Genomic DNA, 57671 nt, shown 5'->3' with positions numbered 1-57671 from the left:
ACGCGTCACCTCTCAATGATTGCGTTAGGGGGAAGTATTGGGACCGGGCTTTTCGTTGCCAGTGGGTCCGCAATTTCAACCGCCGGACCTGGTGGCGGCTTAGTTGCTACATCGCCTTAGGGTCATGGTTTACTTCCTGATGACGAGTTTGGGTGAAATGGCAACTAATATGCCAGTTTCCGGGTCGTTTGCGACCTATTCAACCAAGTATGTCGATCCCGCGTTGGGATTTGCGATGGGCTGGAACTACTGGTTTAACTGGGCAATCACGTTAGCGGTGGATATTAGTACCGCCGCTTTGGTGATGAAGTTCTGGTTGCCGGATATTCCGGGGTGGATCTGGAGTGTGGCGGTCTTAGTCATCATCTTCATGATCAACGCGTTGACCGTTAAGGCGTTCGGGGAAACCGAGTATTGGATGGCCATGATCAAAGTGGTGACCGTCATCATTTTCTTGATCGTTGGGGTCTTGACCATTTTTGGCATCATGGGTGGTCACGCAACCGGTCTTGAAAACTTTACCTATAAGAAGGCACCGTTCGTCGGTGGCATGCCAGCCATGCTGAGCGTGTTCGTTGTTGCCGGGTTCTCGTTCCAAGGGACTGAATTGGTCGGCATTACGGCTGGTGAATCCGCAACACCTGAAAAGAGTATTCCAAAGGCCATCAACGAAGTATTCTGGCGAATCTTATTGTTCTACATCCTCGCCATCTTCGTGATTGCCTGCTTGATTCCTTACACGAGTCCTGATTTGTTGGGTTCATCAGCAACCGATATTGCCATCAGTCCGTTTACGTTGGTCTTCAAGCGCGCTGGGTTAGCAGCGGCTGCCAGTGTGATGAACGCCGTTATCTTGACGTCCGTGATTTCAGCGGCCAACTCCGGGATGTATGCGTCATCTCGGATGTTGTACTCGTTGTCGTTAGATGGGTACGCACCAACGTATTTCCAACACACAACTAAAAACGGGGTGCCATTGCGCGCCCAAGTTGCCACCACGGTGATTGGGGCGTTGGCCTTCATCACTAGTGTGGCGGGCCCACAAGTTTACACGTGGTTAGTGGCGGCCTCTGGTTTGACCGGCTTCATTGCCTGGTTAGGGATCGCCATCTCCCACTTCCGCTTCCGGCGGGCATTCGTTAAGCAGGGTCATGATTTGAGTGAGTTAAAATACCATGCAAAGTGGTTCCCATTCGGCCCAATCTTGGCCCTCGTCTTGTGTATCTTGGTCATCGCAGGTCAAAATACCACGGCCTTCGCACAGTTTGACTGGGAACAAATCGGCGTCACTTACCTGAGTGTGCCATTGTTCATCGTCTTGTTTGTGTACTATAAGGTTCGCCATCATACCAAGATGGTGCCGTTGGACGAAGTGGACGTAGCGCCACATAAGCGTAAGATGTAACGCATTAAAGTTAAATGAGTTGACGGTGTTGCCTTTCAATGGAGAGGCAGCACCGTTTTTTTTATTGGCGTCAGCAAACCCGGTGATACCAGTCTCTGCAATGAATCAGGGTCCCGTGATTCCATAAAACCCTCATGAGAATGACCACTAGATATTGCATTTCGACCAAGTGATGATACAATGGATAGTGCTGATTTTTGAAGTTGAAGTTAAAGGAGAAATTATCTGATGATCGTACTATCTGGCACCATCGGCGCTGGTAAAACCAGCCTGACCAACTTATTGGCGGATCACTTAAACAAACCGGCCTTTTACGAGTCCGTAGAAGACAACGAGATTTTACCGTTGTTTTATCAGAATCCCAAAAAATACGGCTTTTTGCTCCAAATTTATTTCTTGAACAAACGGCTTGAGAGCATTAAGGAAGCCTTCAAGGATGATGAAACGGTTTTAGACCGGTCAATTTTTGAAGATTCACTGTTATTCAGATTAAACGCTGATTTAGGTCGGGCAACCCAGACTGAAGTCGACATTTATGATTCACTGCTTCAAAACATGATGGAAGAACTGCCAGATACGCCACACAAGAAGAACCCAGACCTCTTGATCCACATCAGTATCTCCTTTGACACCATGTTGTCACGTATCAAGAAGCGCGGCCGGTCATTTGAACAGATCGAACAAGATCCAAGCCTGTACAACTACTACAAGGAATTGGACGAACGCTACATTGATTGGTATAACAACTACGACAAGTCACCTAAGATGATGATCAACGGTGACGAACTCGACTTTGTTGAAGACACAACCGCTCAAAAACGGGTGCTTGAGTTGGTCGATAACAAGATGGCCGAACTCAACCTTTAAACGAGTGCCGGGTGTGGCTTGCTAAATGAAACGAGATATCGTAAACTAAGAGTAGTTCATTAAACGCGATGTGGTTTAAGTAGACGATCAGAGAGACGGGGTATTCTGAAAACCGTTACGTCGAAACTCCGCCACGTCAAAGCGGACAGTTAATCCTGTACGGGTCATCACCGTTACCGATAATTGAGTGTGTAGCAATGGCTACAAACTTGGGTGGTACCGCGAGCTTTCGTCCCAACTTTTTGGGGCGGAAGCTTTTTTTGCGGTCCGATAATACGAGAGGAGATTTACCATGATTGATTTAAAGTTAGTTCGGACACAGCCGGATTTTGTAAAGGAAAAGTTAGCCACGCGGGGTGTTGACGCCGCTGAGATCGATGCATTGCTTGATCTTGACCAACAACGTCGTGACTTAATCGTTAAGTCAGAAACGATGAAGGCTGACCGTAACCAAGTGTCAGACGAAATCTCACAGTTGAAACGTAACAAGGAAGATGCTAGCGACAAGATCAACCAAATGAAGCAAGTGAGTGCCGACATCAAGGCGTTAGACGAACAATTGACTCAGATTGCGGATGACGTTCACGATAAGGCATCACGCTTACCAAACATTCCTAACGACAACGTGCCCGTTGGTTTAACTGAAGACGGCAGTGTTGAATTGCGGAAGTGGGGCGAGATTCCAACGTTTGACTTTGAACCAAAGTCACACTGGGAAATTGGTGAAGCTTTGGGTATCTTAGATTTCGAACGTGGCGCCAAAGTTTCCGGCAGTCGCTTCTTATACTACGTCGGCCAAGGCGCGCGTCTGGAACGGGCCATCTACAACTTCTTCTTGGACGAAAATGAAAAGGCCGGCTTTACGGAAATCTTGCCACCATACATGGTGAACAGTGAGTCCATGTTTGGGACTGGTCAATTCCCTAAGTTTACCGAAGACGTTTATTCATTGAAGGAAGCCGACGAAACGTTGATTCCAACGGCCGAAGTGCCATTGGTTAACTTCTACCGCGATGAAGTGATTGACGATACCAAGTTACCGGTTAAGTTTACCGCCTTGTCACCAGCCTTCCGTTCAGAAGCCGGGAGTGCCGGTCGTGATACCCGGGGCTTGATCCGGTTACACCAATTTAACAAGGTTGAAATGGTGCAATTCACGAAGCCTGAACAATCATGGGATGCGTTGGAAAAGATGACCAACCATGCCGAAGACTTGTTGAAGAAGTTAGGCTTGGCCCACCACGTGATCACCTTGACCACTGGCGACATGAGCTTTACGGCTGCCATGACGCATGACTTGGAAGTTTGGTTACCATTCCAAGACAAATACCGTGAAATCTCAAGTTGTTCAAACTGTACCGACTTCCAAGCACGTCGGGCACACATCCAATACCGTGACGAAAACGGTAAGCTCCAGTACGTTCACACCTTGAACGGTTCCGGCTTAGCCGTTGGCCGGACGGTCGCTGCCGTTGGAAACTACCAAAACGCAGACGGCACGGTTAACATTCCAGAAGCCCTCCAACCATACATGGGTGGGCAAACGGTTATTAAGTAACCTACTATAGTAAGTTAAATTAAATCGTCTATTGATCGTCACCTCATGATGTTTTATGAGGTGGCGATTTTTTATGCTTACGTTTGTGTCCAGCGTAAGCATTCTGCCGTTCAGTTTGTGAAGTGTGTTGATTTGCTTGGACTGTCGATTCCGGTCAGCGGCTAGGTTCCTGCTGTGGGGCCGGTCTGAGCCGAAGGGCGGTCTCAGACCTCGAAGTTAAGACTCGCCAAAACCCACGCGAGTCTTAACTTCGTCCCCGATAATTGGCGGTTGTCGGAAGAACACCAACAACCACCAATTATCGCGACACAGCATCCACCTAGCCGCCAACCGAAATCTTACATTGGCGCAATTCGGCACTATTGTAGACCATCTCAAATGCATAACCGCACAACTTAATGGCGTTATATGGCGTTATCGCAACAATTGACGTTGATTCGACAACCGCCAAAATAAAGCAGTAGTTACTGTTTCATAATCGGCCGGGTGAATGTCACTGCAGCTACATCAGATTCAGGATATACCTGATAGATTTAGTATTGCGCAATCGTTGGTGCATTGTGGTTATTGAACATTGACCACAGTCGTTTTTACAGTTGTTTAGTTTCTATCCAGCGTTGCCATTACGCTGTTTCGTCAACTTCAGATTGCTGCAGTTAACAGTTAAGTTACTGACAGCGCACCATGTAGCGGGAGGCGGAGGTGCGCGGAGCTCAGCAGTGTCGGTATGACTTAGGCAGTCGTGCCCCGTGGGCTTCGGGGTGCGAGTGCCTTATGTCATACGCGAGACGGAGGAGATCCGGCATGGGCGGTTTTCAGCCCATTCCTAGCTCCGGAGAGCCGCTGCGTTCCAGCTCCGCATAGTGCCAGAGCCTCCCGCGGCATCCTCCCACTATAGAAAATTAGAATCGCTTCACAAACTAAACATGCTTACGCTGGACACAAGCGGCAGTGTACCCGAATACATGTTTATGTACTTTAACTCTCAACTTATGCATAAAGCGGAAACGCGTCGCAGAACAGGTATAACTTGCCAAGAAAGCCGTAGTAGGGGGTTTTGCAAAAAAATCGAAGAAATTGCAAAAAGGGTAGCTTTTTTCTGCCAAAGCGTGTAATATAGTTCTTGCGGTTGAGTTACCGGGGCTTACGAGCTCTAACCGCTAAACATTAAGTTGAAAAAGTTGTTGACAGCTAATCAACGAAATGTTAAACTAATAAAGTTGTGTGAGACATAAAGATTGCATAACTATTCATCTTAATTAAAAAAGATGTTGACATCAATTTGATAAGATGATAAAATTTAGTAGTTGTTTCGAGAGGTCGATCATTAAATGGTCCTGCCTTTATGAGCACTATGGAGGATTAGCTCAGTTGGGAGAGCGTCTGCCTTACAAGCAGAGGGTCACAGGTTCGAGCCCTGTATCCTCCATTGAGCCGTTAGCTCAGTTGGTAGAGCATCTGACTTTTAATCAGAGGGTCGACAGTTCGAGACTGTCACGGCTCATTATCCAGTACACCATGCGGGTGTGGCGGAACTGGCAGACGCGCTAGATTTAGGTTCTAGTGTCTTACGACGTGGGGGTTCGAGTCCCTTCACCCGCATTAATTAAATAATAATTTCACTTTCGCCGACTTAGCTCAGTTGGCAGAGCATCTCACTAGTAATGAGGAGGTCGGAGGTTCGAATCCTCTAGTCGGCATTTGTGCGGAAGTAGTTCAGTGGTAGAACATCACCTTGCCATGGTGGGGGTCGCGGGTTCGAATCCCGTCTTCCGCTTTTTATTAAGTAAAAAGCGTCTTTTCTTGCCGGGGTGGCGGAATTGGCAGACGCACAGGACTTAAAATCCTGCGGTTAGTGATAACCGTACCGGTTCGATCCCGGTCCTCGGCATTTACATTTTAATATTATTATGCACCCATAGCGCAACTGGATAGAGTGTCTGACTACGAATCAGAAGGTTGTAGGTTCGACTCCTACTGGGTGCATTTTTTTGTATCTACAAACGATAACGGGAAGTAGCTCAGCTTGGTAGAGCACTACGTTCGGGACGTAGGGGTCGCAGGTTCAAATCCTGTTTTCCCGATACGTTACCGTAAAGCGATCAGTCATTGACTGGTCGCTTTTTCGTTTCTATCGGCTGCGCTATATGAACAACTGATTAAAACTCACTTGACAATCTCATGACAGGCGATTATGGTAAAGCCTAAACCTAAGCTAACTTAAGCCAGTTGCCAGTTCGTGACAGTCAGTGATCTATCGTTCCGTTTAAGCTGAATTAATGACAATAAATCCCATCAATTCACGGCTTTCAGTAGTCAGAATAAGGGGTTCTGGCCTATAATATAGGTAGTAATCGGTTTTCGGGTCCAACCGCAACGTAGAGGACGGCCCCTTTAATTACCAAAGAAATTTAAATTTAAGGTTAATACTTTGCTTTTTGGCTAAAGATTCGTATAATAAAAGTCAACATTAGTCAAAGTAGATTGCTGAGTTGGTGAATGGAGGGATAACGTGCAAAATCAAAATATTTCCGATATTATCGAAAAGTACCTCAAACAGATTCTGTCGGATACGGAGCACGTAGAAATTCGCCGATCTGAGGTTGCGGACCTCTTTAATGTGGTACCTTCTCAGATTAATTACGTGATCAAAACGCGCTTTACATTATCAAATGGGTATTTAGTTGAAAGCAAGCGTGGCGGTGGCGGCTATATTCGAATAGAGAAGGTCAACTTGTTAGATGATACGGACGTGTTGGACTCTTTAATTGAAACGATTGGTGATTCAATTGGGCAACGCGATGGTTACGCTGTCGTGCAGGGTCTTTATGAAAGTGGCGTCATTGGTCGGCGTGAAGCCAACATCATCTTGACGATCATGAATAAGGACACCCTTCAAATGGAAAACCGAGCACAAGAAAACGGCTTACGAGCGCGGATCTTAGTGAGCATCCTAAAGCATTTGCGTTACGAGAGCTAAGAAAGTGAGGAATTGATATGGATAATCTTTTTACCCCAAGTGCGAAGAGCGTATTGGCATTAGCTCAAGAGCAAGCCAAATTTTTCAAGCACCAAGCGGTAGGTACGGAACACTTACTCTTAGCGCTCACGATTGAGAAGAACGGGATCGCCAACAAGGTGTTGCAACAGTTCTCAATCAGCGAAGACGATGTGCGTGAAGAAATCGAACGGTTTACCGGTTACGGCACTTTAGGCAACGTTGATAAGGATACTTACCTCCCATATTCACCAAAGGCCAAGGACATGCTGTCCGTTGCTGGTGAAGAGGCAAAGCGAATCGGTGCGACTAAGATTGGTACTGAACACCTATTACTTGCGCTACTGAGTGATGAAACCATCTTATCCTCACGTATTTTAATGAATTTAAACATTGACCTCGGCCAAGCACGCAAGGTGATTTTGCGGAAGCTCGGCGTTAGTGAAACTCAAGATAAGCGGCGCAACCCACGCGCTCGCAAGCAACAAGGCGGCACCCCAACTCTGGATTCGTTGGCTCGGGATTTGACCCAATTGGCCAAAGATGATCGAATGGATCCAACGGTTGGCCGGAACAAGGAAGTTCGGCGTGTGATTCAGATTCTGAGTCGGCGGACCAAAAACAACCCTGTGTTGATCGGCGAACCCGGTGTCGGGAAAACGGCGATTGCTGAAGGGCTTGCCCAACGGATCGTTGCTGGTGACGTTCCAGAAGATATGCAGCAAAAACGGCTGATGGCTCTTGATATGGGGTCGTTGGTTGCTGGGACTAAGTACCGTGGTGAATTCGAAGACCGGTTGAAGAAGGTTATCGAAGAAATTTATAACGATGGCCAAGTCATCCTGTTTATCGACGAATTACACACTTTGATCGGTGCCGGTGGTGCTGAAGGTGCCATTGACGCTTCAAACATCTTGAAACCCGCTCTAGCACGTGGCGAACTTCAAACCATTGGGGCAACCACGCTGGATGAGTATCAAAAATACATCGAATCTGACGCAGCGTTGGAACGCCGATTTGCGACCGTGCAAGTGGACGAACCAACTGAAGACGAAACGATTGAAATTTTGAAGGGCTTGCGGCCACGTTACGAGGAACACCACCACGCCAACATTTCAGATGAGGCGCTTGAACAAGCCGTCAAGTTATCTACTCGCTACATTACGGATCGGTTCTTACCTGATAAGGCCATTGACCTGATGGATGAAGCAGCTGCTAAAGTGCGGATCAGTCAAATGGATCAACCATCAGCAAAGTCAAAGCAAGAAGCGAAGTTAGCGGAATTAGCTGACCAGCGCGAAGCTGCTATCTTAGACCAACGATTTGAAGAAGCCGCTGATCTGAGAGAACAAGAAATTGCGCTGAAAGCGAAGCTCGATAAGAAAGCCAAGAAGAAGGCTGAAAGTGATCAACAGTATGACTTAAACGTCACTGGCGAAGACGTTGCCGAAGTTGTTTCTGACTGGACTGGGGTACCAACGACCCAATTGCAACGGACTGAACAGGAACGTTTGATTAACTTGGAAAACATCTTGCATAAGCGGGTTGTGGGCCAAGAAGAAGCCGTTTCTGCAGTCTCACGGGCAATTCGGCGGGCTCGGAGTGGGTTGAAAGATCCAAACCGGCCAATTGGTTCATTCATGTTCTTAGGCCCGACTGGGGTTGGGAAAACGGAATTGGCTAAGGCTCTTGCTGAAGCGATGTTTGGTTCGGAAGATAACATTATCCGGGTCGACATGAGTGAATACATGGAGAAGTACTCAACGAGTCGATTGATTGGCTCGGCACCAGGGTACGTTGGCTATGATGAAGGTGGCCAATTAACTGAAAAGGTTCGTCAAAAGCCTTACTCAGTCGTTCTCTTTGATGAAGTTGAAAAGGCGCATCCAGACGTCTTTAACCTGTTACTGCAAGTCCTTGATGATGGTTACTTGACTGATTCTAAGGGTCGCAAAGTGGATTTCCGAAACACCATCTTGATTATGACCTCTAACTTGGGGGCAACTCGCCTTCGGGACGAAAAGACGGTTGGATTTGGTGCCGAAGATCATGCCGAAGACTACAAAGCCATGGCAGCCACGATTCGTGAAACCTTGAAGCAATCATTCCGGCCAGAGTTCTTGAACCGGATCGATGAAATCGTGGTCTTCCACGCCCTCGTTAAGAAGGAACTTCACCAAATCGTGAAGTTGATGGCTAAGACGGTGATCAAGCGGATCAGCGATCAAGGTATCAAGGTTAAGGTAACGCCAGCTGCTATCGACGTGATTGCCGATGCTGGTTTTGACCCTGAGTATGGTGCACGACCAATTCGTCGGGCCCTCCAGACGAAGATTGAAGACCGGTTGAGTGAAGCATTGCTCTCCGGCGAAATCAAAGCGGGGAACCAAGTCACGCTTGGTGCAACCAAGGGTGAGATTACCGTGAACGTGAAACAAGAGACTGAAAAGCCGGTTGAGAAGAGTCAGCCGGTTGGAACCAAGTAAGTTAAATAGATTATAGTAGAAGCAATTTCACTTTGGTGGGGTTGCTTCTTTTGTGTCTAACGTAAGTGTTGGCTGTTTGCATCGCTTCGCTCGCCAAAGCCGCACGAAAACCGGCGCTCTCAGCTACAAAATTCGGCGCCAATTAAACTGTTATTTCTAGGGTTTCTGAAGATGTAGCACTTGTCAGCCGCGCGCTTTTTGGCCACCACGCCGAATAGTGCTGCACGAGACTGAGAGCTGCATGTAAGGGCACTTCGATAAAACCGCCAGGCCCGGGCGCTTTCACCGAAGTGCCCTTACATTACGCTCTCAACCCGTCTCGCTCCGCACACTGGCCGTTTCGTTTACAAGGTTAATATGGTAGACTATTAATCGACAAAAAGTAGTTGGTATGAGAAAGGATCGTTCAATTGAAGCGAGAGGAACAGTTAGCACAGACCCGCCAGGCCATTCTTGATGCAGCGCGGGAATTATTTTTATCCAAGGGGTTCCAAGAAACCTCAACCCGAGACATTGCCAAAGCGGTGGGGATTACTCAACCGGCGCTGTACCATCACTTTGACGATAAAGAAGTGATTTTCTTGCAGGTGATTCAAACGGTAGGGGCATCGATCAAAGAACGGATCGATGCAATTAATGCACAACAGACGACGTTATCACCAGAAGATCGGTTAATGCAGATTACGCAGGTGTTGACAGATGCCCATCCGCGAGACATTTTTACGGTGATCCACTCTAGTTTTGCGTATCTAAAACCAGCGCACCAAGGACGGCTCGGCATGCTGTTTCAAACGGATTATCTAACACCGATCACCACGTTCTTTGAAAGCGAAGATGTTACCCTTCGAAAACGTTGACCGCAACGGAGGCGGCTTCGTTTTATATGACGAGCCTTAGCCCGCTGTTCAGCCGGTTTCATCAAATCGGTGGTTCGGACTTATCGGAAGAGGCCCGCATTCGATTGTTATTGGATATGATTTTGCACGGCGTTGTTGATTAAGACCAATTTAGGCGTAATGTGAGCAACAGCCTTGACAAGCACAATTGAAGTGCGTATACTAATCAGCAGTATGGAACTGTGAACTGAAATGATTCGTCACGATCTATTGTCCGCGGCGGGTCTCATAAAAACCAAAAGCAAACAGAATCGGTTTGTTTTTGGATTTTTTTTGCCAAAAAACCGGTTAGAAATCGTTTTCTTTGAAAATGTAATCTAATTGTAATATTTGGATTCAGTTCGCTGAATAAACTGGAGAGGTGAACAACTTGGCAGGACACTTGGTTAAATATGGCAAGCACCGGACCCGACGAAGCTACGCACGGATTAAGGAAGTATTGGATTTACCTAACTTGATCGAAATCCAAAAGAATTCGTACCAATGGTTTCTAGATGAAGGGCTGCGCGAAATGTTCGATGACATTATGCCTATCGAAGATTTCCAAGGGAACCTTTCATTAGAGTTCGTTGATTATCAATTACTAGAACCAAAATATACCGTTGATGAAGCACGAGAACACGATGCAAACTACTCAGCACCACTACACGTCACGTTGCGCTTGACGAACCATGAAACTGGCGAAATCAAGTCACAAGACGTTTTCTTTGGGGATTTCCCACTGATGACGGAACAAGGGACGTTTATTATTAATGGTGCCGAACGGGTTATCGTATCGCAATTAGTTCGTTCCCCTGGTGTTTATTATAATGAAGAAACTGATAAGAACGGTCGGACGGTTTACGGTGCCACTGTGATTCCTAACCGAGGTGCTTGGTTGGAATTTGAAACCGACGCTAAGGGCCTCTCTTACGTTCGTATCGACCGGACGCGGAAGATTCCAATGTCAGAACTTGTTCGGGCATTGGGCTTCGGCTCTGACGATGAAATCATCAAGATGTTCGGTGACAACGACAGTTTGATGGCAACTCTTGAAAAAGATGTTCACAAGAACACCGACGATTCACGAGTTGAAGAAGCGTTGAAGGATATCTACGAACGCTTGCGGCCAGGTGAACCTAAGACCGCTGACTCTTCACGGAGTCTGTTGACCGCTCGTTTCTTTGATCCTAAGCGTTATGACATGGCACCAGTTGGCCGTTACAAGACTAACAAGAAGTTAGTTTTGAAGAACCGCTTACTGGGCTTGACCTTAGCTGAAACCTTAGCTGATCCTGAGACTGCGAAGTTTTGGCACAAAAGGGCGATATCTTAGATAAGGATCGTTTGAAGACGTTGTCACCTTACTTAGATCGTGATGACTTCAAGACGGTGACTTACACGCCATCTGATGAAGCGGTTGTGACTGAACCAGTTACGCTGCAAACCATCATGGTTGAATCACCAGACGATCCAGAACGTGCCATTCCAGTTATTGGCGATGGCCATATTGATCTCAAATACAAGCACATTACCCCAGCCGATATCTTAGCTGCTGTTAACTACTTCTTCAACTTACAAGAAGGCGTTGGTAACACCGATGATATCGATCACTTGGGTAACCGTCGGATTCGTTCCGTTGGTGAATTGTTGCAAAACCAATTCCGGATCGGGTTATCCCGGATGGAACGGGTTGTTCGGGAACGGATGTCAATTCAAGACGCCTCAACCGTAACACCACAACAATTGATCAATATTCGGCCAGTTGTTGCTTCAATCAAGGAATTCTTTGGGTCATCACAACTGTCACAATTCATGGACCAAACCAACCCATTGGGTGAATTAACGCATAAGCGTCGGTTATCTGCCCTTGGACCTGGTGGTTTGACTCGTGACCGTGCCGGTTATGAAGTTCGTGACGTGCACTACACCCACTACGGTCGGATGTGCCCAATCGAAACGCCTGAAGGCCCTAACATTGGTTGATCAACAGTTTGTCTTCTTACGCTCGGATCAACAAGTATGGCTTTATCGAAACGCCATACCGTCGTGTTTCTTGGGAATCTCACAAGGTTACCGATAAGATCGACTACTTGACCGCTGACGAAGAAGATAACTACGTTGTGGCACAAGCAAACTCACCATTGAATGATGATGGTTCATTTGTGAACGACGTTGTTATGGCACGTGCGAAGTCTGAAAACATTGAAACCGGGATCGACGCTGTCGATTACATGGACGTTTCGCCTAAGCAAGTTGTGTCAGTCGCTACGGCCTGCATTCCTTTCTTGGAAAACGATGACTCCAACCGGGCTTTGATGGGTGCCAACATGATGCGTCAAGCCGTTCCTTTGTTGGATCCTCACTCTCCATTAGTTGGGACTGGGATCGAATACAAAGCTGCGCATGACTCTGGTGTTGCCTTGATCAGCAAGCACGATGGGACTGTTGAATACGTCGATGCACGTGAAATTCGTGTTCGTCGTGAAGACGGTGCCTTAGACACTTACAAGTTAATGAAGTTCCAACGTTCTAACGGTGGTAAGAACTACAACCAACGGCCAATCGTTAAAGTGGGCGACCACGTTGATAACGACGAAGTCTTGGCTGATGGCCCATCAATGGAAGATGGCGAATTGGCCTTAGGTCAAAACCCATTAGTTGCCTTCATGACTTGGCAAGGTTACAACTTCGAAGATGCCATCGGGATCAACGAACGCCTTGTTAAGGATGACGTTTACACGTCGATCCATATTGAAGAATACGAATCAGAAGCCCGGGATACGAAACTCGGACCTGAGGAAATCACGCGTGAAATTCCTAACGTTGGTGAAGATGCTTTGAAGAACCTCGATGAAGAGGGGATCATTCGTATCGGTGCCGAAGTTCATGATGGTGACATCTTAGTTGGTAAGGTAACGCCTAAGGGTGTGACTGAATTATCAGCCGAAGAACGTCTGTTACACGCAATCTTTGGTGAAAAGGCCCGTGAAGTTCGGGATACGTCACTTAAGGTGCCTCATGGTGGCGGCGGAATCATCCAAAACGTCCGGATCTTCACTCGTGAAAACGGTGATGAATTGTCTCCTGGCGTTAACATGATGGTTCGGGTCTACATCGCTCAAAAGCGTAAGTTGCAAGTCGGTGATAAGATGGCCGGTCGTCATGGGAACAAAGGGACCGTTTCAATCGTGATCCCTCAAGAAGATATGCCTTACATGCCAGATGGTACCCCAATCGATATCATGTTGAGCCCAATGGGTGTGCCTTCCCGGATGAACATCGGGCAAGTGCTCGAAATTCACTTAGGGATGGCTGCTCGTAAGTTAGGTATCCACGTATCAACCTGTCTTTGATGGTGCGCAAGATGAAGATATCTGGGCAGCTGTTAAGGAAGCCGGGATGGCGGACGATGCTAAGACCGTTCTTTACGATGGTCGGACCGGTGAAGCATTTGACAAGCGGGTTGCCGTTGGTGTCATGCACTACATGAAGTTGGCCCACATGGTCGACGACAAGATTCATGCCCGTTCAATCGGACCTTACTCACTGGTTACGCAACAACCACTTGGTGGTAAAGCGCAATTTGGTGGCCAACGGTTTGGTGAAATGGAAGTTTGGGCCCTTGAAGCTTACGGTGCTGCGTACACGTTGCAAGAAATCCTGACTTACAAGTCAGATGACGTGGTTGGTCGTGTGAAGACCTACGAAGCCATCGTTAAGGGCGAACCAATTCCAAAGCCTGGTGTGCCTGAATCCTTCCGTGTGTTAGTGAAGGAATTGCAATCACTTGGGTTGGACATGAAGGTCCTTGGTAGTGACAAGCAAGAAATCGAGTTACGTGACATGGACGAAGAAGATGACGACGTGGTTAACGTTGACGCTTTGAGTAAATTCGCGGAACAACAAAAAGAACAAAACAAAGCCGCTGCCGATGCAAAGCAAGCAGCTGCTAAAACGGATGAAGCTAACGCAAAAGACTAATTAAAGGGAGGTCGATCCTTTGGTCGATGTCAATAAGTTCGAAAGCATGCAAATTGGACTTGCATCGTCTGACAAGATTCGGAGCTGGTCATTTGGTGAAGTTAAGAAGCCAGAAACCATCAACTACCGAACCTTAAAGCCAGAAAAAGACGGACTGTTCGATGAACGTATCTTTGGCCCAACTAAGGACTGGGAATGTGCTTGTGGTAAGTACAAGCGGATCCGGTACAAGGGTGTCGTGTGTGACCGTTGTGGTGTTGAAGTTACGCGTTCTAAAGTTCGTCGTGAACGGATGGGACACATTGAATTAGCAGCACCAGTTACTCACATTTGGTATTTCAAAGGGATTCCTAGCCGGATGGGCTTGGTCCTTGATATGAGCCCTCGCTCATTGGAAGAAATCATCTACTTTGCTTCATACGTGGTTATCGAACCAGGTAACACACCATTGGAAAAGAAGCAGTTGCTTTCTGAACGTGAATACCGTGATAAGAAAGCCGAATACGGCAATGGGTTTAGCGCTGAAATGGGTGCTGAAGCCATCAAGAAGTTGTTACGTGACGTGGATCTTGAAAAAGAAGTCACTGAACTCAAGGAAGAATTGAAGGAAGCTACTGGCCAAAAGCGGACGCGTGCCGTTCGTCGTTTGGACATCTTGGAAGCCTTCCTGACTTCCGGTAACAAGCCGGACTGGATGGTAATGGATACTATTCCAGTTATCCCACCTGATCTCCGGCCAATGGTTCAATTGGAAGGTGGCCGTTTCGCCACTTCTGACTTGAACGACTTGTACCGTCGGGTGATCAACCGTAACAACCGGTTGAAGCGGTTATTGGACTTACATGCACCTGGGATTATCGTTCAAAACGAAAAGCGGATGTTACAAGAAGCCGTTGATGCTTTGATCGATAACGGTCGTCGTGGCCGTCCAGTTGCTGGTCCTGGTAACCGGCCATTAAAGTCTCTTTCACACATGTTGAAAGGGAAGCAAGGTCGGTTCCGTCAAAACTTGCTGGGTAAGCGTGTCGATTACTCAGGCCGTTCCGTTATTGACGTTGGTCCATCACTTCGAATGAACCAAATGGGCTTGCCAGTGCCAATGGCAATGGAATTATTCAAGCCATTTATCATGAAGGAATTGGTTAGCCGTGGGTTAGCTTCTAACATCAAGAACGCCAAGCGTAAGATCGATCGTCAAGACGATGATATCTTTGACGTTTTAGCTGATGTTATCCGTGAACACCCCGTTCTGTTGAACCGGGCCCCTACGCTTCACCGTTTAGGGATTCAAGCGTTCGAACCAGTGTTGGTTAGTGGTAAGGCAATGCGGTTACACCCATTAGCCTGTGAAGCTTACAACGCCGATTTCGATGGGGACCAAATGGCCATTCACGTGCCGCTATCTGATGAAGCGCAAGCTGAAGCGCGTTTGCTGATGCTTGCTGCCCACCATATTTTGGCACCTAAGGATGGGAAGCCCGTTGTGGCCCCATCTCAAGATATGGTTATCGGGAACTACTACTTGACTATGGAAGAAGCCGGTCGTGAAGGCGAAGGCATGATCTTCAAGGATAAGGACGAAGCTGTGTTGGCTTACAACAACAACTTGGTTCACTGGCACACCCGTGTCGGGATCCAAACGTCATCCTTAAAGAACAAGCCATTTACCGATGAACAAAAGGGCAAGATCATGGTCACGAGTGTTGGTAAGTTGATCTTTAACGACATCTTACCTAAGTCGTTCCCATACTTGAACGAACCAACAACGACGAACTTGAACGGCCACGTGCCGGATAGCTACTTCTTGGAACCAGGCGAAGACATCTTCGATCATTTACGTGATGCCGAAGTTGTTAAGCCATTCAAGAAAGGCTTCTTGAGTGACATCATTGCTGAAGTTTACAAGCAATACAAAGTGACTGAAACGTCACTCTTACTTGACCGGATGAAGGACTTGGGTTACAACGAATCGACCGTTCTGGCTTGACTGTCGGAATCGTCGACGTGACCGAAGTACCTGATAAGCCACAAATCATCGATGACGCCCACAAACAAGTGGCAACGATCACCAAGCAGTTCCGTCGTGGTTTGATTACCGACCACGAACGTTACGAACGGGTTATCGGGGTTTGGAACGATGCGAAGGATAACTTGCAAGACAAGCTGATCCATAACTTCGAACAACAAAACCCAATCTTCATGATGAGTGACTCCGGTGCTCGTGGGAATATCTCTAACTTTACGCAACTTGCCGGGATGCGTGGTTTGATGGCTGCGCCTAACGGGGCAATCATGGAATTGCCTATCACCGCAAACTTCCGTGAAGGCCTCTCTGTTTTGGAAATGTTTATCTCGACCCACGGTGCCCGTAAAGGGATGACCGATACGGCCTTGAAGACTGCAACTCAGGTTACCTGACTCGTCGTTTGGTCGATGTGGCGCAAGACGTTATTGTGCGTGAAGAAGATTGTGGTACCGATCGTGGTTTGACGATCAGTGCAATCAAGAATGGTAACGAAATGATCGAACCATTGTACGACCGGATCCTTGGCCGTTACACGATGAAGTCGATCTACGACCCAGAGACTGGTGACTTGATCATCGGCCGTAACCAAATGATCGATGAAGACATCGCTCAAAAGGTGATCGATGCCGGTGTTGAAACCGTCACGATTCGTTCGGTCTTCACTTGTAACACTGCCCACGGGGTATGTGAACACTGTTACGGTCGGAACGTTGCCACTGGCGACCCAGTTGAAATTGGCGAAGCAGCCGGTACGGTTGCCGCTCAATCAATCGGTGAACCTGGTACGCAATTGACCATGCGTAACTTCCATACCGGTGGTGTTGCCGGTAACGCCGATATCACCCAAGGGCTTCCTCGTATTCAAGAAATCTTTGAATCTCGGAACCCTAAAGGTAAAGCTGAGATTACGGAAGTTACTGGGACGGTTGAATCAATCGAAGAAAACCCAGCTGAACGGACGACTGAAATCACCATTAAGGGTGAAGCTGATACTCGGAGCTACACGTTACCGATTACCGCTCGTCTTAAGGTGACTGAAGGCGACTTTGTCCACCGTGGCGCTGCGTTGAACGAAGGGTCTGTTGATCCTAAGGAATTGATTCGCGTTCGTGACGTTTTATCTACTGAAAACTACCTACTCCACGAAGTTCAAAAGGTCTACCGGATGCAAGGTATTTCCATCTTGGATAAGCACGTTGAGATCATTGTTCGTCAAATGCTTCGTAAGGTTCGGGTCATGGATCCGGGCGATACGGACGTCTTACCTGGGACGTTGCTGGATATTAAGGACTTCAAGGAACATAACTACCAGACCTTGGTTTCTGGTGGCATTCCTGCGACTGCCCGTCCAGTTATCTTAGGGATCACGAAGGCTGCCCTTGAAACCAACAGTTTCTTGTCAGCTGCGTCATTCCAAGAAACAACCCGTGTCTTAACTGATGCTGCGATCCGTGGTAAGAACGATCCTCTGATCGGTCTGAAAGAAAATGTTATCATTGGGAAGATTATTCCAGCTGGTACCGGGATGCCGGACTACCGGAAGATCAAGCCTAAGGAAGTTGGCGGCTCTGCCACTGATGGCGTCTATTCAATCAATGAATTGGAACGTCGGATGAAGGAAGAAGAAGCTAAGTAAACATTTAGAAAAGGCTCGAAAGTCAGTTGGCTTTCGGGCCTTTTTGCGTACATAATTGGTTTTGTAGAAGAGAGACTTACTGTGGGGGATGCGTCATTAAATCGGAAAAGTTATTAAACATGATTTATATCCTATTAAATCATGATCAAGTGACAGCCGAACAATTATTGGAACAGTTAGCCGTTTCGGTGCGAACAATTTATCGCTATATTGATACGCTGAGTGCTGCGGTCATTCCAATCTATACGTCACATGGTAGAAATGGTGGTATTTCGTTTTTACCAGAATTTAAAATTAGTAAAGCACTCGTTAATAAGGACGAGCAGATCGATATATTAACGTCGTTGAAGAATATGCGGGACCTAGATGTTCAAGATGATCAAACATTGACTAAGTTATCGGCCGTTTTTCAGCAATCACCAGTCGACTGGTTGAAGATTGACCCAACCGCTTGGCGGAAAGACGATGTGCAAGAAGTGATTCTTGCACAATTAAGGTCGGCAATTCTCAATCACTAGTTTATTAACTTTCAGTATTTGAACGCCAAAAATGAGGTTTCTAATCGTGAAGTTTACCCGTTTCGGGTGGTGTTCAAGAACAATGCGTGGTATCTGACGGGTTATTCAATTGAACGCAAAGCGACTTGCAGCTTTAAATTGACCAGATTGAGTGACCTAAATGTCGAACAAACGGACCATCCGGAAGTAACCGGTCAACCGTGGTTAACTGAATCAACGGTACAATCGACCCCAGTGCCGCAAATTCAGGTGAGATTGCGGTTGGCGGAGCGGTTAAAGTACCGGGTTTTTGAGGCGTTTCCGAAATCGGATATCAACCAAAACAAGTCGGGCGAGTTTGAAGTTGTAACAATGGTTAATGAAGGTGACTGGATGGTGACCTACTTATTGTCATTTGGGAGCGGGTTGACGGTCTTGGCACCTCAATCGTTAAGAGATCAATTGCGAAGTGAAGTTCAAAAAATTTTGGCGAATTATTAAAAGCTGACAGACCCTGTCAAGTAAATCCCTGTATGATTCAGTCATTGGGTTGAGGCGACGTTAATTGGACGAAACGGTTATTGTCGTATGGTTAAGCAATGCCTCAATCTGATGATCAATTTTGAAAGCAGGTCGATACAATGACAACTTATCCAGATGGTTATAATCAATATTCAATCTATTTTTTAAATCTCATGATGCAAGGGATGCAAGCTGATGTTGCTGCTGAGACATTCTGGGACGCAATTTCAGACGAGACCACGTTCACGTTCCATGACCATTTTCCGGGATTCCCACATCAAATGACGAAAGCAGCGTACAAAACGTGGTTTGAAGCCTACGATGCACCGGAAACCGGCGCTGAATTCGCCAATATCTACAGAGACACTACTGCAGGGGTGACGACGTTGATCATGGATTACGCCGTACACTACAAGCAAGGTCCTGGCATGAAGTTTCTTTCGATTGTTAAGATTCAAAATAAACGCGTTATCAAATGGGACGATTATCTGGACACGGCGAACCTTAATTAGCATGGTCGGATTGATAACTATTCAAAGACAGCCTCGGTTCAACAGTCGGTATTTAGCAGTTGAGCTGAGGCTGTTTTTATCTGTCAAAATCTCACCAAATTAACAAACACCAATGTTAAATAACCAGCAGTTAAAAACGGGATAAATGGTAGCTGTCGTTGTCCGCTAACGATGGCGACTAGTAGCGCCGTACAACTGGCAATCAACAACAGCCAGGCAAGGTGGTAAAGGTTGAATAGAATTGCAAAACTTAAACCTAAATCGACATCACCGGCGCCAAAGTAGCGATTGGTATCAGGTAGTAGTTGAAAAAGTAGCCAACAAGCGATTAAGCCAACGTGCCACCACGTCAGATTAGAGAGGTGCGTGAGACTCGCACAAAGCATGACGAGGTAGAAATACAAACTTGGCACTCGCATTGTTGCCAAGTCGTGCAGACTCATGAAGCACAATAGGCCACCAATCAACGTCATGCAGGTGGCTGTCAGCGTTGGTTGCCAAGCAATTGCCAGTAGGCCGAAATAACCTTCAACGATTAAAGTCCATGGTGTGATGACGGTTCGGCAATAGCGACAGCGGCCGCGTAAGTAAAGATAAGAAATGATGGGGATTAACTCCCCCCAACCTAGCTGATGTTGGCAGTGATCACAGTAGGAACGCGCAGGGGTGAGACAGGTTTGACCGATCTGAACCCGACTGAAAGTGGCGAACAGAAATGAACCGATAACTGTCCCGATAATGAGTTGTGCAAATAAAGCCATGATGTCACTCCTTTCAGTTAACTACGTGCGCAATACGGAGGGAGTTTTTACGGATAAAAGGCAGATCAGTTAACATAGCGTTAACCAGTGTGAAATCAGAAGTTATCGTTGACAGTCCCAAATTGCCATGGTATTATTTTAAAGGTGCTTTTTGTAGACCGGTTTCTGCTACGCAGACATGCTGACGGAAAACATAGCACGACTTATACGTGCATCTGGCTTTTATTTTTACCCAAAAATGAATCACCTGGATGTGTGGACTTAAAATCTAAATTAGACAAAAGGAAGGAGGACTCTTAGATGCCTACAATCAACCAATTGGTTCGTAAAGGTCGTAAATCTAGAAGTTCTAAATCAAATGCCCCAGCTTTGAACTATGGGTATAACAGTTACAAGAAGAAGCAAGTGAACAATCCTGCACCCCAAAAGCGTGGTGTGGCTACCCGTGTCGGTACGATGACACCAAAGAAGCCTAACTCTGCTTTGCGGAAGTACGCTCGTGTTCGTTTGTCGAACTTGATCGAAGTGACTGCCTACATTCCTGGTATCGGTCACAACTTGCAAGAACATAGTGTTGTTTTAATTCGTGGTGGTCGTGTTAAGGATTTACCTGGGGTACGTTACCACATCATCCGTGGTGCTTTAGATACTGCCGGTGTTGACGATCGTCGCCAAAGCCGTTCTAAGTACGGTACAAAGAAGCCTAAGGCTTAAGATAATACTAAGTTCCAACAAGGAGGATATTAAGTAATGCCAAGAAAAGGAAACGTCCAAAAACGTGAAGTCCTTCCTGATCCAATCTACAACTCAAAGATGGTTACTCGTTTGATTAACCGCTTGATGTTAGATGGTAAGCGAGGCACTGCATCACAAATTTTATATGGTGCATTTGATTTAATTAAGACTGAAACTGGCAACGATCCAGTTGAAGTATTTGACGAAGCAATGAAGAATGTTATGCCTGTTCTGGAAGTTAAGGCTCGTCGTGTTGGTGGTTCTAACTACCAAGTTCCGATCGAAGTTCGTCCAGATCGTCGTTCAACTTTAGGCCTTCGTTGGCTTGTTCAATACTCACGTTCACGTGGGGAACACACAATGACTGAACGTCTTGCACGTGAAATCATGGATGCTGCCAACAACACTGGTGCATCAGTTAAGAAGCGTGAAGATACGCACAAAATGGCCGACGCCAACCGTGCATTTGCTCACTACCGCTGGTAATCAGCAAATTGTCTCGCTGTCAGCACCGATTGTGGTGGACAACGCCGCATAGTTAAATTGATGTTGATAGTGATTGTTTGGGATGGCTAAATTAAGACCTTAATATAGCCATCCCTTTTTTATAAAAATGTGATTAAACTGAGAGGAGTTACAGATTTAACATGGCTAATACACGAGCTTTTCCACTAGAAAAGACCCGTAACATCGGGATCATGGCCCATATCGATGCTGGTAAGACTACCACGACTGAACGGATCTTGTACTATACTGGTAAGATTCACAAAATTGGTGAAACCCATGATGGTGCTTCACAAATGGACTGGATGGAACAAGAACAAGAACGTGGGATCACGATCACTTCCGCAGCCACTACGGCCGAATGGAAGGGTCACCGGATCAACATCATTGATACCCCAGGGCACGTGGACTTCACTGTCGAAGTTGAACGTTCATTGCGTGTTTTGGATGGTGCCATTGCCGTTTTGGATGCCCAAGCCGGTGTTGAACCCCAAACCGAAACTGTTTGGCGTCAAGCTTCTGACTACGACGTTCCCCGTATCGTCTTTGTTAACAAGATGGACAAATTGGGTGCTGATTTTGATTTCTCAGTTAACTCAATCAAGGAACGTCTCCAAGCTAACGCTTTAGCAATCCAAATGCCTATTGGTGCCGAAGACGACTTCGAAGGATCATCGACTTGATTGAAATGAAAGCCGATATCTACGATGAAGACGAATTAGGTGCTGAATGGGATACGGTTGAAATTCCTGATGAATACAAGGAAGAAGCTCAAAAGCGTCGCGATACGATGATTGAAGAATTGGCCGACGTTGATGACAGCATTATGGAAAAGTACCTTGAAGGTGAAGAAATTTCCATTCCTGAAATCAAAGCAGCTATCCGTAAAGCAACCTTGAACCTTGAATTATTCCCAGTTCTTGCTGGTTCTGCCTTCAAGAACAAGGGTGTTCAAATGTTGATGGATGCCACGGTTGACTTCTTGCCATCACCATTAGACGTTAAGCCTTACAAGGCCACTAACCCTGATACTGATGAAGAAGTTGAATTGAAGGCCAATGACGATGCACCATTCGCCGCTTTGGCATTCAAGATCGCTACTGACCCATTCGTTGGTCGTTTGACGTTTATCCGGGTTTACCAAGGTACTTTGGAATCTGGTTCATACGTCTTGAACTCAACGAAGGACAAGCGTGAACGTGTTGGTCGTTTACTTCAAATGCACTCAAATCACCGTCAAGAAATCCCAGAAGTCTTCTCTGGTGATATCGCTGCGGCCATTGGTTTGAAGAACACCACTACTGGTGATTCATTGACCGATGTTGATCACCCATTGCACTTGGAATCAATGGAATTCCCTGAACCAGTTATTCAGGTTGCCGTTGAACCTAAGACGAAGGCTGACCAAGATAAGATGAACAACGCCTTACAAAAGCTTTCTGAAGAAGATCCTACTTTCCGGGCCGAAACTAACCCTGAAACTGGTGAAACTTTGATCGCCGGGATGGGTGAACTTCACTTGGACATCATCATCGACCGGATGAAGCGTGAATTCAAGGTTGAAGCAACTGTTGGTGCACCTCAAGTTTCATACCGTGAAGCCTTCACTAAGCAAACTTCCGCACAAGGTAAGTTTGTTCGCCAATCTGGTGGTAAAGGTCAATATGGTGATGTTTGGATCGAATTTACCCCTAACGAAGAGGGTAAAGGGTTCGAATTCGAAGACGCTATCGTTGGTGGGGTTGTTCCTCGTGAATACATCGCATCAGTTGAACAAGGTGTTAAGGAATCAATGGAAAATGGTGTTCTTGCCGGCTACCCATTGATTGACTTGAAGGCCAAGTTATACGATGGTAGTTACCATGAAGTCGATTCTAGTGAAGCTGCCTTTAAGGTTGCCGCTTCTATCGCTTTACGTAACGCTTCGAAGACTGCCGCACCAGTTATCTTGGAACCAATCATGAAGGTCGACATCCTTGTACCAGAAGAGTACATGGGCGATATCATGGGCCAAGTTACTGCACGTCGTGGTCGTGTTGACGGGATGGAAGCCCGTGGGAACGCACAAATGATTCACTCATTCGTGCCATTGGCCGAAATGTTCGGTTATGCCACTACTCTTCGTTCCGCATCACAAGGCCGTGGTACTTTCACCATGACTTTCGATCACTACGAAGCTGTTCCAAAGTCTATTCAAGAAGAAATCATCAAGAAGAACGGTGGCAACCCAGCCTAACCGGATCTTCACTACAAAAAGAGTCTCCGCTTGCGGAGGCTCTTTTTGTGTTTATTACACTGTTGTTTGTGTCCAGCGTAAGTGTTGGGTGCAGTTTTGAGTGTCGGCTGTTTGTCATCGCTTCGCTCGCCAAAGCCGCACGAAAACCGGTGCTCTCAGGCTACAAAATTCGGCGCCACTTAAACTGTCATTTCTAGGGTTCCTGAAGTTGTAGAAACTTGCCAACCACGCGCTTTCTGGCCACCACGCCGAATGGTGCTGCGCGAGACTGAGAGCTGCATGTAAGTGCACTTCGATAAAACCGCCAGACCCGGGCGCTTTCACCGAAGTACCCTTACACTACGCTCTCAACCCGTCTCGCTCCGCACACTGTCGCTGGACACAAACGTCAGCACAAACATTCAATTAACAAAATTATTAAATTATGGCAAATCTCTCAATTAACTCTGTTAGAACACTGATAGTTGTGTTAAAATTCAATTAAATTATAATTATTTTTACAATAACTGTAATTGAAAAAATACATATTTATATACGCGCGGTGTTAACCGAGTCGAAAGATTCTGGACCCAGCGCGCCCCGCGTTGGCCTCAACCTGCTGATAAGGTTGGTATTTAACGCCGCAAACGTGTTTTGTAAGGGGCAGGTAAACAATACCGCACGTTTGATGCAATTAATTAATACACGCAGCAGTTCAGATAGACTACCAGTTGGATAAATGGTGATCAATGCACTGCCATCGTCGTTTGGTGACATGAGAGCGCCGGCGTACGAACTACGCACCACGTGTATTTAACTATGTTTTGGAAGGAGCGCTTCAAATGGCAAAAGATCTTAGAATCAATAGCCACGTATACGATGGCATCGTGAAAGCCCCAAACCGGGCGATGATGCGGGCAACCGGGATGAAGGATGACGACTTCAAGAAACCCATCGTTGGTGTGGTTAGTACTTGGGCTGAAAACACCCCCTGTAACATTCACCTTCGTGGGTTAGGGGACACGGTTGAAGAGGGGGTTAAAGCCGATGGTGGCTGGCCCGTTCAATTTGGTGCGCCAACCGTTTCAGATGGGATCTCAATGGGGACCCAAGGGATGCGGTTCTCATTACCATCTCGTGACGTGATCGCCGATTCAATGGAAGTTTCAATCATGGGACATAACTGCGACGCCTTCGTTGCCGTTGGTGGCTGTGATAAGAACATGCCTGGTAGTGTGATTGCCATGGCAAATGCAGATGTGCCATCAATCTTCGTTTATGGTGGGACGATCTTACCTGGGAACTTAGATGGTAAGGATATCGACTTGGTTTCCGTATTCGAAGCGGTTGGTCAATGGAACGATGGTAAGATTTCATCTGATGAAGTCTCTGCTATCGAATGTAACGCTTGTCCTGGACCTGGTGCTTGTGGTGGGATGTACACTGCCAACACGATGGCTTCCGCAATTGAAGCTTTGGGCATGAGTTTACCAGGCTCAGCGTCACACCCTGCTGTCACGGAATTGAAGAAGCAGGATTGCGAAAAGGCTGGGAAAGCCGTTTTGAAGTTGATTGAAAACGATATTCGGCCACATGACATCTTAACTCGAGAAGCATTTGAAAACGCCATTACCGTCGTTATGGCCTTGGGTGGTTCAACCAACTCTGTGTTGCATTTATTGGCAATTGCGCACGCTGCAAACGTTGATTTGACCATCGAAGACTTCAACACGTTCCAAAAGAAAGTGCCTCACTTGGCTGACTTGAAGCCGAGTGGCCAGTACGTGATGAAGGACCTCTTTGACGTTGGTGGTGTTTCAGCAGTTATGAAATACCTCTTGTCAAAGGGCATGCTTCACGGCGACTGCTTAACCGTTACTGGTAAGACGTTAGCTGAAAACTTGGCTGGCGAACCAGACTTGAAGCCTGGTCAAAAGATCATCGCGCCATTGGAGAACCCACGTCGGGCTGATGGCCCACTGATCATCTTGAAGGGGAACCTGTCGACTGAAGGGGCTGTCTGCAAGGTGTCTGGGTTGAAGGCGCGTCGTCATGAAGGTCCCGCGAAGGTCTTCAACAATGAAGAAGATGCTGTGGACGCCGTATTAGCTGACGAAGTTGTTCCTGGCGACGTTGTCGTTGTCCGGTTCGTTGGCCCTAAGGGTGGCCCTGGGATGCCAGAAATGCTGTCTCTGTCAGGTCTGTTAGTTGGGAAGGGCCAAGGTGAAAGCGTGGCCTTGCTGACTGATGGTCGGTTCTCTGGCGGGAGTCACGGATTCGTGGTTGGTCATATCGCCCCTGAAGCACAAGATGGTGGTAACATCGCCTTGCTGCAAGACGGTGACATTGTTGTGATTGACCAAGATACGCGTGAGTTGACCATGAAGGTTTCTGACGAAGAATTAGCTAAACGGCGGGCTAAGTTGGTCTTACCACCACTTTACTCACGTGGCGTTCTTGGTAAGTATGCGCACTTAGTTTCTAGCGCTGCTAAAGGGGCAACCACTGATTTTTGGAAAAAAGATGAACAATAAACTGATAGTATGACGCTACCAAGCCAGAGTAATCTGGTTTGGCTACATAATAGATAGGAAAGGTTAGATCAACATGCGTGATGACATTAAAACCAACGACCGAGCGGCAGCAATCGGTGATCAACTTGAGGCAGCCTTTGAAGCGGTTATGGAACCCGAACTCGGGGTCGATATTTATAACCTTGGTTTCATTTACGAAGTGTCGCTGGATGATAACGGTCATTGCAGTGTCACGATGACCTTTTCGGAAATGGGCTGTGCTTGTTTGGGGACGGCACCGGAAGAAATCAAAACCGAGTTAAAGAAAATTGATCAGATTAACGACGTCTCAGTCGATATTGTCTGGAAGCCACTATGGCAAATGACCAATATCAGTCGTGTCGGCCGGATTCAATTAGGAATCGCCGTTCGGTAGTTAATGGGAGTAGCACTGCTTAGAAAGCCGTTTTAGTGGCTTCTGGGCGGTGCTTTTTGTTTGCCTGAAGGAAATGGTAGTTGGGCAGAGAAGGTTGGTGGTCGCTTACGATCAAGTGGTGGACGCTGACGTTGCCAAACGATTCAAAATAGTGTAAAGTAGTACCTTGTGACCGACATAAGTGAACCCAGCACGTTCAAAGTTCTTGCAAAACTACTATAGTATTATGAAGTAATCGTTAACTGGTAACCTAATGAATGAGCGACCAATGCATAATGGCTGATTTAATGCAGTGACTATGCAAAAAGTACCCAAGCATTTAGATACTTACACAAATTACTGTGTAAGTGAGTGACCACGCGGATTCGGGATTGAAAAAAATTACCGAAAATCCTTGTCAAACGGGGATTTATTTTGTATCATAGATAGGTGCTGAATTTCCGGGGCATGCCCCTAGGAGCTTCGCATAGCAAAGCGTTGATGTGAAAGGTTGCGGCACACCCGGCCGCTTTGCCACGGGGTGTGACGGTAATTTTCACGGAGTTAGTCTTATTTTCAAAATAGACGTAAGGAGGGAATCCAATGGCAAAACAAAAAATTCGTATCCGTTTGAAGGCTTACGAACACCGTATCTTAGATCAATCTGCAGAAAAGATTGTTGAAACTGCAAAGCGTACAGGTGCTGAAATTTCAGGACCAATTCCATTACCAACGGAACGTACGATTTACACGGTGCTTCGTTCACCACATAAGTTTAAGAAGTCGCGTGAACAATTCGAAATGCGCACTCACAAACGGTTGATCGATATCGTTAACCCAACGCCAAAGACAGTTGACTCATTAATGAAGTTAGACTTGCCTTCAGGTGTGGATATCGAAATCAAGTTATAATTTAAAGGGTCAAATAAATAAAATTACATTATATCGGAGGTGTACTCATGACCACTAAAGGAATCTTAGGTAAAAAAGTCGGTATGACGCAAGTCTTCACTGAAAATGGCGAATTAATTCCAGTTACTGTTATCGAAACCACTCCTAACGTTGTGTTACAAGTTAAGACGGTTGCCAATGACGGTTACGATGCCATTCAATTAGGTTACGAAGACAAGCGCGATGTTTTAAGTAACAAACCCGAAAAAGGTCATGCAGCAAAAGCAAACACGACTCCTAAGCGCTTCATTCATGAAATCAGAGATGTTGAGCTAGGAGACTACAAGGTAGCAGACGAAGTCAAGGCAGACATTTTTGAAGCCGGTGAGTACGTTGATGTCACTGGTACTACAAAAGGTCATGGTTACCAAGGTAACATTCACAAGGACGGCCAAAGTCGTGGACCTGAAACCCACGGTTCTCGTTACCACCGTCGTCCAGGTTCATTAGGTGCCGTTATCAACCGGGTATTTAAGGGTAAGCTCTTACCAGGCCGGATGGGTAACAACACTCGGACGATCCAAAACTTGAAGATCGTACGTGCTGATGTTGAAAACAATGTTTTATTGGTTAGCGGGAACGTTCCTGGCGCCAACAAGTCATTCGTTGAAATCAAGAGTGCCGTTCGCGCACCTAAGAAATAAGAAAGGAGGAAACGTAAATGACTAGTGTTACTTTATTTAAGCAAGACGGTAGCCAAAATGGTGACGTTACTTTAAACGATGCCATTTCGCCGTTGAACCAAACGAAAACGTCGTATTTGACACTGTTTTGATGCAACGTGCTTCACTTCGTCAAGGTACTCATGCGGTTAAAAACCGTAGTGCAGTTCGTGGCGGTGGCAAGAAGCCTTGGCGTCAAAAGGGTACTGGCCGTGCACGTGCCGGTTCGACACGTTCACCAATCTGGGTTGGTGGTGGTACCGTATTCGGTCCTACACCACGCTCATACGCTTACCATCTTCCAAAGAAGGTTACGCGTTTAGCATTGAAGTCAGTGCTTTCACAAAAGGTCATTGACAATAGTTTAGTTGTTGTTGATGCATTCAGCTTTGATCAACCAAAGACGAAAGACTTTGCGGCATCATTAGCTAGCTTGAACGTTTCAACTAAAACTTTAGTGGTTCTTGAGGAAGATAACAAGAATGCAGAATTAGCCGCTCGTAACTTAGCTAACGTTAAGGTTATCGATGCTAAGGGGATCAACGTACTTGATGTCATTAACAGTGACAAGCTCGTCTTGACCCAAGCTGCTCTTTCTCAAATCGAGGAGGTGCTCGCATAATGGAAGCACGCGATATTATTTTACGCCCAGTCATTACTGAAGCATCTACCGCTTTACTTGATGACAAGCGTTACACGTTCGACGTAGACGTTCGTGCTACGAAGACCCAAGTTAAAAAAGCAATCGAAGAAATCTTTGACGTTACTGTTGTTAAAGTTAACATCATGAACGTTAAGGGTAAGCTGAAGCGTCAAGGCCGTTACGAAGGCTACACTAAGAAGCGTCGTAAGGCTATCGTGACCTTGTCAGCTGATTCAAAAGAAATCAAGTTATTCGGCGAAGAATAACAATTTATTAATATAGGAGGAAATCAACGTGGCGATTAAAGTATACAAACCAACCAGCAATGGTCGGCGTAATATGACTAGCATTGACTACAGCCAAGTTATCACGAAGTCAAAGCCAGAAAAGTCATTACTCGAATCACAGAGTCACACTGCCGGCCGTAACAACTACGGTCACAAAACGGTTCGTCACCGTGGCGGCGGTAACAAGACTCAATACCGGATCATCGACTTCAAGCGTACTAAAGATGATGTTACTGCAACGGTTAAGGCTATCGAATACGATCCAAACCGGACTGCTAACATTGCATTGTTAGTTTACTCTGACGGTGTGAAGACTTACATCTTAGCACCTAAGGGCCTTAAGGTTGGCGATAAAGTTCAATCTGGTCCAGATGCCGATATCAAAGTTGGTAACGCATTACCATTAAAGAACATTCCTGATGGGACAACGATTCATAACATCGAATTGAAGCCAGGTAAGGGTGGACAATTAGTTCGTTCTGCTGGTGCCTCAGCTCAATTGTTAGGTAAAGAAGGCAAATATGCCCTTGTTCGTTTAACTTCTGGTGAAGTTCGGATGATTCTTGCCGTTAACCGTGCCACTATCGGTACTGTTGGTAACGAAGAACACGGCTTGGTCAACGTTGGTAAAGCCGGTCGTAACCGTTGGGTTGGCAAGCGTCCACAATCTCGTGGGTCTGTTATGAACCCTAACGATCACCCTCATGGTGGTGGTGAAGGTAAAGCGCCTATCGGTCGTCCATCACCATTATCACCATGGGGTAAGAAGACTGCTGGTAAGAAGACTCGTTCTACCAAAGCACGTTCAAACAAGTTTATCGTTCGCCGTAAGGGTCGGAAGTAATCAACTTGTTGCTTAAGAAATCTCACTCATAAGGAGGGTAATCTAATGGGTCGTAGTTTAAAAAAGGGACCATTCGCTGATGAACATCTTTTGAAGAAGATCGATGCACAAAAGGATCAAGATAAGAAGACGGTTATCAAGACTTGGTCACGTCGTTCAACGATTTTCCCAAGTTTCATCGGCTTCACGATCGCTGTTTACGATGGTCGTAAGAACGTTCCAGTGTTCATTCAAGAAGACATGGTTGGTCACAAGTTAGGTGAATTTGTACCAACTCGTACTTTCCGTGGCCATTCTGGCGACGATAAGAAGACAGGAAAATAATAAGGAGGATTAGCTAATGGCTGAACAAGTGACATCAGCAAAGGCAACTGCGAAAACAGTTCGTATTGCCGCACGTAAGGTCCGCCTTGTCGTTGATCTTATCAGAGGTAAGAGCGTGGCCGAAGCGATTGCTATCTTGAAGTTCACCCCTCGTGGTGCTTCACCAATCGTTGAAAAAGTTTTACTTTCAGCAGTTGCAAACGCTGAAAACAATTTTGACTTAGATCGCAGTGATTTAGTTGTCAGCGAAGTCTTTGTCAACGAAGGACCAACCCTTAAGCGGTTCCGTCCTCGTGCCAAAGGTTCTGCTTCACCAATCAACAAGCGTACAAGTCACATCACAGTAGTCGTATCTGAAAAATAGGAGGGATAACGCGTGGGTCAAAAGATTAATCCAACCGGATTGCGTGTCGGCATTATTCGCGACTGGGAAGCAAAGTGGTATGCTGAAAAAGAATTTGCTGCTTACCTTGGCGAAGACCTCAAAATCCGCAAATATATCGAAAAGCGCCTTGCAGATGCCTCAGTCTCAACGGTAGAAATTGAACGTGCCGCTAACCGCGTCAACATTTCAATTCACACCGCTAAGCCTGGTATGGTTATTGGTAAAGGTGGGTCAGAAGTTGAAAATCTCCGTAAGGAATTGAACAACTTAACTGGCAAACGAGTACACATCAACATCATCGAAATCAAGAAACCTGATTTGGATGCAAAATTAGTTGGTGAAAACATTGCACGTCAACTTGAAGGCCGTGTTGCTTTCCGTCGTGCAATGCGTGGGGCAATGCAACGGACGATGCGTTCTGGCGCCAAGGGGATCAAAACCCAAGTTGCTGGTCGTTTAAACGGTGCAGATATGTCTCGTGTTGAAGCTTACTCAGATGGCACTGTGCCTTTGCATACTTTACGTGCAGACATTGATTACGCCTGGGTTGAAGCACACACAACTTACGGTTCATTAGGTGTTAAGACTTGGATCTACCGTGGCGAAATTTTGCCAACTAAGCCTAACGCTGACCAAAATAACAACAAAGGAGGGAAATAAACATGCTAGTACCAAAGCGAGTTAAGCACCGTCGTGAGCACCGCGGTAAGTTACGTGGCGCTGCTAAAGGTGGCAAGTCAGTTGCTTTCGGTGAATACGGTTTGCAAGCATTAGATTCAAGCTGGATCTCAAACCGTCAAATCGAAGCTGCTCGTATTGCCATGACGCGTTACATGAAGCGTGGTGGGAAAGTTTGGATTAAGATTTTCCCTCACAAGTCCTACACTGAAAAAGGTGTCGGCGTTCGTATGGGTAATGGTAAAGGGGCACCTGCAGGTTGGGTTGCACCCGTTAAACGTGAAAAGGTAATGTTTGAAGTCGGTGGCGTTTCTGAAGAAGTTGCACGTGAAGCTTTACGCTTAGCTGCCATGAAACTGCCAGTTCGCACGAAGATCATTACGCGCGAGGAAGTAGGTGGCGAATCAAATGAAGGCTAATGAAATTAAAGAATTAACCACTGCTGAAATGCTTGAAAAAGAAAAAGGCTACAAGGACGAATTATTCAACCTTCGTTTCCAATTAGCTACTGGTCAATTGGAAAACACTGCTCGTTTGAAGCAGGTTCGTAAGAATATTGCACGGATCAAAACTGTGCTTCGTCAACAAGAATTAAGCAAGTAGACTACGATAAGGAGGAATAATTAATGGCTGAAGAACGTAATGCTCGTAAGACATACCGTGGCCGTGTTGTTTCAGATAAGATGGACAAGACGATCACTGTTGCCGTTGAAACTTACAAGAATCATCCAGTATATGGTAAGCGGATCAAGTACACTAAAAAGTACAAAGCCCGTGACGAACAAAACGTTGCCAAGACTGGCGACATTGTTGAAATCATGGAAACTCGTCCATTATCTAAGACTGTTCGTTTCCGACTTCTTGAAGTTGTTGAAAAGGCAGTTATTATCTAGTTTCGACAATTTATCGTATTCTGCTTTACTTAAAAGTGAAAGGAGGACACTACGGTGATCCAACAAGAATCTCGTTTGAAAGTCGCTGACAATTCTGGTGCCCGGGAAATTTTAACTATTAAAGTTTTGGGTGGCTCAAAGCGCCGTTACGCAAGTATCGGGGACGTGATCGTTGCTACGGTTAAACAAGCAACACCAGGTGGCGTTGTCAAAAAGGGACAAGTTGTTAAAGCAGTTGTCGTTCGGACAACTTCTCGTGTACGTCGTGCCGATGGCTCATACATCAAGTTTGATGAAAATGCTGCGGTATTAATCCGTGATGATAAGAGTCCACAAGGCACTCGTATTTTCGGACCAGTTGCGCGTGAATTGCGTGACAATGATTACATGAAGATTGTTTCTTTAGCACCAGAAGTGCTTTAATCGTTTCGAAAATAAGGAGGTGCCAAACAGGATGTTCATTAAAACTGGTGATAAAGTTCGCGTGATCAGTGGTAAGGACAAGGGTAAAGAAGGAACTGTTAAAAAGACCCTTGCTGCCAAGGACCGTGTCATCGTCGAAGGCGTTAACATGATCAAGAAGCATCAAAAAGCTTCTCAAGCCAATCCTCAAGGCGGCATCATTGATACTGAAGCACCAATTCACGTATCTAATGTAATGCTACTTGATCCTTCAACTAACGAACCAACCCGTGTTGGTTTCCGTGTTGAAGACGGCAAAAAAGTTCGTTTCGCCAAGAAGTCCGGCGAAATCATTAAGTAATTAAGGAAGGAGGATTATCAAACTAATGGCTAATCGTTTACAAGAGAAGTACACTAATGAAATCGTTCCATCAATGATTGAAAAGTTTAACTACACTTCAATCATGCAAGCGCCAAAGCTTGACAAGATCGTGTTGAACATGGGTGTCGGTGACGCCACTGCCAACGCAAAGAACTTGGATGAAGCAGTTGAAGAACTTGGATTAATTGCTGGTCAAAAGCCGTTAATCACTAAGGCTAAGAAGTCAATCGCCGGTTTCCGTTTACGTGAAGGTAACGCAATCGGTGCCAAGGTTACATTACGTGGCCAACGTATGTATGAATTCTTAGACAAGTTAGTTAACGTTTCTTTACCACGTGTTCGTGACTTCCATGGTATCAGCTCCCGCGCCTTTGATGGTCGTGGTAACTATACGCTTGGTGTTCGTGAACAATTAATCTTCCCAGAAATCAACTACGATAACGTTAACCGTGTTCGTGGTCTTGACATTGTTATTGTAACAACTGCCAATACTGATGAAGAATCACGCGAGTTGTTAACTCAACTTGCATGCCATTTACTAAGTAAGGAGGGTATTATTGTGGCTAAAAAATCAATGATTGTTAAGAGTCAGCGTCCTGCTAAATACTCGACACAAGCTTATACGCGTTGCGAACGTTGTGGTCGTCCACATTCAGTTTATCGCAAATTCCACTTATGCCGACTTTGCTTACGGGATCTTGCCCACAAGGGTCAAATTCCTGGCATGAAGAAAGCTAGCTGGTAAAAAGTACACTATAAAGGAGGATAAACGTTAATGTCTATGACTGACCCAATTGCAGACTTCTTGACTCGGATCCGGAACGCCAACATGGTTTACCACGAATCATTAGAAGTGCCTGCATCAAAGATGAAGCGCGACATCGCCGAAATCTTGAAGCGTGAAGGTTCATTCGCGACGTTGAATATATCGAAGACAACAAGCAAGGCATCATCCGCGTATTTCTTAAGTACGGCCGTGACAAGCAACGTGTCATTTCTGGTTTGAAGCGTATTTCAAAGCCAGGGTTACGTACTTACGTTAAGTCAGATGCTGTTCCTAAGGTCCTTAACGGTTTAGGAATTGCCATCATCTCAACATCTGAAGGTGTTGTGACTGACAAAGAAGCCCGCGCAAAGAAAATCGGTGGCGAAGTACTCGCCTACGTTTGGTAAACTTTTAATAAGTAAGGAGGTGCCTACTCAATGAGTCGTATTGGATACAAGACAGTTACTATTCCAGCCGGTGTAGAAGTTAAGCGTGACGGCAATGACGTTACGGTTAAAGGTCCTAAGGGTGAAATCACTCGGACTTTCTCACCAATCATCACGATGAACGTTTCCGAAGGCGAAGTTAACTTCGATCGTTCAGACAACAACAACAAGACCCGTGCCTTACACGGAACTACTCGTGCCAACTTCAACAACATGGTTGAAGGGGTTACTAAGGGTTTCTCTAAGACCTTAAAGCTTGTCGGTGTTGGTTACCGTGCCCAATTAAAGGGCAAGTTGATCTTAAGTGTGGGTTACTCAAACCCAGTTGAAATGGAAGTTCCTTCAAACTTGAAGGTTGAAGTTCCTGACAACAACACGATCAAGATCGACGGAATCAGCAAGCAAGAAGTCGGTGACTTCGCTGCTGAAATCCGTGCCGTTCGTTCACCAGAACCTTACAAGGGTAAAGGTATTCGTTACGAAAACGAACACATCACCCTTAAAGAAGGTAAAACTGGTAAATAATGCTGCGTAAGCAGTTCACAATAAATTCAAAGAGGTGACTATTTTGATTTCGAAACCAGATAAGAACAAGACACGTCAAAAGCGCCATGGACGCGTTCGTAACAAGATTTCTGGTACTGCAGAGCGCCCACGCTTAAATGTTTTCCGTTCTAACAAAAACATCTACGCTCAAGTAATTGATGACGTAGCGGGTGTGACGCTGGTCAGTGCCTCGACATTAGATAGTGAAGTAGCAGCCGGTAACAAGACGGAACAAGCCCAAGCAGTTGGTAAGCTTGTTGCAGACCGTGCCGCTGCCAAGAAGATTTCCGAAGTTGTCTTTGATCGTGGCGGTTACTTATACCACGGCCGTGTGCAAGCATTGGCAGAAGCAGCTCGTGAAAACGGCTTACAATTCTAAAAAAGGAGGAATAACCACTAATGGCAAAGTTTATCGATCCTGAAAAGTTGGATCTTGAAGACAACGTTGTGTCAATCAACCGGATTACCAAAGTTGTAAAAGGTGGCCGTCGTCTCCGTTTTGCAGCCCTTGTCGTTGTCGGTGATCACAAAGGTCACGTTGGCTTCGGTACTGGTAAAGCTCAGGAAGTTCCTGAAGCAATCCGTAAGGCTGTTGAAGCCGCTCGCAAGAACTTGATTGAAGTGCCTATCGTTGGTACTACTATTCCACATCAAATCATCGGAGTTTACGATGGTGGCCGGATTCTTTTGAAGCCTGCCGCTGAAGGTTCCGGGGTTGCTGCTGGTGGCGCTGTTCGTGCCGTCATGGAACTTGCTGGCGTTGCCGATGTTACAAGTAAGCGTCTTGGCTCAGACACCCCAATCAACGCAATTCGTGCTACCTTCGAAGGCTTAAAGCAATTGAAGCGTGCTGAAGAAGTTGCTGATTTACGTGGCGTCTCAGTTCAACACTTGGCTGAATAGGAGGATCTCAACATGGCTGATTTAAAGGTTACTTTGACTCGCAGTGTCGCACATCGTCTTCCTAAGCAACGTAAGATCGTTCAAGCCCTTGGCTTGCGGAAGATCAGTAGCTCTGTTGTCCTTCCTGACAACGATGCTACTCGCGGTGCGCTTTTCCAAGTTGCACACTTGATCAAAGTTGAAGAAGTTAAATAATTAAAAAATAAGGAGGTGCCTTCATTCATGAAGTTGAACGAATTACAACCATCTGAAGGATCACGTTTTACACGTTCACGTAAAGGCCGTGGTCGTTCTGCTGGTAACGGTAAGACATCCGGTCGTGGTCAAAAGGGCCAAAAGGCTCGTAGCAAGACTCGTCTTGGTTTCGAAGGTGGACAAATGCCTTTGTACCGTCGGATTCCTAAACGCGGCTTTACTAACATTAGCCGTAAAGAATTCGCTATCGTTAACTTAACTACCTTAAACGATCGTTTCGAAGATGGTGCAGAAGTTACTCCTGTAGCATTAGTTGAAGCAGGCATCGTTAAAAACGAAAAAGACGGTATCAAGATTCTTGGTAACGGCGAAATCTCAAAGAAGCTTACGGTTAAAGCGCACAAGTTCTCTGCTAGTGCAACTGCCGCAATCGAAGCTGCAGGCGGTAAAACTGAGGTGATTTAATGCTCTCAACCATGAAAAACGCGTTTAAGGTTAAAGATATTCGAAATAAGATTTTCTTTACACTGATGGTTTTGGTAGTCTTCCGGATTGGCTCGTATATTACTGTTCCTGGGGTTAATGCGAAGGCTTTACAAAGCGTGGCGTCTTCTGGATTGGTCAGCATTTTAAACATGTTCAGTGGTGGCGGTTTGACAAACTACTCCATCTTCGCGATGGGGGTGTCACCGTACATCACCGCTCAAATTGTGATCCAACTTCTACAGATGGATATCGTACCGCGATATGTAGAATGGAGTAAACAAGGTGAAGTCGGTCGGAGAAAGTTAAATCAACATACGCGTTACTTAACGATTATCTTGCGTTCGTTCAATCAATTGGGATTACGGCTGGGTTTAACACCCTAAGTAGTCTTAATCTGGTGAATAACCCAGGCGTTAAGACTTACGCCATGATTGGTTTGATTTTGACTGGTGGTACAATGCTGACCACTTGGATGGGTGATATGATCACCGACCACGGTTTAGGTAACGGTGTCTCGATGATTATTTTCGCCGGGATTATTGCTAGAATGCCAACCGGGGCTCAACAGTTGTATCAAAATTATCTGACTGATGTTAACTGGCAGAACATACTGTTTGTCATCGGCATTGTGATCTTGGTCCTCATCATTGTGACGTTTGTGACCTGGGTCCAACAAGCTGATCGGAAGATTCCGATTCAGTATACCCGACGTGTATCAGGTGACCCTGATAGCAGTTATCTACCATTAAAGGTTAACGTTGCCGGCGTGATCCCAGTTATTTTTGCGAGTTCGTTTATTGCAACGCCTCAAACCATCTTGATGGCGTTCGCAAATAACCACTCTGAAGACACGTGGTATCAAGTGATGACTAACATCTTCAACATGCAATCAACTGGTGGCACGATTTTATACACGATTTTAATTATCCTGTTTACTTTCTTCTATGCGTTCGTTCAGGTTAACCCAGAGAAGTTATCCGAAAACTTACAAAAACAAGGAAGTTATATTCCAGGAGTTTGGCCCGGACATGAGACTCAAGTGTATGTTTCAAACTTACTCATGCGTTTGAGTACGGTTGGGGCACTGTTCTTAGGGTTCGTTGCGTTGATTCCATTAATCGCTCAAAACGTTTGGAATCTGGATGAATCAATTGGACTTGGTGGTACTAGTTTACTTATCGTTGTTGGTGTCGCAATTCAAACGATTCAACAGATCGACGGGTTAATGATGAAACGACAATATGTCGGCTTCATCCAAGATCCACGTCCAGCTGAATGAGACGAGTAATGGTGTGGTGACTTGTTCAGCACACCATCTTGTCATTTTGTAGCAGATTACTAGGAGGTAACATAATGTCAATGAATCTGATTTTAATGGGCTTACCTGGTGCAGGTAAGGGAACTCAAGCACAAAAAATTGTCGAAGACTTCGATATTCAGCATATCTCAACTGGTGACATTTTCCGTGAAGCCATGAAAAATGAAACTGAGATGGGTGTTGCTGCTAAGAAGTTCATCGACAAGGGTGAATTGGTTCCTGACGAAGTGACGAACGGGATCGTTCGCGAACGTTTGTCACAAGATGATGTGGCTAACGGCTACATGTTAGATGGTTATCCAAGAACAATTGACCAAGCGGAAGCACTTGATCAATTTGGGACTGAATTGGATCGGAACGTGGATGCCGTTATCAATATCCACGTTGAACCAGAAGTCTTAATTGAACGACTTTCGGGTCGGTTCATTTGTCGGACCTGCGGGGCAACGTATCACAAGATCTACAACCCAACAAAGGTTGAAGGCACTTGTGACGTTTGTGGTGGCCACGACTTTTACCAACGTGAAGATGACAAACCGGCAACGGTTAAGAATCGGTTGGATGTTAACATCAAGATGAACACCCCATTGGTTGATTTCTATCAATCAAAAGGCGTTCTTCATACAGTTGATGGTGACCGCGACATTGACGCAGTTTACCAAGACATCAAAGCGATTTTGAACAAGCTCGCGTAAAACACCTCTGAATCCCGGATTGACTTGCTTCTCAGATTATGGTGTGGTAAACTAACTCAGGTTAGCCTCAATAATTGGGCAAGTCCGGGCACTATTTAAAGATAGTTATCAATCAATCAAGGGGGTACTTTCGTGGCTAAGGACGTCATCGAAGTTGAAGGTAAAGTTACTGAAACGTTGCCTAACGCAATGTTTCGGGTCGAACTAGAAAACGGGCATGAGATTTTAGCGCACGTCTCTGGCAAGATTCGGATGCATTACATCCGAATTTTACCTGGGGACCGCGTTACGGTTGAAATGTCTCCGTACGATTTGACCAAAGGCCGGATCACTTACCGCTTCAAGTAAGTCGATTTTTTGGTTTGGATTAAGACAATAGGAGGTTTAGATTACAATGAAAGTAAGACCATCTGTTAAAAAAATGTGCGATCACTGTAAAGTAATCAAGCGTAAGGGTCGAGTAATGGTTATTTGCTCAGCTAACCCTAAGCACAAGCAACGTCAAGGTAAATAATTAAACTATAAACTAGGAGGTGCAACTTAATGGCTCGTATTGCTGGAGTTGACTTGCCACGTGACAAGCGAATCGTCATTGGCTTAACTTACATTTTCGGAATTGGTAACACTACTGCTCAAAAGATCATCGAAGAAACGGGTGTCTCACCAGACGTTCGCGTTCGTGACTTAACCCCTGATGATGAAGACAAGATCCGTGCAGCCGTCGACAACTACCAAGTTGAAGGTGACTTACGTCGTCAAGTAAGCATGAACATCAAGAATCTTCAAGAAATTGGTTCTTACCGTGGCATGCGTCACCGTCGTGGTTTGCCTGTTCGTGGCCAACACACGAAGAACAACGCCCGTACTCGTAAAGGTAAAGCCGTTGCGATTGCTGGTAAGAAGAAATAATCAATTAAAAGGAGGGTATGACATTTTATGGCAACTAGAAAAACTTCGCGCAAACGTCGCGTAAAAAAGAATATCGAGTCCGGTGTTGCTCATATTCACTCAACATTTAACAACACTTTGGTCATGATTACTGACATGCAAGGTAACGCTATTGCGTGGTCATCTGCTGGTTCACTTGGCTTTAAGGGTAGCCGGAAGTCAACACCATTTGCTGCACAAATGGCTGCTGAAGCCGCTGCTAAGGGTTCAATGGAACATGGTATGAAGACTGTGGAAGTTGCTGTCAAGGTCCTGGTTCTGGCCGTGAAGCCGCAATCCGTGCCTTACAAGCAACTGGTCTTGAAGTTACGGCTATCCGAGACGTAACGCCAGTGCCTCATAATGGTTCTCGTCCTCCAAAGCGCCGTCGTGTATAGTCAATCCCGCGGTTTAGTGGAGATACGAGACCTGAATAATGGGATTAATTTACATGGCTCAATGCGTTTTGAAAGGGGTAAAAGATAAGAATGATCGAATTCGAGAAGCCTAACATTCACAAAATTGAAGAAAGCGACGATTATGGCAAGTTTGTCGTTGAACCGCTCGAACGGGGTTACGGAACTACGTTGGGGAATTCTTTAAGACGAATTCTGCTTTCTTCGCTTCCTGGTGCTGCTGTCACTAGTATTCAAATTGATGGCGTGTTACACGAATTTTCAACTGTTGAAGGTGTCGTGGAAGACGTTACGCAGATTATTTTGAACACAAAGAAGATTTCGCTTAAGCTTGAAGGACCTGACGATGAAATCGAGTCAATGGAAATTGACGTTAAGGGCCCAGCTCAAGTCACTGCCGGTGATATCACCGCTGATAGCGACGTGACGGTATTGAACCCTGATCTTTACATTGCAACTGTCGCGGAAGGTGCAACTTTCCACATGCGTATGACTGCAAACAAGGGTCGTGGCTACGTTTCCGCAGACCGGAACAAAGCTAAGGAAGACATGCCAATCGGCGTTTTGCCTATTGATTCTATTTATACCCCAATCGAACGTGTTAACTATCAAGTTGAAAACACGCGAGTTGGCCAACGGGATGATTACGATAAGCTGACTTTGGATGTTTGGACCGATAGTTCAATTACGCCAAGTGAGTCAATCAGTCTCGCAGCCAAGATTTTAACGGAACACTTAGCAATGTTTGTTGATTTAACTGACGAAGCTAAGAATGCCGAAATCATGGTTGAAAAAGAAGAAACCCACAAGGAAAAGATGCTTGAAATGACCATCGAAGAACTCGACTTGTCAGTTCGGTCATACAACTGTCTGAAGCGTGCCGGAATCAACACTGTTCAAGAGTTGACCAATAAGACTGAAGCCGACATGATGAAGGTTCGTAACTTGGGCCGGAAGTCATTGGAAGAAGTTAAGGCTAAGCTTTCTGATCTTGGGTTATCACTTCGTAAAGAAGATTAATTAAACAAAGGAGGGTATCTACTCATGAGTTACCGTAAATTGCAACGAACAAGTTCACAACGTCGGGCATTATTGCGTGATTTGACTACTGAATTATTGATTCATGGTGAAATCAAGACCACTGAAGCCCGCGCCAAAGAAGTACGTTCTACTACTGACAAGATGATCAGCTTAGGTAAGCGCGGAGACTTGCACGCCCGTCGTCAAGCCGCTGCATTCCTTCGCGACGTTGTTGCAGATGTTAAGGAAGATGGCGATAACATCCAAATCTCAACTGCATTGCAAAAATTGTTTAGCGAAGTAGCACCTAAGTATGCAGATCGTAACGGTGGTTACACCCGGATCTACAAGACCATGCCTCGTCGTGGTGATGGCGCTCAAATGGTTATTTTACAACTTGTTGATTAATTTTAATCAGTAATCGTGACTACGTCTATTGCGTAGTTGCAATAGAATCACACCAAATTTTAGGTATAAAGCGTTATGATGATGAAGGTTTTCAAGTCTAGCTTGAATACGGAATTCTCCGTGCACCTTTAATTTGGTAGTGATTTTTTTGTGCCATAAATTACGGACCAGCTCGCTGGGTGGCTTCGCTTTGCGCGGCTGCTGAGTGAGCGGGTCCGTTTTTACATAGTTAGAAATTGGTCTTACTCTGCGATAGCAGGCGGACACTTAGCGGCGATTGTTCAGGACGAAAGGGTGCATTACCCCAGCAGAATTTGGTATAATGGCTCTTGAATTGAAAATAAACGGGGAATGACGACATGGCTTTAATCAAGGTGTCACACTTAAGTTACCAATATGCGAATAGTGAAACTAAAGCAGTGGACGACGTTAGCTTTGAAATTGAGGGCGGCGAATGGGTCGCCATTGTTGGCCATAACGGGAGTGGTAAGAGTACCATTGCCAAATTGTTAATCGGCTTGATGGCCGCTGATGAGGGTTCAGTTGAAGTCGATGGTCAAACCCTCAGTGAAGCCACCGTTTGGCAGATTCGAGAGACCATCGGCATGGTCTTTCAGAACCCAGATAACCAGTTTGTTGGCGCAACCGTGGCCGATGATGTGGCGTTTGGGATGGAAAACCGCCAAGTGGACCGGGACACGATGGTGCCACGAGTTGAATCGGCGCTCAAACAGGTTGGTATGTGGGACTTTAAAGACCGGGAACCGGCCAAGTTATCTGGTGGTCAGAAGCAACGGGTTGCACTTGCTGGCATTATTGCGGTCGCACCGAAGATTTTGATTTTAGATGAAGCAACTAGTATGCTGGATCCGCAAGGGCGGCGCGACATTTTACGCACCATCAAGGAACTTAAGGACCGACTGAATTTAACGGTGTTGTCGATTACCCACGATATTGATGAAGCGGCGAACGCTGATCGCATCATGGTAATCGATGACGGGCACTTCGTTGAAGAAGCGGATCCTGAAACGATTTTCAGTCACGGCCAACGGTTGATTGAAATGGGCCTTGATGTACCGTTTTCTGAGAAATTAAAACTTGCGTTAGCTGACCGGGGCGTTGCCGTTCCGAACAACTACCTCGATGAAGGGAGTCTAGTGGACTGGTTATGGACATCACATTCCAACACGTAAATTACTGGTATCAAGCTGGGACTCCCTTTGCGGTGCAGGCCCTAACTGATATTGATCTGACAATTGCTAGCGACACCTTTACGGCGGTGATTGGCCAGACTGGTAGTGGTAAGTCAACCATGATCCAGCATCTGGATGCCTTGTTGAAACCGACTGAAGGCACCGTGGCGATTGGGGATCGATTGATTGATCACACAACGAAAAATAAGCATTTAAAACCGGTTCGTAAAAAGGTGGGAATTGTGTTCCAGTTTCCCGAGAACCAGTTATTCGAAGAAACGGTCATCAAGGATATTGCCTTTGGCCCGCAGAATTTTGGTGTTAGTGAAACTGATGCCACCAAGTTAGCCCGTGAAAAGGCTGAACTGGTTGGCTTGGATGCGGCGTTACTGGAACGCTCACCGTTTGATTTGTCCGGTGGGCAAATGCGGCGGGTAGCGATTGCCGGGGTGTTGGCTTTAGAGCCGGAAGTGCTGGTGTTAGATGAACCTACGGCCGGCTTGGATCCGCGAGGGCGGCTTGAAATCATGAGTTTGTTGACCAAGTTACGGACCGAACAACACCTAACAATTGTGTTGATCACCCACCAAATGGATGACGTGGCGAACTACGCAGACCACGTGATCGTGATGGCACACGGGCAGGTTGTGAAGCAAGGGACGCCGCGAGCCATTTTCAGTGATCCTGAATGGTTGGCTAACTACCAACTGGAGATGCCATCGGCGACCCGTTTTGCGCAACGGCTGGTTGAGCGGGGATTCAGTTTTGATCCGCTACCGTTGACCGAGGCTGAGTTAGCCGACCAATTAATGGGGCAACTGCCAAAGGAGGCGACTCCTCATGGATAAATTCCTGTTTGGCCGCTATATTCCAGGCCATTCCTGGGTGCACCGGTTGGATCCGCGGGCGAAGTTAGTGCTCTGTTTTATGTACGTCTTAGTGGTGTTCTTTGCCAATAACCTGTGGACCTACTTATTGCTGACGGTGTTACTATTGGCTTCGGTTGCTGCAACGGCGATCTCACTCCGGATCTTTTTGCGGGGGTTACGGCCATTGCTGTGGCTACTGATCTTCACCGTGTTGATTCAAGTCTTCTTCGGTGCCGGTGGGCACGTTTACTGGTCATGGGGCATCTTATCGGTGACATGATGGGCTGATTAGTGCCGGGTTAATTCTGATGCGGTTTGTGCTGATCATCATGATCTCCACGTTGCTGACCTTTTCAACGGCGCCGTTGGACATTGCGGACGGTATCGAATCGCTGTTGTCACCGTTACGCAAGGTGCATTTTCCCGTAGCGACCTTAGCGTTGATGCTGTCGTTGGCGCTGCGGTTTGTGCCGACCTTGATGGATGAAGCTGAGAAAATCATGAATGCGCAACGGGCACGAGGCGTTGATTTTGGGACTGGTGGCTTGAAGCAACAGATCAAGACCATTGTGCCGATCCTCATTCCGCTGTTTGTGAACGCGTTTAACCGGGCCGTGGACATTTCCACTGCATGGAAGCGCGGGGCTATCAGGACGGTGAAAATCGGACCAAATACCGCCAATTGAAGTGGCAGCGGGCTGACACCATTAGTTTCTTGGTGTACGTTGTCAGTTTAGCCAGCGTTATCGGGTTGCGGTTCGTTGCCTAGCCGGGTTAATTTAAGTGAACAATGACGGGCGCGGCCGACGAGTTGTTGGGCCGTGCTTTTGTGAGTTAAGGAGAACGAAATTTGAGATATAAAGTAACGATTGCCTATGATGGCACGAACTTTGCGGGTTTTCAGCGCCAACCAAACCAACGGACGGTTGAAAGCGAGCTGACGAAGGTCGTGAATAAGATGGCTAAGCATCCGGAACCAGCGATTGAAGTTTACGGTTCTGGGCGGACGGATGCTGGGGTGCACGCGTTAGGTCAAGTGGTGCATTTTGACATGCCGTTTAACTTACCACCTGACAACATGCGCAAAGGCTTGAACAGCATGTTGCCGATGGACATGGAAGTGCTGGCGGTGGCACAGGTCGACGAAACCTTCCACGCCCGGTACAGTGTGTCGGGGAAGCGGTACTTGTACCGGATGGATCTTGGCGAATTCCGGAATCCGTTTAAGCGCAACTACACTGGGCACTGGAAGTTTCCGGTGGACGTGGATCGGATCAACGAAGCGGCCAAGGACCTGATTGGCGAACACGACTTTACGAGTTTTGTGGCATCGGGATCCGGCGCCCGGACGAATTTTCGGACGATCTATGAAGCCGGCTGTCACCTTGATGAAGCGAACAACGAGCTGGTATTTGAATTTTACGGTAACGGCTTCTTATACAATCAAGTTCGGATCATGGTAGGGGTGTTGGTTGAAATCGGTGCGGGTACGCGACCGGTGGATGGCATTCAACAGCTTTACAAATTGAATGACCGCCGATATGCGCGGCGAACGGTGCCGGCTAGCGGGTTGTATCTGAAACACGTTTACTACGAAGGCGACGATCCGGCACACCCGACTAAGTTGCCTAAGCACCAACGGTAGGCGAAATTAACGCAAATGCGGTTAAAGTTGAAGGAATGGCTTGACTTTGGGTTGGTAAATTTGTATTATGGAACATGGTATTGTTTACCCCACGAATAAGCCCCGGAAACTTGTTATTGGTTGTAAACAAACACTGAAATTGGAGGAAATTAATCGTGCGTACAACATATATGGCTAAACCAGGTGACGTGGATCGCAAGTGGTACGTCGTTGATGCTACTGATGTTCCTTTGGGACGTCTTGCATCAGCTGTCGCTAACATCTTACGTGGTAAGAACAAGCCTACGTTCACCCCAAATGTAGATACTGGTGATCACGTTATCGTGATCAACGCAAGTAAAGTTGCTTTAACGGGTAAGAAGGCTTCACGGAAGATCTATTACCACCATACGAACCACCCAGGCGGTTTAAAGCAACGCACTGCTGGTGATTTTCGTGAGAAGGATCCAGAAAAGTTAATTGAGACTTCTGTCAAGGGTATGCTTCCTCATACTTCATTAGGTCACAAGATCGGCTTGAAGCTTCACGTTTACGCTGGCGACCAACATGACAATGCTGCTCAAAAGCCTGAAGTTTTGGACATTACTAACCTAATTTAAGGAGGAAATTATATTGGCTCAAGTACAATATCGCGGCACTGGCCGTCGTAAAAACTCTGTTGCCCGTGTACGTTTAGTACCAGGTACTGGTAAGATCGTTATGAACGACAAAGCAATCGAAGAATACATTCCATTTGCTAACTTACGTGAAGTGGTTGTTCAACCATTTAACGTTACTGAAACGCTTGGTAACTATGACGTTTTAGCTAACGTCAACGGTGGTGGCTTCTCAGGCCAAGCCGGCGCAGTTCGTCACGGGATCGCCCGTGCATTGCTCGAAGTTGACCCAGATTTCCGCGGTCCTTTGAAGCGTGCCGGTCTTTTGACTCGTGATGCACGTATGAAAGAACGGAAGAAGCCAGGTCTTAAGAAAGCTCGTAAGGCTGGTCAATTCTCAAAGCGTTAAGATCTATTTCTTCTCGCCTTCAAAAAGCACTTTCCCGTTTGGGAGAGTGTTTTTTGTAGAGCGTGACAAAAAGCGGTTAAAGAGCGGAGCGTAAGGGGCGAAGTGCAGAAAGTCGTGGGTTTCCGACTTTGTGTGCTTCGCCCCTTACGTGCAGCGCTTTGCTTTTTGGCACGCGTTTCGGCACGGTAGCCTGAACGGGTATAAGCAGAAGGGCCATTAAGTCGTGGGTTTTCGACTTGATGGCCCTTGCCCCTTACGTGCAGCGCTTTGCTTTTTGGCACGCGTTTCAGCACGGTAGCCAAAACGGGTTCACAAATCGATCAAGTTCATTTACCCATACCACAACAGAACGTTACCTACTCCGCCAAACTAACCAACACCCTAGTTAACCAGTTTCTCCTGTTACACAGCAGGATGAAACTGGTTATTTTAGGATCAATAAACAATCAGTATAAAACTGGCAACACAACTTTCCCAAATAGCCTAGTCTGTCGAACAGTTTGTGTGATATGATTAAATTCAATTAAAATTTATCTAATTATTACATAATGAAGTATCGAATTAGGAGACCAACAAGTATGAAGCACACGGCAAAGGTGTTAATCGGCATTATCGGCCTAATCGTGATTAGCGTCGGTGTTTTTTTAGTGATGAAATTACTAAATGATTTAAGTGGCTATTCGGCGGATGATTATTTGTACCACTTTTTCTTCACGGGGGAGTGGCCGGCTAAGCATTTACGGGGAATCCATAACGGACTTGATCTCATTCAGTCGGTGCAAAACCATACCCGGTTATTCAATGGGCGGTTTGTGGCGCACACCGGGGTGATGACGATGATGCAATTTCCGAAGGCCGTCTTTAACGTAGCTAACGCACTGGTGTTTGTGGTGGTTGGCTGGTTAATGAACGTTCACGTATTCGGTAAACAGCGCATTAAGGTGGGCTTTTTAGCGCTTACGTTTGCGTTGATGTGGTTCGGCCTACCGGACTACGGTACGACCATCCTCTGGCTGTCAGGCGGCTTTAACTACCTGTGGATGGCCATGATTTACCTCCTGTTCCTCTTACCGTACCGGTTTAACTATCAGGCGCATCACCCGATGTTAATGGCAATCGGTATGAGTGTTTTGGGTTTTCTGGCGGGCGCCACGAATGAAAATACCGCACCGTTGACCCTCTTCATCGCATTTGCGTTCACCCTGTTTGACTGGCAGAAGTCGCAACTCGCGTGGAAGTGGTGTGGTGGGTTATTTGGCGCGCTTGGGTTTTACATTATGGTTAAATCCGGCTCACAACAAATTGCGGTGCGGGGTAAGCAGTTTGAAATCGGTAAGCTTCTGCAAAATGCCGGCCACTACTCTGGGTGGTTACTGGCACTGGCATTCGGGCTTCTAATTTACCTTTACTGGCAACACCATACTTACGGGCATCGCTTAGTCTGGCGACAACAGCGGACTTTTGTGGCCGCTTGGTTATATGGTGTGGGCGCGGTGCTGGGCATCGTGGCCCTCGTGGTGTCACCTCAGATTCTAAGCCGGGTATTTTTTGGGCCAAATCTCTATTTAATTATCGCAATTCTATTAGCATTAAAGGATCACGCCTTGTTACGGCAGGGGACTTGGTTAGTTCGGTTACTTCCCATTAGCGCCGCGCTTATTTTGGGCTTTCTGGCGATTCCCGGTTATCAAGCTGCGGTCCGGTCTAACTTGCAGTCGTACCGAACTTGGGCGACTGGGGATGCGATTTGTCGTGAGGATGCCAAACGAGGTATCGCACACGCCAAAGTCCCTGGCATGCAGCCCGTCTATACGGATCGTAATCAGTACGTGTCATCGACCTACGTCAGCAATGGCAACCCCAACAAACAGTGGTTTAACGTCTGGATGGCGCGCTATTACGGTGTCAAATCCGTCGCGGTCGATAACACCGTTGTGTTACGTGACGTTAAGTTGCCAACCCACACGTGGTAGTGGCGGCTATATCGCGAATTAGGGCGGTTTCACAACACAATCGTGCAGACAATCAGTGGGCATCAAGTTCACGCCGCTACGCAAATGCAGACGGCGACGTTGGTTTATGTCGATTCGAATGGCAAACAAGTCGGGACTGAGGCAATTTCCGGTAACGTTGGGACCAGTTTGATATTTCACACGCCTCGGTGAGTGGCTACAAAACAACCAGTCGACCAACGTCGTATACCTTTACGGCCGTTGCTAATCAAACGGTAACGATTCACGTGACTAAGGCGCCGACAATTGCGCGGGCAACCTTAGTGTATACCACGAAACGAGGCCTGGTTGTCGCTACTGAACCAATTAATGGTGCGGTCGGCCAGTCGATTGACTTAACCCATGCGAGCACGGTGGGGTATCAGACAGCTTCGACAGCACCAACGACTTACCGGTTCACCCAAGCAACTAACCAGCGCGTGACGATGCCGGTATCACCAACGGCACAGGGCATTACGGTGAGCTACTATTCGGGTAACAAACGCGTTTCACGCGCCTTTGAACTGGTCAAAACTGGGGAAACAATTCCAGTCAAGGCACCATTAGGTTATCGGTTGGTCAAACAAGCACAGCGGACCATGCCGGCGAAGGGCCTTGGTCAACTTCGAGTGGCGGTTACTCAGCAAACCGGCTGGGCACGGCTATCAGCCTCAAGCCTGTTTTGGAGTCTGGTTGTTGCGATTGGACTGATACTCTGGGATCAGATTGCGGGCTATCGGGAATTTAAAGCAAAGTCAAAGTCAAAATCTAAAGAAAGCGAGATGAAGTAACGTGTTAGAAACGCTCAAATTTTGGTTGCTCTTAGCAGCCATTGTGATGTTGGTGATTTCCGTGTTGATCATCGGTATTTACTTCTACCATTCCCGGCAACGCTCAAACAATTACTTAGGGAAAGAGGAGTTTGTGCTACGTTATTTTATTCAGCCAACGGTAGATGATTGCGGTAAGCTGACCGGCTATGAGTGTCTATTGCGTGAGCAGCAGCCAGATGGTTCTTGGCGTTTACCTCAACAGTTAGAGACGTTACCACTTCAACGAGTGATCTTTTTATTGGAATCTACTTTCAAAGTGCTGCCAGAAGAACCAATTCAACTTTCCATTAACTTGGACTACGACCAAATTATCAGCCGGAGTTTGACTACTTCGTTCGCTGGGCGATCAGTAAGATTTCGCCGATGCAGCTAGCAGTTGAACTGAGCTTAAAACCCGATCAACGGTACCCTTACCACACGACCTTTTTGCGGCACATTAAAACCGGGCAAAGCTACGGCATGCGGTTTGAAGTCGATAACCTCGGGGCAGAGTCAGCTAACATGCAGATGATCAACTGGATGGTGGGGGTCATTGATACGTTAAAATGCTCAATGCGCGCCTTCCGCAAAACGGATGCCAATCAGTGGTTGGACCTCAATTTGCAAAGCTGGCACCGGTTTGCCGAAGAACAGCACATGCAACTGGTATTGACCGGGATCGAAAACGAAGCTGACGAAGCGTTAGCCTCACAACTTAACATTGGGTTGCGACAAGGGTATCGTTTTGGTCGTCCCAGTGATCCCACCAAGCATAAGGAGGTTGGTCAAGATGGCAAAGTCGTCGAAAAATGAGCCGTCAGTACAACTTTATACGGATGCCTACTTCGAGTCCGGCCACTGGCTTCTCAAACTGTGGCAGACCTTTGTGGCCGTTTTAGCGTGGATCTGTGTGTTTGTTCCAATCATCATCACCGTTGTGAGCTTTTACGGGGTGATGACGGGAAAGCTGCGGCCGTTTTGGCACTATGCCGAAGGCGTTTTTGAGATTCGGTTTATCGGCGTAATTTTACTATTTCTAGCGGCCGTGGCCTTGATCTTTTCGGTGACCATGACGATTATCCAGGTGCGTAAGCGCGACCGGTTGGTGGAACAGTGGCCCACGTTTGACCCGATTGAACAGCGAGTTCGGGAAACGGAACTAGAAGTGTTTATGGATGACCGGTTTGGGCCAGCGTCTTTTCGAGAGGACGTCCGGAATTACCGCGTTAGTGCTGATAAAAATCTAGACACGGATGAATTTCAAAAACTATTTGAGGCCCAGCAGGAAAAGGAAGCGCAGAAAAAATGATCGATCACTTATTTGAAACAACGACGCTGGCCACTGTTATCAATGGTTTCTTATTGGTACTGTGCTTGTACCCAATCATTGGCTCATTTTTCTGGTTTTTTGGGTCACTCAGTTATCGTTGGTTACGGCCGAACGAGGAGGATAATGAGTGGGAACAGCTGCCGGTCAATAAGCAACCGTTGATTACCATCATGATTCCGGCGCATAACGAAGAAGTCATGATCGAAGCCACGATTCGTTACCTGTTTGACCACTTGAACTACACCAACTTTGAGGTGTTGTTGATGAACGATGGCTCAACGGATGAGACTGAAGCCATTGTCCAACGGTTGGAGGCGGAGTATCCACGACTACGGATGATCACGATCGAGAAAAATAAGGGGAAGGCCCACGCTTTTAACATCGGCATGTATTTTGCCAAAGGTGAGTACATTTTATCTAACGACGCGGATACGGTGCCGGAACCGGATGCGTTGATGAAATACATGAACTACTTTATCCACGACCGCGATATGAATACCAGTGCTGTTACAGCCAACATGGACGTTCAAAACCGCACTAAGCTCATTTGCAAGTCACAGACGGTTGAATTCTCCAGCATTGTCGGTGTCATCAAACGCTCTCAAGCGGCCGTGAATGATTCGATGTACGCCTATTCTGGCGCCAACACCATGTATCGGAAAAGCTTCTTGGTTTCGGTCGGCGGCTTTCGACAAAATCGGGCAACCGAGGACATTTCGATTGCTTGGGATCACCAAATGATTGGGGCGGTCCCCCGGTTTGCGCCCAACATTATCTTTCACATGAACGTACCGGAAACGATCCACGATTTGTATCATCAGCGGAAACGTTGGGCGCAGGGTGGCACTGAAGTTTGGTTAACCAACATTAAGAAGTTTTTGGCCCACCCGATTCGCCACCGTTACCAACTCTCCATGTTTGTGGATTCAACGCTGTCGATTATCTGGTCGTTCTTCTTCATTTTGACAACAGCGCTATTTATTGCCACTTGTGCCTACTTCCTTGTGACGGGAAATTATGAACGGTTATGGCACGCGATTGCGATGTCGTTTATTTTCGTCAGTTTTGAAATGTTCGCCGGGTCCTTACAGCTTTTAGCGGCCCTGATTCTTGATAACCGAGGGGCGAAGTTAAAGTACCTCGGTTTTGCGCCACTCTACATGCTGTTCTTTTGGATGGTCAACCCGATTACAATCTTTATGACCTTTATCCCAGCCTCAAAACGATTTGGGGGAAGGGGTCGGGAACTTGGGTCTCACCAAAACGGCAGGCCCTGATTGACGAAAAAAAGGCGCAACGGGCGGCAGAGGATGCGAAAAAGGCTAATTAACGTCATAACGACAATCGACCCTGAGAACTCGGTTTAACGAGCGCTCAGGGTCTTTTGAGTACAATGTTATCAATTGATTCAAAATATCTCAAAAATATCATTGTGTCTAAAATACATTATCGGTATACTTTTAATTAAAGGTAATCAACCCTTAAATCGTACAAGACTGAAAAGTGTCGTTATTGGAGATGGAACTTTGTTAAGTGGCGCAATTTTTGAATCATATATCACCACCCTTTTCTTAGGGGTGTTCTTGGCGGTCGGTATGACGTCACTTCTATACTGGGTGAACGATCGAACCGTGTCACCATTTATTGTGCGCCACCGCAAGGGCATCATTCGGTTGGCTGCACTAGTATATTTAGCGGTATTATATGAGATTCAAGCGATGCAGTATCGGTTAGATCCGCAGATGAGCGTGTTTGGCTGGCACTGGGCCTTTTTGAACTTGATGCTGGTAAGTTTATACGTCATCATCGTGGACATGGGAGATTGGTTCACGGCAACCTTACAGGGCATCTGTTGCGGTATCTATCTGTGGTTTTATGCGGATCCATTTAGTCCGGTCGTTATTGTGACGTTTGTGATCTGGTTGGCGGTGTTGACCGGATTGTATTTGACCCGCGAACGGTTAATGAACTCGCGGTTGGCAAGTTACGTTGGGATGCTGATTCTTGGGTTATCAGGGATTATCGGCATCTATGTGTCGCGTCCCCGGACGTTTGATGCTTGGTGGTGGGTTCGGGAGTTAACCAGCTTTGTGATTCTCGGCATTGCGGTGACCGAATATCGGCGAACCATCCAGCAAACGGATGCGAAAACGGCCGAACTCCAGAGTGTGGCGGCCTATCAACGGCTGGCGCATTCCGATGTGTTTACGGATGATCCACGCATGCTTACCCAGATGTTTACCAGTGCTCGCGCAAACCGGGAACCCTTAGCGGTGGTGACGCTGGATGTAGATCACTTCTCAGCGTTTAACCAACGTTACGGCTATCTGGCCGGCAACATTGCGCTGGTGGACGTGGCGGATGTGCTACAAGAAACGCTGACCCAGGGCAACGTGAACGCGCGGTTATTCCGGTCGGAAGGTGAAGAGTTCTCGATTGGTATCGCTGGCGAAACGGCTGAACAAGTTGCTGAAACCGTCAAAACCTGTTTGGAACGCATTCACCAAAAGCAGTTTGCGGTGGGTGGCGAACCCGTTGTGTTGACGGCTTCAGCCGGAATCGCCATGTTGGAACAAGCCGATGAAACGATCGATGATGTTTATAAACGCGCGGACGACCAGTTGCAACTTAGTAAAAAATACGGCCGTAACAAGGTCAGCGGGAGTGGCGTACCAGAAACCATCGCGGTGGCAGCGCCGAAACCGTTGGCATTTTTCGAACAAGAAATTATCGACGGTACGCCAGCCGGCAACACCAAGTGGGGCGCCGAGTTGCTGTTACGGGCGAAGAATCCTCGGAATCAACAGTGGGAGTTACCAGAACGGTTTGACATCAGCGTTGAACAACAGATTTCGTTCATTACTGAGGTGCTGATTCGAGACCGGGCCTTGAAGCGGATGACCATCAACCTCACGTTAGCCCAGTTCTCGAATTCAAATACCGCCAATTCACTGGCTGGGTTCACGACTGCCGCTTATGGACCGGAAACTCTGATCATTGAAATCACAACGGTGCCCGACCTGAGCACGATTCGACGGGTCACGGCATTGTACCGGTCGGCGGGCGTTAAAATCTACATTGATGATGTGGGTTCAGATAACAGTTATGAACTGGTTCGCAACATCTTGCCTTACATTGACGGGGTTAAGTTTGCGATTCAAAACCTGCGGCCAAAAGAAGCCGACGAACGAATTCAAGAACGTATTGCGTTTTGGGCTGAAATCGCCGAGAACGCGGGTATCGACTTCATCCTTGAAGGGGTCGAAACCAATGAAGATATGGCGTTTGCGCAGGGGCTTGGGGTTAGCCATTACCAAGGGTTCTACTTTGGTAAGCCTGTCTTGCCCGGGCGTGATGATGACTAGTTCAACTTAGTTAGCAAAATCAAAAATCGTGCACCCTTGATGAAAGGGGCACGATTTTTTAGTCCGGTTGTTGGTGGCTGTCGATTCCGGTAGGCGGATAGGCGAGTGCTATGGGGACCGGTCTGAGCCGAAAAGCGGTCTCAGCTTCCGCATGTAAGCCTCGCCAAACACAAATCTAATCAAAACGAGGCTGAGAAAAAAGGCCATATTGGTAAGCATCGAACTAATTTCTTAACTTGAAGTGAGTTGAAAATTTTACTTTATCTCAAGACTGTTATCTAGTCTAAACGTGCGCCAAAACTCAGGTCCCGGCCATATAAGAAAACCGGCCCGTAGATTCCAAAACCAGGAATCCACGGCCGGTTTTCTTATATTCTGGACCTAAACGAGTTTTTGCCCACTCTCTTTTATTAATCATAAGTCTTAACCTGATGCCGATAAAGCCCAAGGGTCACCACAACCAACACGATGACCAGCAGGTAAACCCCAACCGCAATCTTAAATAAGAACGGGTAAGAGGTCGCTTCGATGACGGCGCCACCAACCAGCGGCCCCAACGCCCGTCCAGCCGAGGCTGAGGCGTTGACCAGCCCCTGAGAGCGTCCTTTGACACTAAACGGACTCAGTTGGTTGACCATCACGGAAATCATTGGGAAGGCAGTGGCTTCACCTAACGTCAACAGCATCATTGCGACTACGAAGCTAACGTAGTGTTTTGCACCAGCGAGGACTAAGAAGGACAGCGCCAGCATGACCAGTCCGAATAAGACTTGGTTACGCGGATTATTGGTGAAACGTTGCAGGAAGTTCAGTACGATTTGAATCACGACGATGCCGCTGGCGTTGAGCGTCCACAAGAAACTGTATTTGATCAACGGTAAGCCCAGGTCGGTCATGTAGACGCTGACGTTGGAGGCCCATTGCTGGTACATCAACCAGACGATAACCAGAGAAGCGAAGAGGGTCAGCAAGATGATCCGGTTGGCGGCTGGGAGGTGCGTACTGTGTTTGTCGTGCTGAGCGTGCTCATGAGGTTGTGGCGTCCGGTTCAGTGGCCGGTAAGTCAGCGCCACGACGATCAGATAACCCACGAACAGTACGGCGGCGGTGACGAATAAGAGCGTGATACTGATATCGTATAGGTAGCCCACCAACGCTGTCCCCAGCACGATGCCAAGGTTTTGGAATAAATACAGCAGGTTGAACACCCGATTGCTGTTCATGTCGCGGATGCTGGTAGCACTGGCGTTGGTGAGCGCCACGTTCCAACCGGAACAAAATCCCAGCAGTGCTAGCCAGAACCCAAACAGCGGCCAACCGTGAGAGAAGGTGAGGGCAATCAACACAAGCAGCGAACCAGTGATCCCACCCAGCAGGAGCTTATACGGATTCCCCCGGTCGTACAGCACCCCACCCGCGTAACTGCCGATGATCCCGGTCAAGGAGTTCAACAGCAGCACGATACCAATGGTGGTGAGTGAGATATGAAGTTGATTGTGGAGGTAAACGCTGGTCAGCGGCCAAATGAAACTCATGCCGAGGTCGCTGATCAACGCGCCGGTGGCAAGCCAGCGCAGTTTAATGGATTGGGTGGTCATGACGTGAACTCCTTTCGAGAATAATGGCTAAGATGAATGCAACGATAAGCTATTCTAATTAGAAATTATGTCATATAATAAAGATGATAAAATGAAAATACAATGAGAATACGTGACTGGAGGCGCAAAAATGAAACCATTGATTGGCATGCCAACGGATGCGGACTGGACGCACCGGGGGTTCAAAGACTACATTGATGATCGAGTCGCACAGGGCATCGTGGCCGCAGGTGGGATCCCGGTGATGATCCCACCGCATGATGTTAACATGATCGACGATTACGTGGCGCGGTGTGATGGCTTTGCATTTTTAGGCGGTCCGGATATTGATCCAACGCTGTTTGGTGAGGAACCCGTTGCGAAGTTGGGCAATACCTCATTGCGAAAGGATCAGTTTGAGTTAGGCCTGTGTCGGGCGGCCTTTAAAGCGGGCAAGGCGATGTTTGGCATTTGTCGTGGGATTCAAATTATTGGGATTGCACTAGGTGGTCAGATGTATCAGGACTTCCCGAGTCAACACGAGGGCGCTTTTGTGAAGCACCAACAAGACGCGCCGGCGATGTACCCAACCCACCACGTGACAACGGTACCGGGGACGTTAACGGCAAAGTTGTTGGGTGAAAAGCCCTACGTCAACTCGTTTCACCACCAGACGCTAAAAACGGATGTCGGCCCCTTATTAAAGGTGACGGCCCAAGCAGCGGATGGGGCGGTTGAGGCCATTGAGTCCATCGATAACCAATTGGTGCTGGCTGTGCAGTGGCACCCGGAGTTTTTGTTTGAGACGATGCCGGAAGAAAGGGCGTTGTGGGGAAACTTTGTCGAGAGGGTGGAGCAAGGCGGTTAGAAGGTGGTGTATAAGGGCGGCCCAAGCGAAGCTACCGGTCTTTGGTAGGTTTGCTGGGGCCGCCCTTATATGCAACCTTCTGCCTTGCGGAACCCGTTTAGTCTCGAGGACAGGAAAGCACCATGGGTAGAAACTCTCAGTGAACGGTAACAACAAACGGATGGTTGACGCCCGTTCAGTCTTAAGAACAACAATCAAAAATGTACACTATTTTAACAAAGGATGCACCTCTCAAAAACCACAACAAAAAAGCCCCAGTCCGCTCCAAGACCAAGCTTCATCACCCAGCATCAACGCCAGTATTCACTTAATGCAACTAAGCCTTATGATTCCCGCGCGCTTCTCGAATGGCGGTCAACCGGGCATCAATCAGGCCACGGATCTCCGTGAGGTCCTGAAAAAGGTTGGTATTCATCGGTTTCGTTATCGACTTCCATGCGCGTCAGCAGTTTGGCTGCCGCGACAACGTTACGGTAATAGGTTTCTTGGGTTTTCAATCAGCTCACGCTCCTTAACTAATCAGCTGGTCATCTACTCCCACAATTGTACTATAAATTGGTATATAAATGTGGCATATTTTAAAATTAGTTGAGGCCCTTGATTAAGCGCGGTTACTCGAAATCGAGAAAAAAACTCGCTAAAGTGAACCGGAAATGGGTATAATGGAACATAACTAGTTTCACATTGGAGGTAATTTCTGTGAGTTTAGAAACATTTCCCGGTGATTTGGCGCAGTGCTTCTCCATCATCCACCGTGCATTTCAACGAGACACCCAACCACTCTATAAAGCAATCCACTTAAACGTGACGAATGCGTACATATTATTGTTATTAGAAAAGCAGGGGGAGAGTAGCCAAAATGCCTTGGCGCGGACGCTTGTGATCAACAAGGGTCAGATCACCCGTGAAATCAAGCGGCTGAGCGAACTGGGCTACATTTCCCAAACCCAGTCGGTCGACAATAAAACCACCAACGTGATTCGTATTACCGCGGCTGGTTTAGAGGTCGTACCAAGTATCGTGAAGATTCGGAATGATTGGTGGCAAGAACGCCTCGATCATAATCAGGTCACGGTCGATGCCCCGTTTGCGGAAACCTGCAGACCATCATGGCGGACTTGATTGAAAGTAACCGGACTAAAATCTAGAGGTTTTAAAAAGCGCTATCCACGTGCGATTCTCAAGGGAGAATTGGCCGAGGATGGCGCTTTTGGATTAAAGACTTTCAATCATGGTTTTCGTATCGTTGATTTGTTCAAAATGCCGCAGCGCATCTTGATAGTGGTGCTGGGACTTCGCCAAAATTGCATCAACGATCACCGTTGTGGGAAAGCCCAAGCGGGTAGCATCGCGAACGGTTTTGCAGACGCCGTTTTCGGCAGCGATTCCGGTGACGACGAGGTGTTTGACACCAGCGGCCCGCAAGGCATCGACCAGTGCGGGTTGCGAAAAGGCGCTGGGTAAATGCTTTTCAAGGCGGTGCACCTGAAGCTGAGCGTTATCAAACAGTGAGCGACTCAGCGTTTGGTCAAAAAGGTGGGGAAATGCTTTGGGCCGCATCGTCACGATGAAAATCGGTAAGTGATGGGCGGTGAACGCGTCGATCAACAGTTGGTTATTTGCCAAAAGGGTCGTAAAGTCAACCGGTGCGGGTTGTTTGTAGACGTGTTCGGCAAGGTAGCGTGTGCCAGCCTGCATGTCAATGACAACCAGACCAAGGTGCCGAGCCGTTTTGAGTGGATTATTGGTTAAACTCACGTCAGTACGCCTTCCTTTCAATGGTGATTAACCATAGCTTACATGGTTTTGGCGGGAATGTCAGTAGTGGGGTGGGGAGTGTAAGGGAAATTTAAAGAGCAGAGAACGGAGCAAGGCGGTTAGAAGGTGGAGTATAAGGGCGCAAGTAAGACTGCTGGGTTTTGGCAGTCTT

General features: G+C 46.9%; 50 protein-coding genes, 8 tRNA genes and 13 pseudogenes (1 of these 71 running past the window's edge). 67 read left to right on the top strand and 4 right to left on the bottom strand.

What is annotated here, in order from left to right; translation table 11 throughout:
• From JCM2765_RS04150 to JCM2765_RS04060, 19 genes and pseudogenes are all read left to right on the top strand, one after another.
• A pseudogene (locus JCM2765_RS04150) lies at positions 1–1405 on the top strand (amino acid permease) (it extends 48 nt beyond the left edge of the window).
• Between the two features lie 228 nt (positions 1406–1633).
• Complete coding sequence (locus tag JCM2765_RS04145; protein ID WP_054734082.1) at positions 1634–2272, top strand: deoxynucleoside kinase; 639 nt, start codon at positions 1634–1636, stop codon at positions 2270–2272.
• Positions 2273–2564: 292 nt separating this feature from the next.
• Positions 2565–3830, top strand: a complete 1266-nt coding sequence (serS, locus tag JCM2765_RS04140; RefSeq protein ID WP_054734079.1) for a serine--tRNA ligase — start codon at positions 2565–2567, stop codon at positions 3828–3830.
• Between the two features lie 1356 nt (positions 3831–5186).
• Positions 5187–5259 (top strand) — tRNA-Val (locus JCM2765_RS04135).
• A 2-nt stretch (positions 5260–5261) separates the two neighbouring features.
• Positions 5262–5334 (top strand) — tRNA-Lys (locus JCM2765_RS04130).
• A 16-nt stretch (positions 5335–5350) separates the two neighbouring features.
• A tRNA-Leu gene (locus JCM2765_RS04125) sits at positions 5351–5432 on the top strand.
• A gap of 25 nt (positions 5433–5457) precedes the next feature.
• Positions 5458–5530: transfer RNA gene (locus JCM2765_RS04120), tRNA-Thr, on the top strand.
• Between the two features lie 5 nt (positions 5531–5535).
• A tRNA-Gly gene (locus tag JCM2765_RS04115) sits at positions 5536–5607 on the top strand.
• A 28-nt stretch (positions 5608–5635) separates the two neighbouring features.
• Positions 5636–5721, top strand: a tRNA-Leu gene (locus JCM2765_RS04110).
• A 21-nt stretch (positions 5722–5742) separates the two neighbouring features.
• A tRNA-Arg gene (locus tag JCM2765_RS04105) sits at positions 5743–5816 on the top strand.
• Between the two features lie 24 nt (positions 5817–5840).
• Positions 5841–5914, top strand: a tRNA-Pro gene (locus tag JCM2765_RS04100).
• Between the two features lie 428 nt (positions 5915–6342).
• The gene (locus JCM2765_RS04095; protein ID WP_054734076.1) at positions 6343–6810 is read left to right on the top strand and encodes a CtsR family transcriptional regulator; all 468 of its coding nucleotides are present in this window, start codon (positions 6343–6345) and stop codon (positions 6808–6810) included.
• A gap of 17 nt (positions 6811–6827) precedes the next feature.
• Entirely contained in the window at positions 6828–9314 is a 2487-nt protein-coding gene (locus JCM2765_RS04090) for an ATP-dependent Clp protease ATP-binding subunit (RefSeq protein WP_054734074.1), read from the top strand.
• Between the two features lie 410 nt (positions 9315–9724).
• Positions 9725–10314 (top strand): annotated as a pseudogene (locus tag JCM2765_RS04085) (TetR/AcrR family transcriptional regulator).
• A 266-nt stretch (positions 10315–10580) separates the two neighbouring features.
• Positions 10581–14173 (top strand): annotated as a pseudogene (gene rpoB / locus JCM2765_RS04080) (DNA-directed RNA polymerase subunit beta).
• Positions 14174–14192: 19 nt separating this feature from the next.
• Positions 14193–17835: pseudogene (gene rpoC / locus JCM2765_RS04075) on the top strand (DNA-directed RNA polymerase subunit beta').
• Positions 17836–17954: 119 nt separating this feature from the next.
• A complete protein-coding gene (locus JCM2765_RS04070) occupies positions 17955–18353 on the top strand; it encodes a helix-turn-helix transcriptional regulator (RefSeq protein WP_054734071.1) in 399 nt (132 codons plus the stop codon).
• A gap of 3 nt (positions 18354–18356) precedes the next feature.
• Positions 18357–18833, top strand: coding sequence for a helix-turn-helix transcriptional regulator (locus JCM2765_RS04065; protein ID WP_082404988.1), 477 nt, complete (start codon positions 18357–18359; stop codon positions 18831–18833).
• Positions 18834–18973: 140 nt separating this feature from the next.
• Positions 18974–19366 carry a hypothetical protein gene (locus tag JCM2765_RS04060; RefSeq protein ID WP_054734065.1) on the top strand — a complete coding sequence of 131 codons (393 nt, stop codon included), beginning with the start codon at positions 18974–18976 and terminating at the stop codon, positions 19364–19366.
• 83 nt (positions 19367–19449) lie between these two features.
• On the opposite strand, the gene JCM2765_RS04055 is transcribed toward JCM2765_RS04060, so the two are convergent.
• Positions 19450–20127: a prepilin peptidase gene (locus JCM2765_RS04055; RefSeq protein ID WP_054734062.1), complete on the bottom strand. Its 678-nt coding sequence runs from the start codon at positions 20125–20127 to the stop codon at positions 19450–19452.
• A gap of 300 nt (positions 20128–20427) precedes the next feature.
• Here JCM2765_RS04055 and rpsL point away from each other — a divergent pair, with 300 nt between their 5' ends.
• The 46 genes and pseudogenes from rpsL to JCM2765_RS03835 all read left to right on the top strand — a co-directional run bounded on the left by rpsL (position 20428) and on the right by JCM2765_RS03835 (position 53296).
• Positions 20428–20841: a 30S ribosomal protein S12 gene (gene rpsL / locus JCM2765_RS04050; RefSeq protein WP_054734059.1), complete on the top strand. Its 414-nt coding sequence runs from the start codon at positions 20428–20430 to the stop codon at positions 20839–20841.
• 36 nt (positions 20842–20877) lie between these two features.
• Positions 20878–21348, top strand: coding sequence for a 30S ribosomal protein S7 (gene rpsG / locus JCM2765_RS04045; protein ID WP_054734056.1), 471 nt, complete (start codon positions 20878–20880; stop codon positions 21346–21348).
• A 161-nt stretch (positions 21349–21509) separates the two neighbouring features.
• Positions 21510–23602 (top strand): annotated as a pseudogene (gene fusA / locus JCM2765_RS04040) (elongation factor G).
• Between the two features lie 821 nt (positions 23603–24423).
• A complete protein-coding gene (ilvD, locus tag JCM2765_RS04035; protein ID WP_054734053.1) occupies positions 24424–26115 on the top strand; it encodes a dihydroxy-acid dehydratase in 1692 nt (563 codons plus the stop codon).
• Positions 26116–26188: 73 nt separating this feature from the next.
• Positions 26189–26530, top strand: a complete 342-nt coding sequence (locus JCM2765_RS04030; protein WP_054734051.1) for a metal-sulfur cluster assembly factor — start codon at positions 26189–26191, stop codon at positions 26528–26530.
• A gap of 582 nt (positions 26531–27112) precedes the next feature.
• The gene (gene rpsJ / locus JCM2765_RS04025; RefSeq protein WP_054709151.1) at positions 27113–27421 is read left to right on the top strand and encodes a 30S ribosomal protein S10; all 309 of its coding nucleotides are present in this window, start codon (positions 27113–27115) and stop codon (positions 27419–27421) included.
• A gap of 47 nt (positions 27422–27468) precedes the next feature.
• A complete protein-coding gene (gene rplC / locus JCM2765_RS04020; protein WP_054734049.1) occupies positions 27469–28104 on the top strand; it encodes a 50S ribosomal protein L3 in 636 nt (211 codons plus the stop codon).
• Positions 28105–28121: 17 nt separating this feature from the next.
• Positions 28122–28744 (top strand): annotated as a pseudogene (gene rplD / locus JCM2765_RS04015) (50S ribosomal protein L4).
• Positions 28744–29031, top strand: coding sequence for a 50S ribosomal protein L23 (rplW, locus tag JCM2765_RS04010; protein ID WP_054734046.1), 288 nt, complete (start codon positions 28744–28746; stop codon positions 29029–29031). Before rplD ends, rplW begins: the two are co-directional and overlap by 1 nt.
• Before the next feature lie 28 nt (positions 29032–29059).
• Positions 29060–29896: a 50S ribosomal protein L2 gene (gene rplB, locus JCM2765_RS04005; protein WP_054734043.1), complete on the top strand. Its 837-nt coding sequence runs from the start codon at positions 29060–29062 to the stop codon at positions 29894–29896.
• 45 nt (positions 29897–29941) lie between these two features.
• Positions 29942–30220 carry a 30S ribosomal protein S19 gene (rpsS, locus tag JCM2765_RS04000; RefSeq protein ID WP_054734040.1) on the top strand — a complete coding sequence of 93 codons (279 nt, stop codon included), beginning with the start codon at positions 29942–29944 and terminating at the stop codon, positions 30218–30220.
• 16 nt (positions 30221–30236) lie between these two features.
• Positions 30237–30584 (top strand): 50S ribosomal protein L22, encoded by a 348-nt coding sequence (rplV, locus tag JCM2765_RS03995; RefSeq protein ID WP_054734036.1) that lies wholly within the window; start codon positions 30237–30239, stop codon positions 30582–30584.
• A gap of 12 nt (positions 30585–30596) precedes the next feature.
• Complete coding sequence (rpsC, locus tag JCM2765_RS03990) at positions 30597–31265, top strand: 30S ribosomal protein S3 (RefSeq protein ID WP_054734033.1); 669 nt, start codon at positions 30597–30599, stop codon at positions 31263–31265.
• 2 nt (positions 31266–31267) lie between these two features.
• Positions 31268–31702 carry a 50S ribosomal protein L16 gene (rplP, locus tag JCM2765_RS03985; protein ID WP_054734030.1) on the top strand — a complete coding sequence of 145 codons (435 nt, stop codon included), beginning with the start codon at positions 31268–31270 and terminating at the stop codon, positions 31700–31702.
• A complete protein-coding gene (gene rpmC, locus JCM2765_RS03980) occupies positions 31692–31886 on the top strand; it encodes a 50S ribosomal protein L29 (protein WP_054734027.1) in 195 nt (64 codons plus the stop codon). The genes rplP and rpmC overlap by 11 nt, the downstream gene beginning before the upstream one ends.
• Positions 31887–31909: 23 nt before the next feature.
• Positions 31910–32176, top strand: a complete 267-nt coding sequence (gene rpsQ / locus JCM2765_RS03975) for a 30S ribosomal protein S17 (RefSeq protein WP_054734026.1) — start codon at positions 31910–31912, stop codon at positions 32174–32176.
• A 54-nt stretch (positions 32177–32230) separates the two neighbouring features.
• Positions 32231–32599, top strand: coding sequence for a 50S ribosomal protein L14 (gene rplN / locus JCM2765_RS03970; protein WP_054734024.1), 369 nt, complete (start codon positions 32231–32233; stop codon positions 32597–32599).
• Positions 32600–32630: 31 nt separating this feature from the next.
• Positions 32631–32939 carry a 50S ribosomal protein L24 gene (gene rplX / locus JCM2765_RS03965; RefSeq protein ID WP_054734022.1) on the top strand — a complete coding sequence of 103 codons (309 nt, stop codon included), beginning with the start codon at positions 32631–32633 and terminating at the stop codon, positions 32937–32939.
• A 25-nt stretch (positions 32940–32964) separates the two neighbouring features.
• Positions 32965–33506, top strand: a pseudogene (gene rplE, locus JCM2765_RS03960) (50S ribosomal protein L5).
• A gap of 28 nt (positions 33507–33534) precedes the next feature.
• The gene (locus tag JCM2765_RS17010) at positions 33535–33705 is read left to right on the top strand and encodes a type Z 30S ribosomal protein S14 (RefSeq protein ID WP_304621893.1); all 171 of its coding nucleotides are present in this window, start codon (positions 33535–33537) and stop codon (positions 33703–33705) included.
• Between the two features lie 30 nt (positions 33706–33735).
• Positions 33736–34133: pseudogene (gene rpsH, locus JCM2765_RS03955) on the top strand (30S ribosomal protein S8).
• Positions 34134–34163: 30 nt separating this feature from the next.
• On the top strand, positions 34164–34697 hold the full coding sequence (rplF, locus tag JCM2765_RS03950; protein ID WP_054734015.1) for a 50S ribosomal protein L6: 534 nt from the start codon (positions 34164–34166) through the stop codon (positions 34695–34697).
• A 34-nt stretch (positions 34698–34731) separates the two neighbouring features.
• Positions 34732–35097 (top strand): 50S ribosomal protein L18, encoded by a 366-nt coding sequence (gene rplR / locus JCM2765_RS03945; RefSeq protein ID WP_054734012.1) that lies wholly within the window; start codon positions 34732–34734, stop codon positions 35095–35097.
• A gap of 20 nt (positions 35098–35117) precedes the next feature.
• Positions 35118–35621: a 30S ribosomal protein S5 gene (gene rpsE / locus JCM2765_RS03940; RefSeq protein WP_054734009.1), complete on the top strand. Its 504-nt coding sequence runs from the start codon at positions 35118–35120 to the stop codon at positions 35619–35621.
• Positions 35622–35633: 12 nt separating this feature from the next.
• Positions 35634–35816, top strand: coding sequence for a 50S ribosomal protein L30 (gene rpmD / locus JCM2765_RS03935; RefSeq protein WP_054734006.1), 183 nt, complete (start codon positions 35634–35636; stop codon positions 35814–35816).
• A 27-nt stretch (positions 35817–35843) separates the two neighbouring features.
• Positions 35844–36281 carry a 50S ribosomal protein L15 gene (gene rplO / locus JCM2765_RS03930; protein WP_054734003.1) on the top strand — a complete coding sequence of 146 codons (438 nt, stop codon included), beginning with the start codon at positions 35844–35846 and terminating at the stop codon, positions 36279–36281.
• Positions 36281–37581: pseudogene (gene secY, locus JCM2765_RS03925) on the top strand (preprotein translocase subunit SecY). The gene rplO and the pseudogene secY overlap by 1 nt, the downstream one beginning before the upstream one ends.
• Before the next feature lie 74 nt (positions 37582–37655).
• Positions 37656–38315 carry an adenylate kinase gene (locus JCM2765_RS03920; protein WP_054734001.1) on the top strand — a complete coding sequence of 220 codons (660 nt, stop codon included), beginning with the start codon at positions 37656–37658 and terminating at the stop codon, positions 38313–38315.
• Between the two features lie 132 nt (positions 38316–38447).
• On the top strand, positions 38448–38663 hold the full coding sequence (gene infA, locus JCM2765_RS03915) for a translation initiation factor IF-1 (protein WP_010619611.1): 216 nt from the start codon (positions 38448–38450) through the stop codon (positions 38661–38663).
• A 46-nt stretch (positions 38664–38709) separates the two neighbouring features.
• Positions 38710–38829 carry a 50S ribosomal protein L36 gene (rpmJ, locus tag JCM2765_RS16620; protein WP_054709090.1) on the top strand — a complete coding sequence of 40 codons (120 nt, stop codon included), beginning with the start codon at positions 38710–38712 and terminating at the stop codon, positions 38827–38829.
• Positions 38830–38858: 29 nt separating this feature from the next.
• Positions 38859–39224, top strand: a complete 366-nt coding sequence (gene rpsM, locus JCM2765_RS03910) for a 30S ribosomal protein S13 (protein ID WP_054733999.1) — start codon at positions 38859–38861, stop codon at positions 39222–39224.
• 27 nt (positions 39225–39251) lie between these two features.
• Positions 39252–39640: pseudogene (gene rpsK, locus JCM2765_RS03905) on the top strand (30S ribosomal protein S11).
• Positions 39641–39730: 90 nt separating this feature from the next.
• Positions 39731–40678 (top strand): DNA-directed RNA polymerase subunit alpha, encoded by a 948-nt coding sequence (locus tag JCM2765_RS03900; protein ID WP_054733993.1) that lies wholly within the window; start codon positions 39731–39733, stop codon positions 40676–40678.
• A gap of 24 nt (positions 40679–40702) precedes the next feature.
• The gene (rplQ, locus tag JCM2765_RS03895; protein WP_054733992.1) at positions 40703–41086 is read left to right on the top strand and encodes a 50S ribosomal protein L17; all 384 of its coding nucleotides are present in this window, start codon (positions 40703–40705) and stop codon (positions 41084–41086) included.
• 359 nt (positions 41087–41445) lie between these two features.
• Positions 41446–42279, top strand: a complete 834-nt coding sequence (locus JCM2765_RS03890; protein ID WP_054733989.1) for an energy-coupling factor ABC transporter ATP-binding protein — start codon at positions 41446–41448, stop codon at positions 42277–42279.
• Entirely contained in the window at positions 42255–43127 is an 873-nt protein-coding gene (locus tag JCM2765_RS03885) for an energy-coupling factor ABC transporter ATP-binding protein (protein ID WP_054733986.1), read from the top strand. The genes JCM2765_RS03890 and JCM2765_RS03885 overlap by 25 nt, the downstream gene beginning before the upstream one ends.
• A pseudogene (locus JCM2765_RS03880) lies at positions 43120–43917 on the top strand (energy-coupling factor transporter transmembrane component T family protein). Before JCM2765_RS03885 ends, JCM2765_RS03880 begins: the two are co-directional and overlap by 8 nt.
• An 81-nt stretch (positions 43918–43998) precedes the next feature.
• Positions 43999–44793, top strand: a complete 795-nt coding sequence (gene truA / locus JCM2765_RS03875; RefSeq protein WP_054733984.1) for a tRNA pseudouridine(38-40) synthase TruA — start codon at positions 43999–44001, stop codon at positions 44791–44793.
• Positions 44794–44948: 155 nt separating this feature from the next.
• Entirely contained in the window at positions 44949–45392 is a 444-nt protein-coding gene (rplM, locus tag JCM2765_RS03870; RefSeq protein ID WP_054733981.1) for a 50S ribosomal protein L13, read from the top strand.
• A 13-nt stretch (positions 45393–45405) separates the two neighbouring features.
• Positions 45406–45798 (top strand): 30S ribosomal protein S9, encoded by a 393-nt coding sequence (gene rpsI, locus JCM2765_RS03865; RefSeq protein WP_054733978.1) that lies wholly within the window; start codon positions 45406–45408, stop codon positions 45796–45798.
• A 578-nt stretch (positions 45799–46376) separates the two neighbouring features.
• The gene (locus JCM2765_RS03860; protein WP_054733976.1) at positions 46377–47771 is read left to right on the top strand and encodes a DUF3329 domain-containing protein; all 1395 of its coding nucleotides are present in this window, start codon (positions 46377–46379) and stop codon (positions 47769–47771) included.
• A 188-nt stretch (positions 47772–47959) separates the two neighbouring features.
• Entirely contained in the window at positions 47960–48580 is a 621-nt protein-coding gene (locus JCM2765_RS03855) for a hypothetical protein (protein ID WP_054733973.1), read from the top strand.
• Positions 48581–48626: 46 nt separating this feature from the next.
• A pseudogene (locus JCM2765_RS03850) lies at positions 48627–49414 on the top strand (EAL domain-containing protein).
• The gene (locus tag JCM2765_RS03845; RefSeq protein WP_054733970.1) at positions 49392–49910 is read left to right on the top strand and encodes a hypothetical protein; all 519 of its coding nucleotides are present in this window, start codon (positions 49392–49394) and stop codon (positions 49908–49910) included. Before JCM2765_RS03850 ends, JCM2765_RS03845 begins: the two are co-directional and overlap by 23 nt.
• Positions 49907–51261: pseudogene (locus JCM2765_RS03840) on the top strand (glycosyltransferase family 2 protein). Before JCM2765_RS03845 ends, JCM2765_RS03840 begins: the two are co-directional and overlap by 4 nt.
• 196 nt (positions 51262–51457) lie before the next feature.
• Positions 51458–53296 carry a GGDEF and EAL domain-containing protein gene (locus JCM2765_RS03835; RefSeq protein WP_054733967.1) on the top strand — a complete coding sequence of 613 codons (1839 nt, stop codon included), beginning with the start codon at positions 51458–51460 and terminating at the stop codon, positions 53294–53296.
• Positions 53297–53706: 410 nt separating this feature from the next.
• Here JCM2765_RS03835 and JCM2765_RS03830 read toward each other — a convergent pair whose 3' ends face one another.
• On the bottom strand, positions 53707–54894 hold the full coding sequence (locus tag JCM2765_RS03830; protein WP_054733964.1) for an MDR family MFS transporter: 1188 nt from the start codon (positions 54892–54894) through the stop codon (positions 53707–53709).
• A 130-nt stretch (positions 54895–55024) separates the two neighbouring features.
• Between JCM2765_RS03830 and JCM2765_RS03825 the strand changes: the two genes are divergently transcribed.
• Positions 55025–55741: a gamma-glutamyl-gamma-aminobutyrate hydrolase family protein gene (locus tag JCM2765_RS03825; protein WP_054733961.1), complete on the top strand. Its 717-nt coding sequence runs from the start codon at positions 55025–55027 to the stop codon at positions 55739–55741.
• Positions 55742–56106: 365 nt separating this feature from the next.
• Here JCM2765_RS03825 and JCM2765_RS18690 read toward each other — a convergent pair whose 3' ends face one another.
• Positions 56107–56238 (bottom strand): hypothetical protein, encoded by a 132-nt coding sequence (locus JCM2765_RS18690; protein WP_263849316.1) that lies wholly within the window; start codon positions 56236–56238, stop codon positions 56107–56109.
• Between the two features lie 202 nt (positions 56239–56440).
• Here JCM2765_RS18690 and JCM2765_RS03820 point away from each other — a divergent pair, with 202 nt between their 5' ends.
• Positions 56441–56863 carry a MarR family winged helix-turn-helix transcriptional regulator gene (locus tag JCM2765_RS03820; RefSeq protein WP_054733959.1) on the top strand — a complete coding sequence of 141 codons (423 nt, stop codon included), beginning with the start codon at positions 56441–56443 and terminating at the stop codon, positions 56861–56863.
• A 93-nt stretch (positions 56864–56956) separates the two neighbouring features.
• Here JCM2765_RS03820 and JCM2765_RS03815 read toward each other — a convergent pair whose 3' ends face one another.
• Complete coding sequence (locus JCM2765_RS03815) at positions 56957–57499, bottom strand: cysteine hydrolase family protein (protein ID WP_054733956.1); 543 nt, start codon at positions 57497–57499, stop codon at positions 56957–56959.
• Positions 57500–57671 lie beyond the last annotated feature (172 nt).

This window comes from Secundilactobacillus similis DSM 23365 = JCM 2765 (genome assembly GCF_001311075.1).
GTDB classification, from domain to species: Bacteria; Bacillota; Bacilli; order Lactobacillales; family Lactobacillaceae; genus Secundilactobacillus; species Secundilactobacillus similis.
Note: the sequence above shows the minus strand (reverse complement) of the source record. Positions and strands in the feature narration are given on the sequence as shown.

Excerpts from the sequence above, each read along its gene's own strand:
- JCM2765_RS04145 (WP_054734082.1), top strand. The coding sequence starts at position 1,634 with ATGATCGTACTATCTGGCACCATCGGCGCTGGTAAAACCAGCCTGACC.
- serS (WP_054734079.1), top strand. The coding sequence starts at position 2,565 with ATGATTGATTTAAAGTTAGTTCGGACACAGCCGGATTTTGTAAAGGAA.
- JCM2765_RS04090 (WP_054734074.1), top strand. The coding sequence starts at position 6,828 with ATGGATAATCTTTTTACCCCAAGTGCGAAGAGCGTATTGGCATTAGCT.
- JCM2765_RS04070 (WP_054734071.1), top strand. The coding sequence starts at position 17,955 with ATGATTTATATCCTATTAAATCATGATCAAGTGACAGCCGAACAATTA.
- JCM2765_RS04060 (WP_054734065.1), top strand. The coding sequence starts at position 18,974 with ATGACAACTTATCCAGATGGTTATAATCAATATTCAATCTATTTTTTA.
- JCM2765_RS04055 (WP_054734062.1), bottom strand. The coding sequence starts at position 20,127 with ATGGCTTTATTTGCACAACTCATTATCGGGACAGTTATCGGTTCATTT.
- rpsL (WP_054734059.1), top strand. The coding sequence starts at position 20,428 with ATGCCTACAATCAACCAATTGGTTCGTAAAGGTCGTAAATCTAGAAGT.
- rpsG (WP_054734056.1), top strand. The coding sequence starts at position 20,878 with ATGCCAAGAAAAGGAAACGTCCAAAAACGTGAAGTCCTTCCTGATCCA.
- ilvD (WP_054734053.1), top strand. The coding sequence starts at position 24,424 with ATGGCAAAAGATCTTAGAATCAATAGCCACGTATACGATGGCATCGTG.
- JCM2765_RS04030 (WP_054734051.1), top strand. The coding sequence starts at position 26,189 with ATGCGTGATGACATTAAAACCAACGACCGAGCGGCAGCAATCGGTGAT.
- rpsJ (WP_054709151.1), top strand. The coding sequence starts at position 27,113 with ATGGCAAAACAAAAAATTCGTATCCGTTTGAAGGCTTACGAACACCGT.
- rplC (WP_054734049.1), top strand. The coding sequence starts at position 27,469 with ATGACCACTAAAGGAATCTTAGGTAAAAAAGTCGGTATGACGCAAGTC.
- rplW (WP_054734046.1), top strand. The coding sequence starts at position 28,744 with ATGGAAGCACGCGATATTATTTTACGCCCAGTCATTACTGAAGCATCT.
- rpsS (WP_054734040.1), top strand. The coding sequence starts at position 29,942 with ATGGGTCGTAGTTTAAAAAAGGGACCATTCGCTGATGAACATCTTTTG.
- rplV (WP_054734036.1), top strand. The coding sequence starts at position 30,237 with ATGGCTGAACAAGTGACATCAGCAAAGGCAACTGCGAAAACAGTTCGT.
- rplP (WP_054734030.1), top strand. The coding sequence starts at position 31,268 with ATGCTAGTACCAAAGCGAGTTAAGCACCGTCGTGAGCACCGCGGTAAG.
- rpmC (WP_054734027.1), top strand. The coding sequence starts at position 31,692 with ATGAAGGCTAATGAAATTAAAGAATTAACCACTGCTGAAATGCTTGAA.
- rpsQ (WP_054734026.1), top strand. The coding sequence starts at position 31,910 with ATGGCTGAAGAACGTAATGCTCGTAAGACATACCGTGGCCGTGTTGTT.
- rplX (WP_054734022.1), top strand. The coding sequence starts at position 32,631 with ATGTTCATTAAAACTGGTGATAAAGTTCGCGTGATCAGTGGTAAGGAC.
- JCM2765_RS17010 (WP_304621893.1), top strand. The coding sequence starts at position 33,535 with ATGATTGTTAAGAGTCAGCGTCCTGCTAAATACTCGACACAAGCTTAT.
- rplF (WP_054734015.1), top strand. The coding sequence starts at position 34,164 with ATGAGTCGTATTGGATACAAGACAGTTACTATTCCAGCCGGTGTAGAA.
- rpsE (WP_054734009.1), top strand. The coding sequence starts at position 35,118 with ATGGCAAAGTTTATCGATCCTGAAAAGTTGGATCTTGAAGACAACGTT.
- rpmD (WP_054734006.1), top strand. The coding sequence starts at position 35,634 with ATGGCTGATTTAAAGGTTACTTTGACTCGCAGTGTCGCACATCGTCTT.
- rplO (WP_054734003.1), top strand. The coding sequence starts at position 35,844 with ATGAAGTTGAACGAATTACAACCATCTGAAGGATCACGTTTTACACGT.
- JCM2765_RS03920 (WP_054734001.1), top strand. The coding sequence starts at position 37,656 with ATGTCAATGAATCTGATTTTAATGGGCTTACCTGGTGCAGGTAAGGGA.
- rpmJ (WP_054709090.1), top strand. The coding sequence starts at position 38,710 with ATGAAAGTAAGACCATCTGTTAAAAAAATGTGCGATCACTGTAAAGTA.
- rpsM (WP_054733999.1), top strand. The coding sequence starts at position 38,859 with ATGGCTCGTATTGCTGGAGTTGACTTGCCACGTGACAAGCGAATCGTC.
- JCM2765_RS03900 (WP_054733993.1), top strand. The coding sequence starts at position 39,731 with ATGATCGAATTCGAGAAGCCTAACATTCACAAAATTGAAGAAAGCGAC.
- rplQ (WP_054733992.1), top strand. The coding sequence starts at position 40,703 with ATGAGTTACCGTAAATTGCAACGAACAAGTTCACAACGTCGGGCATTA.
- JCM2765_RS03890 (WP_054733989.1), top strand. The coding sequence starts at position 41,446 with ATGGCTTTAATCAAGGTGTCACACTTAAGTTACCAATATGCGAATAGT.
- JCM2765_RS03885 (WP_054733986.1), top strand. The coding sequence starts at position 42,255 with ATGGACATCACATTCCAACACGTAAATTACTGGTATCAAGCTGGGACT.
- JCM2765_RS03860 (WP_054733976.1), top strand. The coding sequence starts at position 46,377 with ATGAAGCACACGGCAAAGGTGTTAATCGGCATTATCGGCCTAATCGTG.
- JCM2765_RS03845 (WP_054733970.1), top strand. The coding sequence starts at position 49,392 with ATGGCAAAGTCGTCGAAAAATGAGCCGTCAGTACAACTTTATACGGAT.
- JCM2765_RS03830 (WP_054733964.1), bottom strand. The coding sequence starts at position 54,894 with ATGACCACCCAATCCATTAAACTGCGCTGGCTTGCCACCGGCGCGTTG.
- JCM2765_RS03825 (WP_054733961.1), top strand. The coding sequence starts at position 55,025 with ATGAAACCATTGATTGGCATGCCAACGGATGCGGACTGGACGCACCGG.